Below are 56,414 nucleotides of genomic sequence, written 5' to 3'. Positions count from 1 at the left end.
TGCACATATTTTCCTTTATCATAAAACAGGGCAGATAACCATGATCTGTTCCCACATCACATACAAAATCTCCCGTACAAAGCTTTGCACAGGTCACAAGTCTTTTATCCAAAGCTTTCCTCCAAAGAAAAAAATCGCCGCTCGCCCCCTGAAAAGGCGGCTGGGCGGCGAAAATAGTTCCAAACGCTTATTCTGCAAAATGCTTGTTGAGCTTTTCAAGCATTTCCTCAACAGGAACGCCATGAACAGCACAAGCCTCTTCAAGAGTTTCGCCTCTTGACGCAGGGCAGAACAGACAGTGCATACCCATTTCCATAAAGTATGGTGCTGTATTCTCATCAGCGTCCATTATATCGCCTATAATAGTATCCTTTGTAACTGTGAATGCCATTTTATATTCCTCCTATCATGATAGACCACGCATTGCAAACGCTTTGCGTTATACCTATATTATAACCAATCCTGAGAAAAAAAGCAAGTCTTTTTTAAGGCAATACCGCACAAAGATTGTGCGTCAGATGCGTAGTCAGATTTTTTGTCAGATTGCATAAAAATTCCGCAGGCATACTGTCGTATGTCAAGGGATTTTTGTGTGATATGACGGAAAATCTGCAAGCAGATGGCGTGCAAAGCCGTCAGGCGGGCTTTGTGCGGTGTTGCCTTATATATTATAATGTATCGCCCTTATCAACATTTATAACAGCGTTATATCTTCCGTCAAATTCTGTGAGCCGTTTTGATATTTTTGCTTTTACCTCGCTGTCTGAAAGTCTGAAATCAAAAGGCACTACCACGTCAAAAATAAGATTTTCACGGTTTTCTCCCTTTGTCATTCTGAAATCGTGTATTGACAAGCACTGATCAATAGACTTCACAACGTCTGTTACTATCTTTTTAGTTTCGATAGTTTGCTCGTCATGATCTGCCACCGGATCCATATGTATAGACACTGCGCAGTGATATTTTTCTTTCATGCTATCCTCAAGATCGTCTATAAGCTCATGAGCCGCCATAAAGTCCATTTCGCATGGCACTTCAGCATGAAAGGAGATAACGGTATTCCCTACGCCATAATCATGTATGAGCAGATCATGGATACCGATTATCTCAGGAAAGCTCATTGCGGTATCAACAATATCCTGAACGAACTCCTTATCGGGCTTTGAGCCAAGAAGCGGCGAAACGCTGTCTTTGCAGGTCATAAAGCCTGAGCGGAAGATAAAGAGAGCAACGAGAACGCCCATATAGCCGTCTATGTTTATTCCTGTGAACGCAGAGAATACCATTGCAAGCATAACAGCTCCTGTTGCGGCGCAATCGGAAAGACTGTCAGCGGCAGAGGCGAAAAGCGAGGTAGAGTTTATCTTTTTTCCAAGCTTTCTATAGAAATACCACATCCAAAGCTTCACAGCCACAGAGCAGGCAAGTATCACAAAGGTCATTACCGAGAAAGCAAGCTTATCATGGGCAAAGATCTTTGAAAAAGAAGATTTTCCAAGCTCAATGCTCATCATCATAATAATAAACGAAATGACAAGACCTGAGATATACTCCATTCTGCCATGACCGAAGGGGTGGTCTTCGTCTGCGGCTTTGGCTGCCATTTTAAATCCCACCAGCGACATTATAGACGAGCCTGCGTCAGAAAGGTTGTTAAAAGCGTCCGCCATAACGGACACAGCACCTGACACAAATCCTGCAATAAGCTTACCGAGGAAAAGCATGATATTAAGGACTATACCAGTACATGAGCCCAGGTAGCCATATTTTTTTCGGACGTTTTTATCTTTCACGTTATCTCTGTCTTTTATGAATAATCTTACAAGAAGTGCTGCCATATGAATATCCCCTTTTGTTTACCAAAGTAAACTTATAAGTTTATCTACTATTATAACACATAATATTACAAAATCAAGTGCAAATGCTTATTTATATGGATATTCGCCGCAGCAGGCGATATGCAGCCATTTATTTCTCATTTCAACCACATAATAAAATTTTCTTTTCGCTATTGAAAAAATTTGTGCAGTGTGCTATAATAGTCATTAGCGTTAATCGTTTACATACGCAAAAAGAAAAGAGGTTATATAAAAAATGAGAAAATTCATATCGAGAGCTGCGGCTCTGCTTCTGGCAGGAGTTATGACAGCGGCTGTGGCAGGCTGCGGAAAAAACTCCGACAGCGAGGCAAAAGACACTGCAAAAAAATGGACGGAGCTTGACCAGACACAGATAACAGAAGCCATGGGGCTTGGCTGGAACTTAGGCAATCAGCTTGAAGCTTCCAGCGGCGGACTTCCCAGCGAAACTTGCTGGGGCAACCCTGAGATAACCAAAGAGCTTATCGACACTATAAAGGCGCAGGGCTTCAAGACAGTAAGAATACCTGTTTCTTATCTTGACATGATAGGCGACGGTCCTGACTACAAGATAGACACTGACTGGCTGGACAGAGTTCAGGAGGTCGTTGACTATGTTGTTAACAACGATATGTTCGCTATAGTTAATATGCATGGTGACGGATATTACACAGTTGACCACAGTTGGTTGCTTTGTGCTGAAGACGATGACAAGCAGACCGAGATAAAGGACAAGTACGGCAAGGTCTGGACTCAGATAGCAGACCGTTTCAAGGACTATGACCAGCACCTTATCTTCGAGTCCATGAACGAGGAATTCAACAACGATTACGGCAAGCCTGACGCCAATGCTTATGATAACATCAACGCATACAATCAGATATTCGTTGACTCAGTGAGAGCCACAGGTTCAAACAATGAAAAACGCTGGCTGCTTCTCCCTGGTTGGAACACCAATATCGAATACACAGCAGGTGACGATTACAACTTCAAGATACCGACCGACAACGGCTGCAAGGCTGACGGCAAGCGTATCATGATATCAGTTCACTATTATGACCCATTCAATTTCACTATTGACGAGAACAAGACCGCAAGAACTCAGTGGGGCAAATATGCGGTAAAGAATTATGACAACTGGGGTCAGGAGGATTATGTTGACAGCCAAATGGCACTTCTTAACGAGAAGTTTGTAAGTCAAGGTTATCCTGTTGTTATCGGCGAATTTGGTGCGCAGGACAAGACTGAAAAGTTTGCAGACTACAACGAGTTCAGACGCTACTGGGCTGAATATCTTATCAAGGCGGCAAAGAAAAACGGCGTTGTTTGTGTATACTGGGACAACGGCTACAACGGCAACAAGGGCTTTGGCATCATAAACAGATTTGACTACACTATCACACAGCCTGACCTTATCGCAGGCATGATGAGAGCCATAAACTCCACAGACGATTATGAGATCCCGTCACCGGCAGGCTACACAGAGGTAAGAAAGAGTGCAAAGGCTTCATAAGTCCACACAAATATGCTGACACATCTGTAGGGGCGAACAGCGTTCGCCCGCAATTCGCCCCTCTCATTTCATAAGACACAAACAAAAAAGCAGTACCTTTTCACGGGGACTGCTTTTATTATGCCATTGCGCAAATCCAACGGGCGAACACTGTTCGCCCCTACTTTTTGCTATTCTATCACAAGCTCTTCCTTTGCGGAGTCTGTTCCCTCGATATGGAAAGAATTGAGTACAGGCTCATCTCTGTTCATAAGGGAAAGTATCATATAGCTTGCTGTCTTGTCATAAGCAAGGCGCTTATCCTCGTCTGAGGGACGAGAAGGTGACTCAGGGTGTGAGTGCCAGTTGCCCAGAGGAACAAGTCCCTCCGCTCTCATGTCCTTGATAGCAGCAAGCTGCTCCTTAGGGTCAAGAGAAAAATGCTCGTTTGAGTGGTCTATGTTCGTGAGAAGATAGACCTTTTTTATTATCTTGTCACTGCCCTCTTTTACTCCGCCGATAAGACCGCAGGCTTCGTTTGGAAGCTCGCTTTCAGCGTGGTGCAGTATCTTTTCATAATCGCTTTTGCTTAGTTTTATCATAGATGTACACCGTCACATTCTGCCTGTTCATAGTCGATAAGCTCTGTGATAGTAGGGTTTTCGCCGCAAACTGCACAGCCCTTTGTATCCTGTGGGAGCTTTACCTTTCTGAACTCCATTTTAAGTGCGTCATAAGTAAGCAGATAGCCTGTGAGAAGCTCTCCGACACCAAGGATATACTTGATAGCTTCCATTGCCTGCAAACTTCCTATAACGCCGCCCATTGCGCCGATAACGCCTGCCTGCTTGCAAGTAGGAACAGCGTCCTTCGGAGGTGGGTTCTTGAACACGCATCTATAGCATGGTCCCTGACCCGGAACATAGGTCATGAGCTGACCCTTAAATCTGATGATACCGGCGTGTGAAAATGGTTTTTTAGCCATTACGCAGGCGTCATTAATAAGGAACTTTGCAGGGAAATTGTCAGTGCCGTCGATAACGAAATCATAGTCCTTGATTATATCCATGATGTTCTCGCTGTCGATAAAAGTACGATATGTATTCACCTTGACGTCAGGGTTGATAGCCTCCATTGTTTCCTTTGCGGAAAGGACCTTTGCCTTGCCAACGTCCTGAGTTGTGTGAATGATCTGTCTTTGCAGATTTGAGAGATCCACCTCGTCTGCGTCTGCAATGCCGATAGTGCCAACGCCTGCTGCGGCAAGATACATAGCGGCAGGTGCGCCAAGTCCGCCTGCGCCTATTATAAGAACCTTTGCGTTAAGGAGCTTTTTCTGCCCCTTTGCGCCAACCTCTTTAAGAATGATGTGGCGTGAGTAACGCTCGAGCTGTTCGTCTGTAAATGCCATTACTGTCCGCCTCCCATGAAGTAAAGAAATTCTACAACATCACCGTCTTTAAGAACTGTGCTTTCAAAAGCACCGCTCTCTACAAATTCGTCATTGATAGTTACTGTAACGTACTGTGGTGTTTCAACGTTCTCGTCGATAACGAGCTGTGCCACTGTAAGTCCCTCTGCAACGTCCTTTTTATTGCCTGATACTGTTATAGTCATGATACATTTCTCCTTAATCTATTGAATTTATTGTTTCGGCAAGCTGTGCTTTCTTTACAGTTCCCGTAAGTCTTGCTTTTTCCGCTCCGTCCTTGAAGAACACAAGTGTCGGAACGCTTGTGACGTTATACTTCTGAGCAGTTTCCCCGTCAAAGTTAATATTGAGCTTCACAAGCTTTATGCCCTCAGGGTTCTCCTCCTCAGTTTCCGCAAGAAGCGGTGACATTCGCTTACACGGAACGCAGGAATCTGAATAGAAATCTGCGATAACAAGCTTTCCTGCCTCGTTTATCTCGCTCTCGAAAGTATCCTTATTTGCTCTTACTGACATTAATCTCCCACCTTTTGTACGATAAGGTCATAAGTGCCGTCCTCATTGTCAATGAGCTTCAATATCTTGTGACCCTCTTCTTTAATGCTTCTTGGAACGTTCTGAACAGGCTCGCCGTCATTCATCTTAATGGAAAGGATCTGTCCGTCGTCAAGCTCCTCAAGAGCTACCTTTGCCTTGACAAATGTTGTCGGGCAAACCACTGTGGTGATATCCACTGTATCGTCTATTTTAAAATCAGCCATTGTTATAAACCTCCAGTATAGTATTTGTAAATTTCTCTCTGCCCACTCTGTCGATAGTGAACTTGAATCTTTCGCCAGCTTTTGCGTTATCGTCAAAGAACTGTATAGCGGTATCGCATATCTTCATAAGAGTTTCCTTATCCTCGATAAATGGGATAACAGTTTCGCCCTTGTTGATATGGTTGCCGAAAAGTCCGCCGAATGAAACTATATAGCCGTGGATAGTATCCCACGCTTCTGTAGGACAAGCCTTAAAGCAGCGTCCGCAGAAATTGCACTTCTCTTTGTCAAGGACTATCTTTCCGTCCTCCATTGTAAGCGCACCCTGACGGCAAGCCTTTACGCACACGCCGCAGCCGATACAATCAGCTTCACGCCATTCTACCTTTATGCCGCCCTTGATACCAACGTCATTTTCTTCCGCTTTAAGGCAGTTGTTCTGACAGCCTGTGATGCCGAACTTGAACTTATGAGGAAGCTCCCTTGCGAAATATCTTTCGTCAAGCTCCTTTGCAAGAGCGTATGTATCTATACAGCCGCTTGGACAGACCGCAGCGCCCTGACAGGCTGTGATAGTTCTTACTCTCGGCCCGCACACGCCCGGTTCTGTGTCGCCCTTTGCAAGTGCCGCCTTTACCTCGTCAATATCGTCAAGCTTTATAAAAGGTATCTCAACGCTCTGACGTGATGTAAGATGAACATAGCCCTCGCCGTATTTATCAGACACCTCTGCAATAGTTGCAAGCTGTTTTGCCGTAAGGTTTCCGCCCACAACTCTAAGTCTGAGTGAAAAATTATTCTTCTGCTTCTGGCGCATGAAACCGCCTTTTTTAAGTGTTGCGTAGTCAACTGCCATAGTAAATTCCTCCTAAAGTTTTTCTATGGACTGTTTAAAGTCCTCGATCAGATCCGATGCGTCCTCTATTCCGACGCTTATCCTTATTGTGTCGCCGAACACGCCTGCGTTTATCTTCTGCTCCTCGCTTCCGTGAGCGTAGATAGTACTTGCAGGGTGTATGACCAGCGTTCTTGTATCTCCGATATTAGTTGCATTTGTTGCAAGCTTCAAACCGTTTATAAGCTTGAATGCTCTTTCCTTGGAGCCTGCCCTTATAGTGAGTATAGCACCGCCCTTGCCGCCAAGTTCTTCCTGACAAAGGTCATAGAATGGGCTGGTTTTCAGTGCAGGATAGTTCACTTCAATGCCCTCACAGCTTTCAAAAAACTCCGCAAGCTTCAAAGCGTTGTGACAACATCGCTCCATTCTAAGACCAAGTGTTTCAAGTCCCACGCTGTTCATAAATGCGTTCATCGGAGCAAGACAGCCACCCACGTTTCTCCATATGCCGTTTCTCAGCTTTGAGATATAAGCAAACTTCCCGAATTTTTTATATTCTGCCAGACCCTTGAACTTATCATGATCCCATTTGAAGTTGCCGCTGTCTATTATAACGCCGCTTATGGAATTTCCGCCGCCGTTTATATACTTTGACGTGGAATGAACAACGATATCTGCACCGTAGTCAAATGGATTTATAAGATAAGGTGTAGCCGTTGTGCTGTCAAGTATAAACACTGCACCGTTTTCATGGGCAAGGTCAGCCACCGACTTTATATCAACTATTTCAAGATTAGGGTTTCCGATAAGCTCGGCAAAGACCGCTTTGGTCTTACTATTTATAATAGGGGCTATTTCCTCTTTTGTAACGTGCTTTACGAACTTGGTCTTGATACCGAATGCCGCAAGGTCGCCGAAAAGGTCGATAGTACCGCCGAAAAGACCTGCGCCGCATATTATCTCATCCCCTGCTTCAAGAATGTTCAGAAGCGACATTGTAACAGCCGCCATGCCTGATGAACACGCCACTGCACCAACACCTTTTTCAAGGGTATTCATTCGGTTCTCAAAAGCCGCCACTGTCGGGTTGCTTATTCTTGTGTAAGCATATCCCGGTGCTTTATTATTGAATACTTTTTCAAGCTGCTCAGCCGACTCCTGTGCAAAGGCACTCACCTGATATATGGGAGTGAGCGTTGAGCCTGTTGTTTTCTCAGGTTCAAATCCGCCATGGAGCAATTTTGTATTGAATTTCAAAGGAAACGCCCCCTGTTTTCTTATTATATAGCTATCACCGCCTGTCAAGGTGCGATGTTCTTTGTTACTGTAGATATTATACAACATAAATCATATAAAGTCAATAGGATTACTATAGATTTAACATTTCTTTTAAAATATGCCCTTATTTTTACGAAAACTCTTGACAGTTTGCTCAAAAAAGTATAAAATATATTATGCTGATAGGATTACTATGAATAATAGGATAAGTATAAAAAGCATGAGAGCAGACAATATTTGTTTGCTCAGGGAGGTGCAGAAATGAAAATTTCAACAAAAGTAGAATGTGGCATAATTGCCATTGCAGACATTGCAATGAACTCAGAAAACGGCGAAACAGTGACAGTATACAGCGTGGCAGAAAGGCGTGGACTTTCAGGAAAATATCTTGAACAGGTGCTTACTTCTCTGAGGCAGGCAAGGCTCATAAAAGGCATAAAAGGCTCTAGGGGCGGATATATACTCAACAAAAAGCCGGAGAAGATAACACTCAAAGAGATAATCGATGCTCTCGACCCATCGGTGCTTGGAAGCGATGTTGCGGTAGTAAATGACGAAAACACAGAATTTGCACAGGTGCTTGACGATTTTATATGGCTGAAATTAGAGAACAAGCTGAAAAGCTACACAGAATCTGTAACCCTCAGACAGCTTGTTGACTTCTATAATAAAGAATCAGGAGAGAACGTTTCAGAGCCTATGTATTATATCTGATTGACAAAAGTCGGTTTTCATTTTATAATTAGGGACAGAGAGTGTATACTATATATAAAGGATGTGTTTTTTATGTATGACGTTATAATAATAGGCAGTGGTCCTGCGGGGCTTACTGCGGCGATATATGCAGGCAGAGCAATGCTTTCCGCACTGGTGTGCGAAAAGGACTACATGGGTACAGGTCAGATATCTGTTACAGACAGAGTTGAAAACTACCCGGGTCTTTACGGCATAAACGGCTATGACCTGGGGGAAAAGTTCAGAGAGCAGGCTGAAACTCTTGGTGCTGAGTTTTACGAGGGTGAGGCTGAGAGCTTTGAGAAAACAGCCGAGGGCTGGAAGGTCACATTCAAGGACGGCTCTGTAAAAGAAGGAAAAACTGTTATTTACACCGCAGGCACTTCATATCGTCATCTTGACGTGGCAGGCGGTGAGAAACAGCGCATTTCTTACTGCGCAGTGTGCGACGGCTTCTTCTATAAGGATAAAGTTGTGGCTGTTGTGGGCGGAGGAGATACTGCACTTGGTGACGCACTTTATCTTTCAAAGCTTGCAAAGACTGTTTACCTTATCCACAGACGTGACGAGTTCAGAGCAAATAAGGCTTTGCAGAAAAAGGTCGCTGAAACAGATAATATCGTGCCTGTTATGAGTGCAGTTATAAAAGAGGTAACAGGGGGCGAAAATGCAGAGGGCGTTACCTATACGCAAAACGACGAGGAAAAGAACATTGCCGTGAACGGAGTGTTCTGCGCAATCGGAAGCGTGCCGAATACACAAGCTTTAGAGGGCGTTTGCGAGCTTGACGAAAGCGGATATGTGAAAGCAGGAGAGGACGGGATCACCACTGCAAAGGGTCTTTTTGTGGCAGGAGATGTCCGTACTACACCTCTCAGACAGGTAATAACAGCAGCGGCAGACGGTGCAAACGCACTTTCTTCTGCGGAAAAATATATAATGGAGCTGTAAAAAGCAAAACAAAGCGGTGTCGGAGCGTAAAACTCTGCACCGCTTTTTCTATATCCTTATACAAAGTAACCCCCGCAAAGGGCGACAGCGATTTTGCGGCAGTAGAAACTGCAGGTATAAATGTAGGGGCTGGCGCCCTCGACAGCCCGCTCTGGGGGCGGCAAGGTTTGGTTTTATCACGAATTTGTGTAGACGTGCCGTATAGTGTTTGAAACAATGTGCCAAACGTTGTGCGTAAACCGCAAAAAAGGACGCTGTCACCAACGCCCCAAATTGCTTTTATATATTCACGCTTTCCTTTTCAAGCAGGCTGTCTATAAACCTCTGAACAGGCTCCGGAGTTTCATACTGGGAAGCCGTCACCGCACAGATGCTCCTTGGCGGTATCTGCTCTTTTGTGTTCACCCTGAAAATGTTCCCTGCCTCTATCTCCGCCTTGGTGGTCGCATACTGCATGAAGCCTATGCCAAGATTGTTCTTTACCATTGGCATTACAAAGTTTATGGACGTAAGCTCAATATCAGGTCGCAAAAGCAGATTGTGCTGCCTGAATATATGGTCAAGATAGTTTCGGGTGGTGGTGGTGTTTTTAAGACAGATAAGCGGATATTTCACAAGCTCATGCAGGGATATCTCCTTGTCTTTAAGATAGGAAAAACCGTTTCCTGCGGCAACAATATCCTGAAGCTTCTTTATCACATTTATGTTAAGCCCCGTTTTATCCGAAAACGGCGAGGTAACTACCGCCACGTCTATTAGATTTGCCCTCAAAGCTTCTATAGCGTCAGGGGTGGACATACTGTCTATCTTTATCTGTATCTTCGGGTGTTCTCTGTGAAATTCTACAATGCGGTCGATAAGAAAGCTTTGCAGTGCCACCTCGCTTCCTCCAAGCCTTACTATTGCCCTGTCACGCTCGCTTATCAGCGCAAGCTCCTCCTCTGCCGAGAATATATGCTTGCAGGCTATGGATATATGCTTAAAGAGCATCTCTCCGCCCGTTGTCAGCTCTACACCCTTTTTTGACCGCACAAAAAGTTTACACCCAAGCTCGTCCTCAAGATTTTTTACGCATCGGCTTATGCTCGGCTGCGACAAAAACAGATAGTTCGCCGCCATTGTTATGTTCTGGAACTTTGCCACATAATAGAATATTTTGTAATGCTCGAAATTTATCTCTCTCATAAACCGTTTCTCTCCTCTCTATCCATACACTATGAGTATGTTTACAATAGAAAATATCTATTTGACATATGCTTATGATTGTATTATAATATATTCGTAGACAAAAAGCAAGTCTTACATCACTGCGCCCATAGGGGGACGCATACAAAAAATAGTTTTATCATGATAAAATCAATGACGATTGCATTCGACCGCTGGGGGTAAACGGTGTAGACCTTGTTATACCCTTATGAGGCCGGCATTCTTATTGGTTTTATTTTTTTGGAGGTGATAAAATGCTGGAGAGAATTTCCGAAAATCTTTCCGAGGCTATGCAAAACAAAGTAGCTTTCAGGATACCGATTTTCGGAGGCATACCCGTTCCTGTGTCCTGCGTGGTAACATGGATAATAATGGCGATACTTGTGATAGCTTCAATACTTCTCACAAGAAACCTTAAACTTATCCCTGACAGGAAACAGATGATGCTTGAATCATTCGTAGGCTTTCTCAGAGATTTCTTCAGAGAACAGCTTGGAGAAAAGGGTATGGCGTATTTTCCGTTCCTTGCGACTGTCATTATCTACATAGGCTTTGCGAACATCATCGGTCTGCTGGGCTTTACACCGCCTACAAAAGACTTGAATGTTACCGCAGGACTTGCGATCATGAGCATTGTGCTTGTGGAGGTTGCAGGAATAAGAGCAAAGGGAACAAAGGGCTGGCTGAAAAGCTTTGCCAAACCTGTGGCGATAATCGCTCCGCTGAATGTAATGGAGCTTGTTATCAGACCGCTGTCGCTTTGTATGCGACTTTTCGGAAACGTGCTTGCGTCTTATATCATCATGGAGCTTATCGACGCCGTTTGCCCGATAGTGATACCGCTGGCATTCTCGGCATACTTTGATATTTTCGACGGCTTCATTCAGGCATATGTTTTCGTGTTCCTCACGTCCCTGTTCATAAATGAAGCAATAGAGGACGATGACTAAGATAACAGAAATTCGGAGGTATGATCTATGTTAGTAGCAATCGGTGCGGCTGTAGCCGTTATTACAGGAATAGGAGCAGGTATCGGAATAGGTATCGCAACAGGAAAAGCAACAGAGTCTATCGCAAGACAGCCTGAGGCTAAAAAGGATATAAGAAGCTCACTGCTTCTCGGCTGCGCACTTGCAGAGGCAACAGCTATCTACGGCCTTATCGTAGCTATCCTTATCATCTTCTTCCTGAAGTAAGAGAATAAGCGTAGAAAAGTAAAAGAATAAAAACGGAGGTATATATCATGTTAGTAGCAATTGGTGCGGCTGTAGCCGTTATTACAGGAATAGGCGCAGGCATCGGAATAGGTCTTGCAACAGGAAAGGCAACAGAGTCTATCGCAAGACAGCCTGAGGCTAAAAAGGATATAAGAAGCTCGCTGCTTCTCGGCTGCGCACTTGCAGAGGCGACCGCTATTTACGGTCTTATCGTAGCTATCCTTATCATCTTCTTCCTGAAGTAATAAAACAAAACATCTTTATGAAAGGAGCATAGCTATGATAAGTCTTGATATAAGTTTGGTATGGGTAATAATAAATCTGCTGGTACTGTATCTGCTCCTTAAAAAGTTTCTTTTCAAGCCCGTGTGCAAAATGATGGACGAGAGGTCTGCAAAGATACAAAGCGACCTTGACGGTGCGGCACAGGCTAAGGCGGACGCTGAAAAAATAAAAGCTGACTATGAAGCTGAGATAGCCGACGCACACAGTCAGGCTGTTGAGATAACAAACAAGGCTAAAGCACAGGCAGGCAGAGAATGCGACCTTATGCTTGAAAATGCAAGAGCCGAGTCTGCTAAGATAATGAAAGAAGCTGAAAAGTCCATTGCAAACGAAAAGGAAAAGGCTATGGACGACGCAAAATACCAGATCGCAGACCTTGCTATACTGGCGGCTGCTAAGGTCATTAAGAAAAATGTGGGAGGCGACTCCGACAGAGAAACTGTTGATGAATTTCTCTCCGAGGTAGGTGCTGCCAAATGATCTTTTATCCCGAGGAAGTCTGCGGCAGAGTGCTTTTTGAGCTTTCGCCAAAGGCTGAGAGCGTAAAGGCTTCAAGAGAGCTTTTTGAAAGCTGTGACGAGCTTAAGGACGCTCTTGCAAGCCCTGCTGTGGAAATAAAGGAAAAGGAGAAAGTTATAGACAGGCTTTTTCCTGAGGACATGAGAAACTTTCTCAAGGTCATGTGTCAGTGGGGTCACATGGATAACATCATGGACATTTTTGACGCATACGATGATGAGGTCCTCAAAAGCAAAAATATACTTAAAGCTGAGCTTTACTGCGTCTGCCCGCCTGAAAAGGCACAGACGGATAAAATAAAAGAAACGCTGAAAAAGAAATACGGCGTGAGCGATGTTCTGCTGGAAGTGAATACCGACGAAGCCCTCATGGGCGGCTATCGTCTTGAAGTGAACGGGGTCGAGTATGACAAGAGCGTTCAGGGTATGATAAAGGCTTTGCAGAACAGGATATCAGGGAGGTGAACGGCTTGGCAGGTTCAAGCAGAAGCGATATTATCTCGGTGCTTAAAAGTGAGATAGCTGACTTTGAGGCGAAAACTCAGGTCAACGAAACAGGCAGGATAATATCCATAAATGACGGTATCGTAAATATTTACGGTCTTAATCATGCAATGTATGGTGAGCTTGTTGAATTTGAAACAGGCGTTAAAGGAATAGTTCAGAATGTGGAGAGAAAAACTCTCGGCTGCGTTCTTCTTGGCTCTGACCATGGTCTTACAGAAGGTTCAAAGGTAGTCAGAACAAAGAAAAGGGCAGGCGTCGGCGTTGGCGAAAAGCTTCTGGGCAGAGTTGTTGACGCTCTGGGCGCTCCTATCGACGGCATGGGCGAGATAGAGTATGACGACTACTACCCTATCGAGCGTGAAGCCGCAGGCGTTTGCGACAGAAAGTCTGTTACAGTGCCGCTGGAAACAGGTATACTTTCTATTGACTCAATGTTCCCTATCGGCAGAGGTCAGCGTGAGCTTATCATAGGCGACCGTCAGACAGGTAAAACTTCCATTGCTCTTGATACCATTCTTAACCAAAAGGGCAAGGATATGATATGCGTATATGTGGCTATCGGACAAAAAGCTTCCACAGTCGCAAAGTTCGTTGAGGATCTTAAAAAGCATGGTGCTATGGATTACACCATAGTTGTAACAGCTATGGCCAGCGACCTTGCGCCTTTGCAGTACATATGCCCATACGCAGGCACAGCAATGGCTGAATATTTCATGGATAAGGGCAAGGACGTTCTTATAGTATACGACGACCTTTCAAAGCACGCAGTTGCATACAGAGCAATGAGCCTGCTTCTGAAACGTTCTCCGGGACGTGAGGCTTATCCTGGAGATGTATTCTATCTTCATTCAAGACTGCTGGAGCGTTCATGCAGACTTGACGACGCTCACGGCGGCGGTTCTATCACTGCCCTGCCTATAATCGAAACACAGGCGGGCGACGTTTCCGCATATATCCCTACAAACGTTATTTCTATCACAGACGGACAGATCTTCCTTGAAACAGAGCTGTTCTTCTCAGGCGTAAGACCTGCTGTAAACGTTGGTCTTTCAGTATCCCGTGTAGGCGGTGCGGCACAGACCAAGATAGTAAAGAAAGTATCAGGCAATCTGCGTATCGACCTTGCACAGTTCAGAGAAATGGAAGTGTTCACACAGTTCAGCTCTGAGCTTGATAAGACAACGCAGGAGCTTCTCGACCATGGTCACAGGCTCGTTGAGATACTTAAACAGCCGCTTTATCACCCTTATTCAATGCACGAGGAGGTTATTATCCTCTGCTGCGCACAGCACAAGCTTTTGCTTGACGTGCCTGTTAAGGAGATAAGAAAATTCACTCTCGATATGCTTTCCTACTTTGAGGCAAATCACAGCGATATCATTGCCGAGATAAACGACAAAAAGGTCATGACAGACGAGCTTGACGCAAAGATAGTTGCTGCCGCAAAGGAATTTAAGCAGGGCAGATAAAGGCTCTGCACCGAAAGGAGGCATAAGGCATGGCAGGAATGAGAGAGATAAGAGAAAGGATCGCAAGCGTAAGCGAGATCATGAAGATCACAAACGCTATGTACCTTATCTCTTCCTCAAATCTGAAAAAAGCCAAGAAAAGGCTTGAAAACACCGAGCCTTACTTTGAAAAGCTCCAATCTACCATTCACCACATACTGCTCCACACACCTGAGTTCGAGCACAAATATTTTGACCAGCGTGAGGAGAAAAAGCCTGAGGACAAAATGATAGGCTACATAGTGGTAACAGCCGACAAGGGTCTGGCAGGAGCTTATAACCACAACGTTTTAAAGCTTGCAGAGCAGGAAATGGCTAAGCACAAGAACACCTGCCTTTTCGTTGTGGGACAGATCGGAAGACATTATTTTTCAAGGAAGAACGTGACCATCGACGCTGAGTTCCTTTACACGGCTCAAAATCCTACCCTTTACAGGGCGAGGGCGATCGCCGAAACTGTCACAGATCTTTTTGAGAGAAAATATCTTGACGAGGTTTATGTTATTTACACCAAGATGATAAATTCCATGGATATGGAGCCTGAGATGCTCAAGCTTTTTCCGCTGGAGCGTGAGGACTTTGAACACCCTCTGCAAAAGCAGGATCACGATATCGTGACGTTCAGACCAAGTCCTGAAAAGGTAATGGATCATCTTGTGCCGAACTACATGAAAGGTCTTATATTCGGCGTTTTGGTAGAGGCGTTCTCTAGTGAGCAGAATGCCAGAATGACCGCCATGAGCGGTGCTACCACAAGTGCTTCGGAGATGATAAAGGAGCTGTCATTGCAGTATAACCGAGCAAGACAGGCGGCTATCACACAGGAGATAACCGAGATCGTCAGCGGAGCAAATGCTCAAAAGGACGAGAGTTAAGGCTTTCGGGAAAGGTGTTGAGATTAAAATGGAAAAAGGAAAGATCGTTGAAATAATGGGACCTGTCGTTGACGTTGAATTTGAAAACGGCAAGCTACCTATGATAAAGGACGCTCTTACTGTACAGCTTGACGGCAAGACAAAGGTCATGGAAGTGGCTCAGCAGCTTGGCAACAACACTGTCAGAGCTATCATGCTTGCTTCAAGCGACGGACTTGAAAAGGATATGGAGGTCACTGCCACAGGCGCTTGCATAAAAGTTCCTGTAGGCGACGCTACCCTTGGAAGAATGTTCAATGTCCTTGGTGAGAGCATTGACGGCGGCGAGCCTGTCAAGGCTGACGACTACTGGGAGATACACAGAGAGCCGCCAAAATTTGAAGATCAGAAGCCTGCAACAGAGATCCTTGAAACAGGCATAAAGGTAATAGACCTTCTTGCACCATATGCAAAGGGCGGTAAAATAGGTCTGTTCGGCGGTGCAGGCGTTGGTAAAACTGTACTTATTCAGGAGCTTATCACAAACGTTGCCACAGAGCATGGCGGATATTCCATATTCACAGGCGTTGGTGAACGTTCAAGAGAGGGCAATGACCTATGGCACGAAATGACAGACTCAGGCGTTATCAAAAAGACAGCCCTAGTGTTCGGTCAGATGAACGAGCCACCAGGATCAAGAATGAGAGTTGCTCAGACAGGACTTACAATGGCTGAGTATTTCAGAGATAAGGAACATCAGGACGTACTGCTTTTCATAGACAACATATTCAGATTTGTTCAGGCAGGCTCTGAGGTATCGGCACTGCTGGGCAGAATGCCGTCAGCCGTTGGTTATCAGCCTACCCTTGCGAATGAAATGGGCGCTTTGCAGGAGCGTATCGCCTCAACAAAGCAAGGCTCTATCACATCTGTTCAGGCTGTATACGTCCCTGCGGACGACCTGACAGACCCAGCCCCTGCTATCACGTTCTCACATCTTGACGCAACAACGGTGCTTTCAAGAAAGATAGTTGAGCAGGGCATCTACCCTGCTGTTGACCCACTGGAGTCTACTTCAAGGATACTTGAACCTGACGTAGTAGGTCAGGAGCATTACGAAGTTGCAAGAAAGACTCAGGAGCTTTTGCAGAAGTACAAGGAACTTCAGGATATCATTTCTATCCTCGGTATGGAGGAACTTGATGACGCCGACAAGACGGCTGTTTACAGAGCAAGAAAGATACAGAAATTCCTTTCACAGCCTTTCCATGTTGCAGAGAACTTCACAGGCATAGAGGGCAAGTATGTTCCGCTGAAAGAAACTATCAGAGGCTTCAAGAAGATAATCGACGGCGAAATGGACGAATATCCGGAGGCTGCATTCCTTAACGCAGGCACTATCGACGATGTTATCGAAAAGGCTAAACAGCTTGAAAACGAGTGATGACCCTCACCGAAAGGAGAAGCTGAAATGGTAAAGACATTCAAGCTTGAAATACTTGCCAGCGACCACGTTTTCTATTCGGGAGAATGTGACGAGCTTATATTTCCGGGTCAGGACGGCTCTTTCGGAATACTGCCTAATCATCAGCCCATGATAACCTGTCTTAACGCAGGTGAGCTGCGTTTCAGAACGGGCGACCAGTGGCACTATGCGGTGGTAAGCGATGGTTTTGTGGAGATAATGCCGTCATATGTGACGCTTCTTGCGGACACTGTGGAACGTCCTGAGGAGATAGACGAAAAGCGTGCCGAAGCCGCTAAGGAGAGAGCTGAGGAGAAGCTCAGGCAAAAACAGAGCATTTCGGAATATTATCACACGCAGGCGGCTCTTAACAAGGCTGTGGCAAGACTTAAGATATCAAGCAAGTATACAAAGCATAAGATAAATATTTAAGTTCACAAAAAGTTTACATTAAAAGTATAACAGGCTCTTGACAAAATGTCAGGGGTCTGTTATAATATTAGAGCATTCGTATCTAAAGACAGTTGGCAGCAGGAAACTGCGGAAGTCCAGCCGAGGAAAGGAATAGCAAAGTAATTATGACTTTGTATCTCTTTTGTCTTGCGACGAAAGGGATTTTTCTTTTGTTAGTTTACGGTTTGCGTAAATTAGTTCAAAGAGGTGAAATTGAAATGCCAAGCGAAAAGACATTGTCCGCTAAGAAGGAAAGAGTTGCACAGCTCGTTGAAATGCTCAAGAACTCTGCTGCAGGCGTACTCGTTGATTACAAGGGTATCACTGTTGAAGAGGATACAAAGCTCAGAAAAGAGCTGAGAGAGGCTGGCGTAAGTTATTTCGTTGAGAAGAACACTATCCTGAGATTTGCTCTTAAGGAAGCTGGTCTTGACGGTATCACAAACGTACTCGAGGGTACAACAGCTATCGCTATCTCTAACGACGACCAGACAGCTCCTGCAAGAATACTCGGTAAGTTTGCTGAGGACTGCAAGGACGAAAAGTTCTTCCTCAAGGCCGGTTACATCGGCGAGGACGTTTACGACGAGGCAGGCGTTAAGGCTCTCTCGAAGATCCCTTCAAGAGAAACTCTGCTCGCACAGCTGGTTGGTTCCCTTCAGGGTCCTATCCAGAAGCTTGCCGCAACACTTCAGGCTGTTGTGGACAAGGACAACGAGGCTGCATAATTTATATGCCGCTTAACGAATGGGCTTTGACCCGAAAAATTATTTAATAAAAAGGAGATTTTTATCATGGCTTCAGAGAAGATTATGAATTTTGTAGAAGAGATCAAGAAACTTTCCGTTCTTGAGCTTTCAGAGCTTGTTGACGCTATCCAGGAAGAATTCGGTGTAACAGCTGCTGTTGCTGCTGCTCCAGCTGCCGGTGCTGCTGGCGCTGCTGCTGAGGAGAAGACAGAGTTCGACGTAGTTCTGACTTCATTCGGCGATGCTAAGATGGCTGTTATCAAGGCTGTTAAGGAGATCACAGGTCTTGGTCTTAAGGAGTCTAAGGAACTCGTTGAGAGCGCTCCTAAGGCAATCAAGGAAGGTGCTTCAAAGGCTGACGCTGAGGAGATCAAGACAAAGCTTGAGGCTGCCGGCGCTTCTGTTGAGCTCAAGTAATTCTGAGTTTGCACAAATAATTAAAGGACTTCGTAATGAAGTCCTTTTTTTGTTGCTAAATTTCTGAATGTTGATGCGTTTTTTTCATGTAGGGGACGGCGTCCTCGACGTCCCATTTCGGCGGACGGTGATGTTTGGATCTGTACAAACCATGTGGGCGAACACTGTTCGCCCCTACATTTATTTACACACTTGCGTGATATGCTTTGGCTTAGAATATTTTGCCCATTAAGACAGTAATACCGCCTATCATTGCAGCCGGGATAGCAAGACCTACGATACCAATGACAGCGAATTTCAGGTGAAACCAGTAATCCTTATAGGCGTCGGTCATATCCTCAGTACCCTTTATCATCCAAAACTTCTTTGAATGGCAGAACCAACAGCAGTCGATGAAGATCGCATCTGTCCACGAGATAGCATTAAAGAATATGTAGCTTTGCCAAAATGCAGGCCAAAACGATCTTTCGCCGTTGATAACGAATATAGGGATAATGAAGAGAACGAACATCACAAGTGTGCCAAGAAGGTCATTCCTTCTGCCCTTGCGTTTCATTTCCTTTTTATCAGGCATAAGACCGAGTTGCTCGACTCTTTCCTGAATTTTCGGCGGATAGTCGCTTATCATAAAGAGAGCACCGTTCAAATGGAACAATATGAGCATAAAGCCCTGATAGATAAGTGTAACAATAAGAGTTTCGATCGTGATTTTTAGTACCATTTTTTATACCTCCATACTAGGCTCGCCAGTCACATAGGCTTTCATGAGCCAAACTATCATTTTAAAATTCTCTTCAAGCACTTCTTGGTGCATAGAGTCTTTGTTTTCCACCGCATATTCTATCATTTTCGGGAAGTTTGCCAGCACACGGTAGTCGATACCCTCTCTGACATTTTCCAGCATTGACAGGATAGCTTTGCCCACCTCGACTTCTTTTTCGGGGCGGAACAGCTCCTCAGACGGTATTTTCTCTCTTATCCACTTCATATCCCTGCGGCTTATGTGGAACATAGGGTTTTCCTGTTGTTTATAGAGGGTCATATACCACTGCAACATTTCATTTACCGACAGCTTACCTTTTTTCAGTTCTGCGGCAGCTTTCAAAGCGTCCAATCTTTCGTCGGTATAGTCGTTATAGATCTCGATTATGAACCGTTGTTTTGAGGGAAAGAAGTTATAAAACGTACCCTTTGCGATACCGGCAGAGGCGGCAAGCTCCTCGATATTCATACCTGTTATGCCTCTTTCCAGCATCATTTCCCTGCCCTCTTTCAAAAGCTGGGCTTTTATTTCCGTTTTTTTCTCGGGCGTAAATATCTGCGGCATTTTTTCATCTGCTTTCTTCACATGGTTAAATGACTTTTTGATTAAATCGTCATTTACATATTAGCACTAACTAACTAATTTGTCAAGGGCATAGCTTGATTATATACAAATAAATATGTGTCATGCATTTTATGAATATTCTATATTTTCTGAAAAAAAGCCTTGACAACGAGGAAAATAAATGCTATAATAATTAAGCTGAATGACACGGAACACGAACAAAACGAAAGAGTTCAGCGAAAAGAATAGCAAATGCGGCAGTGCTGGAATTGGCAGACAGGCACGTTTGAGGGGCGTGTGTCCTTGACGTACGGGTTCAAGTCCCGTTTGCCGCACCAAGTTAGAAAGCCTGCAAATCCTTTATTTACGAGGGTTTGCAAGCTTTTTGTTTTATGTAGATTTTGCGTTTGGGTGTTGTTTGGGTGTTACTGTGATAAAAATTTAAGGAGCAGGCTTTGGCTTGCTCTTTTTTTATTCCGCCTTACGCCTATTCTCCCCCGTGAGGATATCCGCCACAACTCCGAGAGCTTGTGCCTCTCTGTCTTGAAAGGCGGCTGCGTATATGTCAAGGGTGGTGCTTGCCTGCGAGTGTCCGAGAACGCTTTGAACTGTCTTGACGTCAACGCCTGAGCTTATGAGCAAGCTTGCGTTTAAGTGTCTGAACGAATGAAGATTGACCTTTGGCAAGCCGTATTGCTCACAGGTCTTTGTTAACCAACTGAACGGCGTTGCTCCGTGCATTTGGTGTCCGTCCCAAGTGGTGAAAAGCCTGCTCGTGCTGTGCCATTTGTCACCAAGCTTTAAACGCTGTGAAAGCTGTTCGTTTCTCAACTGCTTTACTGTGAATATCACGCCGCTGGGCAGGGTCAAGGCTCTTACAGACTTGCGGCTCTTTGGCTCTGTGTCATAATAGCCACGCTCTTTTGAATAGTGAACAGTTCTGCGGATATGCACAATGCCCGTGTCAAAGTCTATATCTTTCCACTCAAGACCGAGTATCTCACCCCTGCGAAAGCCGCCAAACATAGCAAGCTGAAAGAAAGCTTTGTATTTTATTGGCGTATCGTCACGATCGAGTATATCAAGAAAGCGTTTAGCCTCGTCTATGGTGAACATTTTATGCTCCGCCTGCGGCATTTTTGCAAGGGTTTTCCTTGATAGCCTTGATATGCACGGCATAGTCAAACACACTCGACACGAACGAAACATAATTCTTTATAGTCTTTGGCGAAAGCATTTTATCGTCTGTACGCTTATCAAAGAGCTTTTGACAAGGCTCTCCCAATGCTGCGGATATCTTTTCGGCGTTCTCCCACTTTATAAGCTTGCTCTCTGCGGCTGATTTAATGGTCTGTGAGCTTACGCCTGCTTGCTCTGCAAGGCTTTTCTGTGTCATACTCTTGCGGCTGAGTACGGCTTTTAAATCGCCTTTGAAAGCTGCATTTGCGGTCTTTTCAACGTGCTGTTTACCAAGCCAAGCTATAAAGCCGTCTATCTCTCGTGGGGTTATGCGGTCTATACGCAAGTGACCGAGCTTTTCATACACTCGTGGGGTGTATTCTCTGCACCGCTCAACGGTGGACTGCCTCCGTCAGCACGAAGAAAGCTCTTCTATGATCATATCTTTCTCGCTTCATAATTCTTGTTCGTATAAAATGTGTCAAGTGATATTGACAAAACCAATTTACTGTTGCTTTGAAACAATTTTCTTGATATTATTTGTCGTTTTCTGTTGAAATATAACTAAATATGTGGTATAATATATAATAAAATGGTATATTGTTTTTATAATGATTAATCGGAATTTGTCGAGATGATTTGCTCTATATTTTAATAAAAGGATAAGTAAAGTGTCTGGATATTAAGGAGGTTACGACGCATAAAATGAGTATAGCGAAATTACCAAGTGGACACTATAGGGTTCGTATTTGGGCTAAAAGAAAACTTTACGGAAAAGTTTTTGACACATTAAAAGAAGCAGAAGAATATCAAAGCTTTATTATTAGAAATAGAGATATGATAGGAAAAGCTGAAAATGTATTTATTGAAGATCTGACAATTAGTGTTAAAGTTGATAATCTCTTAGATGGATATGGAAAGATAAAACAGCAATATATAAATGATGAATTATGTAAAATAGACAAGATGTCTGGAACAGCATTTGAAGAATACTGTATTATGTTATTAGAAATATCTGATGTGCTACCTAAATCAAATTATTCAAAAACTAGAAAAAGTGGTGATTATGGTGCAGATATTATAATTAATCATTGTAACAAAGTGAAAGTAAGCGTTCAATGTAAAAGGCTCAAAGATAATCCTGTTAGAATAGAAGCAATTCAAGAGGTAGTTGGTAGTAAAAAAATCTATCACACAAATAAATGCATGGTTATTACAAATAGTAGATTTACAGAAAATGCTGTTTCACTTGCATTAGCTAATGATGTATTACTAATTGACAGGGAAAGACTAATCAAGTTGATAGAATTAAAGTACGAGAAATGTAAAAAAATTAATAGCGGAAAATACTGGAGCGAACTATGTGAAGTGCTTAGTTGATTAGATCAATAACGTGTATAGATATATTCTGATTTATCTCAATAACATTTCAGATAACTGTATCATCAAAATTCCACCACCCCACCCATTCCAACCAAGGAGGGCAACCTGATGACTTATACCACAACCAAAGTACAAGCCTTAAAGAGCTATCCTACATATCAGTTTTATGCACAGGCTGACCAAAGGTCGAATGATACTGACAGCGTATAAGTACCGTTGATTTCTCTGCAAGGTATCGCTCCGAAGAGAGATGCCGCAAACTGTTTTTGGTTTCGCTTTCCACACGGAACTTGCAACGTTGCATATGTTCATCTTAAATTCAAAGGCGTTTATCATCGGAACTTATCACAATGCGAATCCAGTTCAGTTGCAGCTGTATCTTTATGGATTCTGCTTTAGCTTCAATCGCAGGAGGCAGCGGTGAAATGACCAGCGGATGAATGAGTGGTTTGGTGAGGAAAAGGGATAGACGTAAAATATAGTAACTGTTAGGAGCTTGTAAATGGATCTGTATGAAATTGTGCCGGAATATTTGTTTTCTGTGCTTGTGTCAAAAAATAAAAGGCTCTATGTAAATTCGCTTTTTGTCCTGCTTGATGCGTTCAAGACGCATCTTCAGATCTCAAAGGACGCGTTAGTCTCAATGCTTATAGCTGCTCTTGAGAATGAGATCATTTCTGCAGATCTTTCTGATGAGGCTCTGCTCGAAAACGAATATTCTCTTTCCGGACGAGCACATTTTATTGTACGGAAGCTAAAAACAAACGGCTGGATAACCATTGAGACCGAAAGTGATTTTATTGATTATGTTACCCTTCCAAATTACAGTATAAAGATCATACAGACCCTTTTTGACATTACGCATATCTCCGAGCAGGAAAGCTTTACTTATGTTTACTCCACCTATTCATCTCTGAAAACTGCAAATGAAAACAGAGAACCTTTTGAGGTATATGCTGCTCTGTGTGACAGTGTTGTCAGGACTGAGCAGCTTGTGAAAAATCTGAAATCGGTCTATCACGGTATTACTGCATACAATCAGCAGCTGCTTGATCTTATCAATGTAAATACTGTGCTGAATCTGCACTATGATAGGTTCAGACAGGAGATAGCCGAAAAAATACTTCGTCCTTTGAAAATTCGTGATTCGGTTCCAAAATATAAACGCCCTATCGAGATCTTTTTAAAAAGCTGGCTTGTAGACGATGATCTGCTGAATGCTCTTGCTGATTTTTCTTTTCATAATGGTAAATATGATTCTGTCGAGCAATGTCATGAAGATATCCAAAAAAAGATATACTATATCATTGATACATACGAGCATCTTGAGAGAGATTATATAAATGTAATAGATCAGAAGAACAGGGCATACACAAGAGCCACTACACAGAAGATAGACTATCTGTTGAACTCAGATCAGTCTGTAAAGGGTAATCTTATCTCTGTAATGAAAGCTATTTCAGAAGAGGAAACTGCTGAGGCTGTTCTTGAAATGATACAGGATTCCTTTGAATTATATGAGCTGGGTTATTTGTCAGAGGAAAGCTTGTATGACCGAAAGAAGGCTGTGCGTCACGAACGTGTATATGATGTAAAGATAGAAGACGAGAGCGAGGAGCTTAGTGTAAAAGCAAGGGCTGCTGCTATAAAGCTGCTCAATAGTAAATACAGCCAAAGAAATGTTCAGGCTTATGTTGAAAAGCTTTTTGACGGGAGATTGGAGGTCAGATCAACGGAGGTAGATGTTGCCGATGATGAGGCATATATAATGACCATGTTGGCTGTTGCTTATGCAGGGGACAGAGAAAGCGGATATACAATAGAGATAGATGAAAGCAGCGTAAAAAAAGGCAGATATGAAATACCGGATATCATATTCAGAAAAGAGGTGAGATCATGAGCTTTGAGGATAGTTTACAGACAATTGCAAATATGTATGATAAAGAAAAGGCTGAATTTACTCAAACAGCTAATTATCTCCTTTCGTCTACATATATCCTGAGAGAAGATAATAAGAACAGAATATCAAAAACATATTTGTTTATCGACAGGCATTTTGAATTGTTTTACGAAATTTTCAGCCTTATTGGCTGGAAGATATACCGAAACAAGGAACATGGCGTTATTTATACATATAATGAATCAGCATCAAACAAATTGAGGCTGGACAAGCTGAGCACAGTTATACTTCTGGCTCTGCGGATCATCTTTGAAGAAAAACGTGTAGCAGCAAGTTCAAACAACAATGTTGTTGTCACCGTATCAGAGGTATTAAATAAAATAGTAAATGATTTTTCGATCATTAAGAAAAAACCTTCGCAAAAGGAATTAAAGCAGAGCTTTGGAACTTTTGAGGAGCATAATCTGATCTATAAACTTGGAGAGAGCTTTTCGGATATGGATTGTAAAATAGTGATATTACCCTCAATTCTGTTTGCTGTATCTAATGAAAAGTGCAAAAATATATGTGAAAAAATAAAGGTTGAAAAGGAGCAAGAGGATGAAGAAGTTGAACAGGTTGCTGTTGATTAATTGGCATTATTTCTCAAAGCAGATCGTTGATCTTGGAGATATAAACTTTCTGACAGGTGCTAATACAGCAGGAAAGTCAACAGTTATTGATGCTCTTCAGGTTGTGCTTATGGGTGAGACCAGAAGCTCAGCGTTTAACCGTGCTGCCAGCAAGAAATCCGAAAGAACACTAAAGAGCTATCTTATAGGCTCGATGGGTGAAGATGTTGAGAACGGAATAAAAAGCATAAGAGGCGGTAAAAATTTTACTTCTTATTTAGTTGTTGAATGCTATGATAATATAAAAGATGAGTATTTCTGTTTTGGTGCTGTGTTTGACGTATATTCCGACGGTTCTGATATAAAAAAGAGATTCTTTTATCTGAGAGGTCGTTTGCCTAACGAACAGTTTATAAGCGGTGGATATGCGATGGACACAGTGGAGTTGGCGGAGTATTTCAAAAAGAACTATCCGCAAAGGTATCAGATAACGGGAACTATACAGACTTATCAGGAGCTTGTCCTCTCAAAGCTGAACGTGCATGACAGAAAAATGTTTTCTATGCTAAAAAAAGCTATATCATTCGAGCCGATCAATGATATAGAAAAATTCATCACAGAAAACGTCTGCGATACGGATGATGAAAACGATATTGATATTGCCGCTATGCAGGAAAACATCTCCTATTATATGAGACAAGAGGAGCTTGCAAAGGTATTTGAAAAAAAGCTGGAAGCACTCGAACAGATAAGAAATGCATTTTCTGAAGTAAAGAGGTTTTTTGATCAGAAAAAACGTCAGCAGTTCCTGATTGATTATGCAGCATACGAAACGGCTGAATCAGAGCTGAAGAATGCAGAAGCCGAGTCAGAGCAGTATGATAAGGATATACAAGAATTTTCTGAAAGATACAGGGCACTTGAAAGGATTATAACTAAGCTGGAGCAGGATAAAAAGGAACTTGAACACGAGAGAAACAAATATCGTCTTGAAAACAACGTTGACCGGTTGGAGGAAGACATTAAACGCTATGAAACTGCACTTAAGGAAGCAGACAATAAGATAGGTTCATTTGTGCTGTCTGTCAGAAGAAACTGTGAAAAATGGTTAGACATAATATGCTCGGCTCAGGCAGCGGTGGCTACACAGGAATTTGACGAGCTATGCAGCAGACTGTGCGAAAGCATTAACAGACTTGAAAACATCAGAGAGGACAATATAGGTGATCATTCAGTTGGCTTCTTTAGGGACATCAGCAGTCAGTACAACAGTATAAAGAGGTATGCTTCCCCTGTGTGGGCTGAAACGGCCGGGAAATTGATCAAAGTCAGGCAGGATAGACAGGAACTTGAAGCTGTGATAGAAAAGCTTGAAAGTGGGATAATGCAGTATCCTGAAAAGGCACAGGCTTTTAAAGATGCTGTTGCATACGGTTTATATAAAAAGTATGGTCATACCGTTAATGTTGATTTCTTTGCAGATCTGATAGATGTTAGTGACGATGAGTGGCACAACGCTGTGGAGGGCTATCTGAACACTCAGAGAATGAATCTGATAATCGAGCCTGAATATTTCAGAGATGCCTATAATATCTACAAGGAAAAGCGGCACGAAATAGGTGCATATGAGTACAGGATAGTTGACTGTGACAAGGTATTAAAGGCTAACAGAAACATAGTACAGGACAGTCTTTCCGATGTCGTTTCTTCTGACAACATATATGCCAAAGCCTATGCGGAATACCTTATGGGCTCAGTTACAAGATGCTATGATGATAAAAAGATAAGGGAACATAAAAGATCTGTAACAAGAGAATGTATGATATACAGCGGATTTTCTGTAGGTTCTCTGAATAAAAATGCATATTCAAGCCCCTATATAGGAAGGGATTCTCTTGAGAAACAGATCGCAATAAAAAGGAGAGATCTTGAAGCTATAATAGCCAAAATAGCAGACCTTAGTTCGATAGAAACAGCACTAAAACCTATCATAGAGCAGGACTGGTTTTTGTCTGATGAGTATATTTCATCTACCGTCAAGGGCATTTTTGACATTAATGAAAGGAGAGCAAATGACCACACAGAGCTTAATAAGCTGCATCAGTTATATGAGAGCCTTGACCTTTTCTGGATAACAGAAATGAATAATAAAATTGAGGATAAAGATATTGAAATAAAAGCTGCTTATAAGGATAAAGAGGAAACAGCTAAGTTCATAAGCGATTATAAAAATGAAAAGGAACGGACTATTACGCAAAAAATACCTGCAATAAAACAGGAGATAAAGCGGTGTAAAGAGCGGATAAATGAACGGTATGATGAAGAGTATATCAGTTCCATAAAGTCGGGATATTATGATGCCGAACTGAAAAAGCGTGGTACGCCTCAGGCTGTAGCAAATGGATTCGAGTCGCCATTGAAGCAAACAGAGACATTACTTAAGGATAAGTGTGAAGATGTTATAAATCTCAGAAGCGAGTATAATAGAGTTCAGAACATATCATTCTCATTCAGCGATCCATTCAATAATAATGATTACGAAAATGAATACGTGAAGATCAAGGACACAGAGCTTCCGAAATATCGTGAAGAGATAAAAAAGGCAAAAGAGGACGCTATGGCACAGTTCAAAAGTGATTTTCTCTATAAGCTGCAGCGTAATATAAACGATGCAATAGACCGTATTGATGAATTGAACAGAGCTTTGAAAAATGCACGCTTTGGAAATGATACTTATCATTTTAAAGTCGAGCCTGCACCGGAATACAGAGAGTATTATGATATGATAACGTCCGACTTGCTGATGAATGGTGACAATACTTTGTTTTCTTATGAATTCACAAACAAATATCAGAGCACACTCGATAGTCTTTTTTCTCAGATAATATGCCTTTCGGACAATGACCGTGAGAATGCAGCCAGAAACATCGAAATGTTCAGCAAGTATACAACATATCTATCTTTTGATCTTTATTCAACGGATATAAACGGCACAACAGTCAAGCTGTCCAAATCAATGTCCACCAACTCAGGCGGTGAAACTCAAACTCCGTTTTATATTGCTGTGCTTGCTTCCTTTGCACAGCTTTACAAGGTGAACGACAATAAGGAAACAGGCAATACTTTCAGACTGGTCATATTTGATGAGGCATTTAGCAATATGGACAGTGAAAGGAGCAGAGAGAGCATTAAGCTGTTAAAGTATTTTAAACTGCAGGCTATAATTTGTGCGCCTTCTGATAAAGCAGCCAATATTGCTCCAATAGTAGATTCTACGCTTCTTGTCAACAAAGAGATGGGCAAAAACGGATATAGATCAAGCATTATAAAATGGACAAAAGAAATGAGTGACAGTTATGGATCATCGCAAACGGATACTTAACGACCTGCTAGATAAATATGAAAAGAGCACTCAGACTGAATTCAAGCGGCGAATAATGATCGACTGTACAAGGTCAAATTATCTGGACATTACCGACCCTGAGCAGAAAAAGCAATTTCTTAATGCGGTCACAGAGCTGTCTGAGAAAGATCTGATCTTTTACGATTGGGAGCGCAAGGGGTATGTAGTGAAAAACGTCTGGCTCAATATTGATAAGGCAGACGAAGCGTATGCGTTTATCGGAAGAAAAAGCACTTATTCTGCTGCCAATGAGCTTGCTGCATTGTTTGGTGAGTATCTTGAACGAATAAATACTGCGTGGATCGCTGATTATCTCAGCAGACAGATCAGTGAGATCACTGAAAGATCGAAGCCGATAGAAAAGTGGCAGAGCGATATAATGCTTGTTAGGAATATTCTCAAAGCACTTGATGAGATAGACAGGCTTATCAGCAGTATCTCTATGCGGGCATTCAGTATACGCTTGTTTGCTGACTCTAAGTTTTTTGAAAAAAGCATAAAAAAATATATCGTTGATATAGCATCAAAAAATGAGCCTGAGCTTGAAGCTATGGACGAGCTTTCAGAAAGAGAGATCCTTGCACAGATCGGTATTATTATGATGCCTGAGATATTTGAATTCTGCGGGGATATGACCATAGGTTTTGCAGATGGAGAGGTAGATTATTCACCTATCAGAAGCGGCTCATGTATAACAAGTGACAGCATGAAGGATATCAGATACATAACACTTGACAGCCGTATTTCAAGAATCTTGTTTATCGAGAACAAAACCAATTACTCAGAATATTGCCTTAACTCGAAACTCTCTGACGAATTGGTCATATTTCATGGCGGATTCTACAGCCCGGCACACGGAGTATTTTTCCGTTTTATAGCTGATGTAGCCGAGAAAAACGATATCCCTGTTTTCTTTTGGGCAGATATTGATTACGGCGGTTTCAGAATGTTTGTCAGGCTTCGGGATAATATTGTCCCTGCTCTCAAGCCATTAAATATGGATACTGAAGCATTTTCTTCTCATTCCGAGAAGCTGTTGGGAAGAAACGATAAGTATATTCATAAAACGCTTCAGTTGCTTACCGACCCTGATTATGAGTGCTTTTATGATGTGATAAACATGATCGCTAAAAGAAAGGGGACCGTAGAGCAAGAATGCTTTTTGCTTGACGATAACCCGGTTTTGGTATAGAACTGAAAGTTCTGTGCATGACAGATACTAGATCATATAGTACTAATATGTAAAAAACACAGAGCTGACCTCACAAGAGATCGGCTCTGATATCAACGGAACACGTCCATAACTTTGGGCCTTATTACCCCTAAAAGATACTAAAAGCTGTGTTAATCCGCTTTGCTTAACTTGCTTTGAAATGCCTTAAAATAGGGCATTTGCAGAATTGGCAAAAAGTCACATAAGAACATTTGTATGATTCAAGTCCCGTTTGCCGCACCAAGTTAGAAAGCTTGCAAATCCTTTATCTACGAGGGTTTGCGAGTTTTTTGTTTTACAATAAAAACAGCTTCCGAACAGTCGCTGACAACTGCTCGGAAGCTGATGCTTTACCTATCATATATCGCTTATCCCTGCACTATCTTTCTTCTTGCACATGATCCTATACCCCACTCTCCCGTAAATAAAACTCAGAACCCAGCCTGCCGGCATTGACAGCCATACTGCCGATACGCCTATGACCGATACCAGAGCGTAGGTGAAAATAATTCGGAACGTGAGATTTATTATGCTTCCGGATAAAAACAGCTTCAAACACCCAAGCCCCCTTAACATTCCGTTGAAGCTTGAATTTATTCCCATTATTATATAACAAAACGCAAGGTCTGTCATGTAGCCCATGCCTGTTTCTATGGCGGAAGCTGAGGAGCTTGACAAGTCCATAAAAAAGCCCAGGAATCGCCGTCTGAGAAGCATTATCACTGCAAATTCTATCACCGCTATGCCTGCGCATAACAGCACGCTCGCCTTGTAGCCCTCTCTGATACGCTCTTTTTTGCCTGCCCCAAGATTTTGTGCTGTGTAGGTGGATACCGCATTTCCGCAAGCTATGAACGGCATTATCGCAAAGGAGTCTATCTTTGAAGCCGCCGTGTACCCTGCAAGCACGTCCGAGCCAAAGGGATTGACGGCAGACTGCACTATTAACATTCCCACCGACACCACTGACTGCTGTATCACCGATACTGCCGCATAGGACGACATCTCTTTTAACACTGCCCCCGAAAAGAAGCTGAACTCTGCTCTTTCATGGTCTTTTCTGTATACCTTGTCAGTAAGAAGCAGAAACGATATCACTGCCGATACTCCCTGAGCAATGAAAGTCGCCCATGCCGCACCTGATACGCCCATGGAAAATCCCCCTACAAACAAAAGGTCAAGCCCTATGTTCAGCAAAGAGGACATCACAAGCAGATGAAAAGGCGTCTTTGAGTTGCCAAGGGCACTAAATACCGACGCTTGCACGTTGTAAAGAAACATAAACGGCATACCTAAGGAATATATCCGCAGATAGTCAGCAGCGTCATTTATGATATTCTGCGGCGTTTTCAGAAGTCTTAAAAGCGGCATACTAAGCACCACCCCAAGCACCGCTATCAACGCTGCGACCATAAGTGAAAATATCAGCACAGTGGAAATGCACGTCTTGACCTTTGACTTGTTCCCGGCACCGCAGTATTTCGCTATAAGCACCGATGTTCCTATGCCCGTACCAGTTGCAACGGCTATCATGACCATTGTCACTGCAAAGGAAACTCCCACCGCCGCAAGAGCTTCGTCACCATTTATCTTGCCCACTATTATGGTGTCCATGGTGTTGTAAAGCTGCTGAAAAAGGTTTGCAAATATAAGAGGCTGTGCAAATCGGAATATTATTTTCTTAGGGTCGCCCTCTGTCATTATTACATTTTCCGGCTTATTCTTCAAATTCTTCACCGCCTGTGAATGTGGGTATGTATCTTTGCTGGGTTACGTCAAAAAGTCCTTTTTCCGTCAACCCCACCTCTGGGATAGTCTGACACAGCGACACTGTAAGCACTGCCGTCATACGCTGTATGTTTCCCCCTGTGAGGGCAAGGGCTTCTCTGAAAGCTTTCTGTGCCTTTATCTCGCCTGCGATGTTCTCACCGCTTAGTATGCCTGCCACTGGAAGGGAGTAAAGCCCTGCCACCTTGCCGTCAATAGCCATAGCCGCACCGCCGCCGTTCGCTTCAACAGCTTTCACAGCGCAAAGCATATCCGCAGGGTCAACGCCCGATACAACGACATTATTGCTCTCCTGAGCAAAGCTTGCGGCAACAGCTCCCCTTTTAATGCCAAGACATTTTATAAAGCCACTGCCTATCTCACCACTCCTGCCGAAACGCTCCACAACGAATATGGGCAGAATATCGGCTTTTGTATCACCGCATACAATGCCGTTGCTGACTTCAAGCCTGCCTTTTACAAGCCTTGTGACTATGCCACCCTCGGGCATTTCAATTGCATTTGCAGTAACATAGCCCCTCTCAAAGCCTGCTTTTATCTCAAAAGAATGGCTGTCAAGCCCTCTGGGCAATATCACAGTGTTTTTAAGCTCAGGATAGCAAGTTATATCAAACTCATACCTGCAAAGAAACTCGCCGTTTTCAGCCACAAGCCTGCCCTGGTGATAGACCTTTTTCACTGTCATATTTTCAAGGCTATCCATAAGCAGAAAATTCGCCTTTCTTGAGGGAGCCACCGAGCCTATGATATCGTCAACACCATAATGCCGTGCGGCATTGAGAGTTGCCATTTTTATCGCTGACACAGGGGAAATACCGCATTTCACTGCAATGCGCAGAGCATTATCTATACAGCCGTTTTCCTTTATATCCTCCGCAGACTTGTCATCAGTGCAGAACATTATATCGTCCGTAGGGATATGATTTTTTACTATCCCCTCGCAAAGAGTTCGGCAGTTCGGCTCTATAGTTCCCTCTCTTACCAACACCGCCATTCCGCAGGCTAGCCGCTGCTCAAGGTCGCTTATGCTTTCGCACTCATGGTCGTCACAAAGCCCGGCGCAAGCCGCCTGCTGAACGTCACGAAATCCCATTGACGGACAGTGACCGTTCACCTTTACACCTGCCCTTTTTGCCGCACCGAGAAGCTTTATTATCTCATCATTCCCGACCACAGCGCCGCTTATCTCCCCCACAGTTTTCGCCCTGCACTCTTTGATAACATTGGTGATATCATCCTGCGTTTTCAGGGTGGAAAGATACTGCGAAGAAAGCTGCAAAAAGCTTTCTATGGGCATTTCCCCAAGCATTTCGCATATAGCTTTTATGCCCTTAAGACCAAGAGTATTCGACATCTGCATAGGGTCAAAGAATACACAGCCCGTTCCGTGTGGCACTGCGCCCTCGCAGTATGCAAAAGGCGTGAGCTTTGAGGACTCTATGTGCATATGAGCGTCGATAAAAGAAGGCGCAAGATACATTCCTCTGCAATCAATAAACTCTGTTGCTCTAGGCTCAAAGTCAGGGCAAACTGCGGCGATAATGCCGTTTTTTACCCCCAACGAGCCGCTGTCTATTATCCGCTCTCTGTAAACGTCAACTATCCTTGCGTTGTAAAAATAAATATCAAAAGGCAGCTTACCCTTAGCCGCCAGTATAAGTTCCTTTAGCTGCCGATCATTCATAAGCTGCCTCTTTCAGATACAAATATTATCAGTGTTTATACAGCGACTTGTTCAGCGCAAGATTGCAAAGCACATTGATTATACATCTTGACGCCGCAAGTGAAGTTATCTCGCTCACATCAAAGGGAGGAGATACCTCCACAACGTCCATTCCACAGATACCGGGAGCTGTCACGAGCTTGAGAAGCCTTAAAAGCTCTCTCGGGAGCATACCGCCAAAATCAGGTGTGCCGGTACCCGGGCAGAAAGCAGCTTCCAGAACGTCTATATCAAGGCTCACATACACTGCCTTACAGCCCTTCCATGCGATATCGAGAGCAAGCTCCGCCACCTTGTCGATACCATACTTGTCTATATCCTCCATTGAGATCGCAGTACAGCCGCTGTCACGGGTGAATTTTGACCATGACTTGCAGCAGTTTCCGCCTATGCCTATCTGCACAAGATTTTTTGCGCTGAGGTTAGGCAGGTGAGTGGAATGATACCATTCTGTGCCGTGCATTTTTTCGTCCATTTGGATAGCATCGCAATCGCTGTGGCGGTCGATATGGATAACGCCGATATTGCCGTCGATATACTTTGAAATGCCCCTGAGCGTAGGGAAAGTGGTAGAGTGGTCGCCCCCAAGAACGATAGGCGTTACTCCCTGAGAGAATATATAGCCTATGCCCTTTGTTATCTGGTCGAAAGTCTTTTCGGCATTTGCAGGAAGTGTGTAAATATCTCCTGCGTCGCAAAGCTTTATGTTTTCGTATAGGTCAACGCCATAGTCAGGGTTGAAAGGGGATATCTGCGAAGAAGCGTGTCTTATGCCGGCAGGGCCAAGTCTTGTGCCTGAACGGTTTGACGCTCCGCTGTCATATGGGATACCCACCACTGCAACGTCATATTCCGACACCTTATGGATATCCTCGCAGAAAGGGCTTCTGAGAAAAGTTTCGTGGCTTGTGTATGTAGGGCCGAGATTTGTTCTTGCAAAACAGCTCATGCCCTCGCTTTTAATGCTGTCCGCAGGCTCTAATCCAAGCTCAACGGCTCTCTTTGCCATTGTAGGAAATCTTGTGTTGCCAAATTCATCAAATCTTGCCGCCGTTTTCATGGCGTGCAGTTCATTTCTGTCTATCATGATCATTTCTCCCTGCTTTCTTTTATAAGCGGAAACTGAAGCTCCGCAATAGTTTCATCACTGTTGTCCGTAAGGGTTATGTCTATACGGTATATCATCACCCCGACGTTTCCAAGGGTGTAGCCATGCTCCTGTGCAAGACAGCGCATTTTCATTATAAGCTCACCGAAATAGCTGTAGCAATTCCTGTGAAAAGCGCAAACGTATTTTCCTCCTGCCACTGTTGTGAAGCTTTCCTTGTCAGCCTGATCTGCCGAGCAGAACACCATAGGGCAGACCTCGGAATCCATATCGTCAGGGTCAACTGAGTTTTTTATGGTCATTGCCACCTTATCAGTGGCAAGCACAGGTGAAGTTCCGCCTATAGCCTCCTCAAGCTTCATAAACTCTATGCCGGTGAGATTTGTTCTGAACTTGTTGCTCTCCCCTTTGAGGGCATATCGTTCAGGAAGCTCCTTTATAACAGGGTCATCAAGCTTGAAATCTGTGTTGTTAAGCTCTCTGATAAACTTTAGCTTTTCTTTCAGCACACGGCTTATTTCAAGCTTATCCGCTATCTCCTGCTGTAAAAGCTCATAACGCTGTCTGAGAACACGCTCGGACTTTTCAAGGTTTCTGTCGCTGAAATAGTCCTCTATTTCTTTCAGAGATAAGTTCAGCCTGCGAAGCTCTTTTATAGTGCCAAGCTTTTCACACTGCTGTGCCGAATAAAACCTCCGCCCTGTGAGCTTGTCAACATAGTCAGGTCTTAAAAGCCCTATCTTATCGTAATATCTAAGCCGTTCGGTAGGTATGTTTCGATACTTTGCTATCTCGGTTATGCTCAGAAGCTTTTCCCCATTCGGGACAAGCTGTCCGTTTTCGTCTGTATAAAACACAGTGTATTTCATATCATCAGTCATATCTTGTCCCCCATTCCAATTATTATGACAGCTTATTCAAGAGCCTGCTCGTCCTCTGCCCCTGTTCTTATCTTCACAACGTTTGCAACGTCATAAACAAATATCTTTCCGTCGCCTATCTTGCCCGTATAAAGCACCTTTCTGATAGTGTCGATAAGAAGTCCAAGAGGAACAGTGCTTATAACTATCTCCACCTTTATCTTAGGCAGAAGCCTTGATTCAAGCTCAGAGCCTCTGTAAAGCTCAGTGCTTCCTTTTTGTATTCCACAGCCGCTCACCTGCGTAACTGTCATACCTGTTATATCAAGCTTATCCAAAGCATTTTTCAGCATCTCGAACTTTGCGACGTTCATAAGAACGACCACCTTGTGCATTTTTCCGTCCGCCTTGTAGTCAGAAGCGTTAAGCTCTGAGGCTTCGTCTATAGCCCTCACCTTTGAAGGCTCGTCAGCGGCAGCGGTGATGAACTGAGCAGTGTTGAGAAGATCCGCATAACTGCTTGAAAGTCCATGCTCGCACTTGTCAAGACCAACTATCTCTGTATTCTCGCTAACTCTCAGGCCCATTGTTTTCTTTATCACTGTGAACACTATCACCATAATAAGCGCTGTCCATGCCGCCACTGAAAACACGCCGGCAAGCTGTATAAGCAGATCCTTCGGGCTGCCCGAATAAATAAGACCGCTTTTCTTTGCGAAAACGCCCGTCATAAGCGTTCCCCATGCTCCGCACAGACCGTGAACGCTCACCGCACCCACAGGGTCGTCAGCCTTTAGCTTTGTTATAAGCTCAACACCAAACACCATTACAAAGCCTGCTGTTATGCCGATAGCAAACGCTCCTCCTGCCGAAACTGTGTCACAGCCTGCGGTTGAAGCCACAAGTCCTGCAAGTGCTCCGTTAAGGGTCATTGTCACGTCAGGTTTGCCGTAGCGCACCCATGTGATGAACATTGCAGCTATTGCACAAGCTGCCGCAGATATGTTTGTGTTAAAAAAGATATCCCCAAGCTTTGCCGCCGCATTGTCGCCCTGAGCGGTGAGAAGCGAGCCACCGTTAAATCCGAACCAGCCTATCCACAAAATGAATATGCCCAAAGCTCCGATAGTGAGATTATGTCCCGGTATGGCTCTCGCCTTGCCGTTTTTATCAAACTTGCCTATCCTTGCTCCCACAAGCAGCGCACCTATAAGTGCGGTAGTTCCGCCAACAACGTGAACGGCAGTTCCGCCTGCGAAATCGTGGAAGCCTATACTTTTGAGCCAGCCTGCACTGTTCCATATCCAGTGACCTGTTATCGGATAAACTATTCCGCTCATAACAGCCGAATATGTAAGATAGGCCTTGAACTTTGTTCTGCCTGCCATTGCTCCTGAAACTATAGTCGTGGCAGTTGAACAAAAGACCGTTGCGAACATAAGGAACACTCGCTTAGGCAGATCTCCTGCGGCTGCAAACTTTCCTGCTGCGAACAGGCTTGGCGTTCCGATAAATCCTCCTATGGAGTCGCCATACAAAAAGCTGAAGCCGATAACCCAGAAAAGAACAGAGCCTATGCAGTAATCCATAAGGTTTTTCATTATTATGTTGCCTGCATTTTTTGCTCTGGTGAAGCCTGTTTCCAGCATTGCAAAGCCTGCCTGCATAAAGAATATCAAAGCTGTGCAGAGAAGAACCCACACGGTATCCAGAGATGAATACATTATCGCACTTCCTTTTTCATATTATTTCTTATTTTGCCACATGAACGTCTGCGTAACTGAAGTTATACCAGAACATCGGGCTTGGGTCATATGTGAACTTGTCGCTTACTGCGTAAACATCAGATGATGTGTAAAGCCCAAGGTAAGGGCACTCATCAGCAAATATCTTATATGCGTCAGTATAGTAACCCATTTTCTCAGCGTCGTCTGTTGTCTGAGCCGCTTTGTCAAGAAGTCCGTCTGCTTCTGTGCTTGTCCAAAGTGTTTCATTCGTTCCGCCCTCGCAAGCGTTAGAGCCTGCATATAATGTCTTTAACATTCCCATAGGATCAAGGAAGTCTGACATCATGTATGTGCCGACTGCGTTGTAATATCTCTCGCCGTTATCCTTTGTCTTGTAGCCGAACATATAGCTGAAAATATCACTGTCAGGTACTTCCACAAGATTCATTGTGATAGAGCCGCTTGCGTCTACCATTGACTTGAGAAGCTCAGCCTGCTTCTGCGTCTGTGAAGTCGTATAGAAATCAAACTCAAAGCCGTCAGGATACTTTGACTTTGCAAGACATTCCTTTACCTTGTCATAATCCTGAGTATAAACATCGCTTTCGGCGATAGTTGAATCCCACTTATCCTTATCCATATACATCATGGATTCGCTCATTGGAACAACAGCCGACTGCTTTGCATAATCGCCGCCGATAGTTGTTGTTATCTGCGAACGGTCGATACAATATGCAACAGCCTTTCTTGCCCACTCGTCATCAAACGGCTTTGAAGCTGTGTTGAATGCGATATAGTTTGAAGTCGTTCCCTCGCATGAGAGGATATTGAAGTTCTGACAGCTCTGATATACAGACATAACGCTGTTTGACATACCCTCGACAAAGTCTATCTGTCCGCCCTTTGCCGCAAGTGCTAATGCGCTTTCGTCCTCGATAACGTAATACTCTACCTTGTCGATATCGAGAGTATCAGGGTCGCCCCACCAGTTTTCGTTCTTTTCAAGAACTATCTCGCTTCCTGATGACCATGAAGAAAGCTTGTAAGGACCTGTGCCGACAGTCTTTCCGTCAGCAGTGCCGTACTTGTCGCCTTGTTCCTCTGTTACAGACTTCTCGACGATAGTGCAGGCTGATGTTGCAGGAACATACTGCCATGATGAGTCAGGCTGCTTAAGATGAACTGTCAGCGTCCAAGTATCGTTGTCGGCTTCAAAGCTGTCAACGTTTGCAAAAAGATAGCTCATATAATAGTTGTCTTCTGTTACTCTGTTAAGAGAATAAAGCACATCGTCCATTGTCATTTCATTGCCGTCTGAGAACTTTACTCCCTGTCTTATCTTGTATGTGTATGTAGTATCGTCAACCTGCTCCCAAGATTCTGCAAGAGCAGGCTCAACTGTTGTGCCGTCATGTGAGAAGTTAAGAAGCGTGTCATAGCAGTCATAACCTGTGAGTGTAGCGGCAACGATAGTGAAGTCGGCAGGGTCAAACGATGACGGTTCCTGAGTATAGCCTACTCTGAGAACTGTCTCTGAATTTCCTCCTGAAGAACCTGAGCCTGAACCGGAACCTGTGTTGTTGAAGCAGCCTGTCATACAGCTTGAAACTGTTATTGCCAATGCAGCAGCGGCCGCGATCTTGCGTGAGAATTTTTTCATGATAACTTTCCTTTCTTCAAAAGATTTATTACATATCCGAAGCAGTCTTGCTGCTGTCAATGCCTAGTGGGAAATGACAGGCAACGTAATGCCCGTTTCCAATGTCTTTGAGCTTTGGCGTGCGGTTGTCGCACAAGCCCTCTTTGAAATATCTGCACCTGCCTGCAAAGCGACAGCCCTCGGGGATATCCACTGCGTTCGGTATATCTCCCTCCAGCAGGATATGCTTCTTATTTTCAAGAGGGTGTTCCTTTGGCTTTGCTGAGATGAGCGCCTGAGTGTAAGGGTGAGCAACGCTGTTATAGATCTGCTCCACCGTACCCATTTCCATTACCGCTCCCAAATATACCACCGCTATCCTGTCGCAAACGTGACGGACAACGTTCAGATCATGGGAGATAAAAAGTATCGTCTGCCCTTTATCCTCTTTCAGGTCGAGCATAAGATTCAATATCTGCGCCTGCACAGAAACGTCAAGTGCCGAAACAGGCTCGTCTGCAAGAATGAAATCAGGCTCCAGCATAAGCGCCCTTGCTATTGCAAGCCTTTGGAGCTGACCTCCCGAAAGGTCTTTAGGATATCTTGTGAGCAAGTCCTCCGGAAGCGCTATATACTCCATAAGCTGTTTTATCCTTGCCTTGTAGACCTCAGGCTTTATCTTATGCACCTTTGCAGATTCTTCAAGGCTAAAGCGTATAGTCTTTTTCGGATCAAAGGAAGCAAGAGGGTTTTGAAAGACCATTTGCATTCTTGAACGCAGTTCCTGCTGTTCCTTGCGGCTCACATGAGTTATGTTTTTGCCGTCAAAATATATCTCGCCTGAATCAACGTCGATAAGCTTCAGAACGCATCTTCCTATGGTTGATTTGCCCGAGCCGCTCTCGCCTATTATGCCGAATATCTCGCCCTTGTAGATATCAAAGCTAACATCATCAACGGCGTGGATATATCTCGTCTTTGCCTTTGCAAGCTTGTAATTGTCAAGGCAGAAATACTTTTTCAGATCTCTGACGCTTATAAAAGGCTGTCTGTCTTTTTCTTTGCTCATTGTGATGTCACCTCCCGCCACTTGAAGCAAGCTGTGCTGTGTCCCTCAGACACATTTTCTGTAACAGGCACGCAGCTTCTGCATTTATCGTCAGCATACTTACATCTCGGTGCAAAGGCACAGCCCTTGAACTTTTCATACAGAAGCGGAGGGCTGCCAGGTATGCTTTTCATTCTTTTTTCTGTGTCGCTCTCTCTCGGATTGCTTTCAAGGAGCGCCTTTGTGTATGGGTGAGCAGGGTGGTCGAAAATATCCACAACGCTTGTGGTTTCAACAGCCTTTCCTGCATACATTACAGTTACGCTGTCGCAAATCTCAGCCACAACACCAAGGTTGTGAGTGATGAATATTACCGACGTTCCGCTTTCCTGCTGGGGCTTTTTTATAAGCTTTAGTATCTGCGCCTGGATAGTAACATCAAGCGCCGTGGTAGGTTCGTCTGCAATAAGAAGCTTCGGCTCGCATATAAGCGCCATTGCTATCATTATTCTCTGTAACATTCCTCCGCTCATTTCAAACGGATACTGCTCGTATCTTTTCTCCGCAGGTGTTATGCCTATCTTTTCAAACATCTCGATGACCTTTTCTCTTGCTTCACGGCGATTTAAGTTTTTCTTCGCCCTTAGCATTTCTGCTATCTGCTCGCCTGCTTTCATGATAGGGTCAAGGGAAGTCATAGGGTCTTGGAATATCATTGCGGCTGTGCTGCCCCTGAAATCACGGAGCTGCTTTTTGCTCATTGCAAGAACATCTTTCTCGCCGCTGTCATCTCTTATGTAGATATCCCCTGCATATCTGGTGGTCTCCTCGTTATGGAGCCTTATGACCGACTTTGATGTTACGCTTTTTCCACAGCCGCTCTCGCCTACGATACCATGTATCTCCCCTTGCTTCACTTCAAGGTCAACGCCCTGAACGGCGTATATGATACCTCTAACTGTCATAAAGTCTACAGAAAGGTCTTTTATTTCAAGAACGTTTCCTTTTTTCATCTTTTACGCCTCCCCGTTTGCCTTAACTGCTGAAAGCTTCTTTATGCCGTGTTTCTTTTCGTATTTCTTGAATGACGGAAGCTTTCTTGATGACGGGTCGAGATAGTTCTGAACACCGTCGCTGAAAAGGTTTATGGATACTGTTACAAGTATTACGCATATTGCAGGTATAAAAAGCAGTGCAGAGCTATTATAAAGGTTGCCCATGCCGTCACGGAGAAGCGTTCCCCAGTCGGCATTCGGAGCCTGAACACCAAGTCCCAGAAAGCTCAGAGTAGCCATTGATGTGATAGCCGTACCGATATCAAGTGTGAACTGCGATATCATAGGTGTGATGATGTTCGGCAGGATATGCACGAAAATTATCCTTGCGTCTGAAAAGCCCATTGATTTGCAGGCTTCAACATACACCGCCTTTTTCTCTGTCATTATCATTGATCTTGCGGTCTTTGTGGTAAGAGGGATATAAGAAATGCCTATGGCGATGATACCTGTCATCATGCCCTTTCCCATTACTGCAATAAGGATAAAGGAAAGAAGAAGCGGCGGTATTGCGCTTATAACGTCCCACACCCTCATTACGATACTGTCAAGAGGACCTCTGTAGTATCCGCAGATAAGCCCAAGAGGAACACCTATGACTACCTCTATGGCAACTATAAGAAAGGCATTCAGGATGGAAGTTCTTGCACTGCATATGAGCCTTGAAAAAAGATCTCTGCCAAGTCCGTCAGTTCCGAAAATGTGTCCCTCAGAAAAGGCTGGAGCATATATGGCATTCACGTCTGTGGCAAGAGGGTCATACGGTGCGATAATGCTTGCAAAGAGCGATACGAAAACTATGACCGCAAGGAATATTCCCGTCACCGCCACAACAGGTGTGAAAAACGTTCCTGCTTTATTTTTCTTCTTCATTAAAAATCCCACCTTATTTAAGATCAACTCTCGGATCAAGAACGGTATAAAGTATGTCGATAACAAAACTCATTACAAGATAAGCTCCAAGCATGAAAAGCACAAGTATCTGAACTATAGGAAAATTGTTTTCCTCTATCGCCGATATGAGCAGACCGCCTATACCGGGAAGAGAAAAGACCTGCTCAACTATTACTGTCGAGCCTATAGAGCCTGCTATCATGTATCCTGCAACTGTTATAACAGGAATAACAGCGTTGTGAAAAGCGTGCTTGTAGGTTATGTTGCTTTGCTTTAATCCCTTTGCAGCCGCCGTTGCGATATAAGGAGACTGGAGCTGATTTATCATGTTGCTTCGTGTGATACGTCCAAGCATCGCAACGAACGTCAGCGCCATTATCAGGCTCGGTATCATTATACGCTGCAAAAACTCTCCGAAATTTGTATATGTTCCGATAAACGAATATCCGGGAACGTACTTTGTCATGAAAATAAGTATCAGTATGCTTACCAAAAATGACGGCGCACCTGAAAGCACAAGCATAAGTCCTGAAATTGCTGCGTCTGAGGGTTTACCTTTTCTCAGCGCCGCTGCAACTCCCATTATAACAGCTATCACTGAGCCTATGACGGAACTCATTATCACAAGTCCGAATGTTATTGGAAGCCTTGACATTATAAGACCTTTTACGTCCTGACCGTCAGCATAGTCTGTGCCGAAGTCGCCTGAAAGAACTCCCTTTATCCACCTGAGATACTGTATATGCACAGGGTCGTCAAGGTGATATTTTTCTGTAAGAGCCTGCCTGAGTTCAGGAGTGGATTGATTGTTTCCTATCATTACTGTAAGAGGGTCTGCATCTGACATTCTCAAAACAACGAACACCAGAAAGGACACCACAAACATAATGACTATCATTGAAAGCAGCCGTTTGATTATAAACCTGAACCTTTTCACTTTACATTCCTCCTATATTTACAGCTGCACTTTGCAGGATTTTCTTTTTAAACTTTCATTTTACTTTTTGAAAATAATTTACTCCACGAAACTCTTCTTTCGATACACCTATAATATATCCTGTAGCAGCTACAACTGCAACGCTGAGAATCAGTCATTTTATATTTTATATATAAACTTTTTATTAACGCAAGCCGCTTTTTCAGTTTGCAGAAAATGTTGTATGAATAAAGGAGTTTTATATCCTGCATTTTGTTCATATTCACAAATGTAAGAAAAGAGGGGCGCTCCAAAGCAGAAGCACCCCACAAATGAAGATTTGGTAATCAGTAGAAAGCTTAGTCATCGAACATCTTTCTTGCAGCGAAGCATATCATCTCGGCAGTGAGATCAGTGCCGTATTCGCTTACGTCGATCATAAGATGCTTGTTGTCACGGTCACCACGATTTTTGCCAGTGACGTATTTATAATAGTTGTGGCGCTGGCGGTCAACACGTTTTATGAGCTTGTCAGCCTCCGGCCATGAAAGGTCATAAGTTTCACACATATGCTTTATCCTTGCTTCCAAAGGCGCATAGAGAAAAACATTCATGTGGTTTGGATATTCTCTGAGAACATAGTCTGCACATCTGCCGAAGAATATGGCGGATACACGCTTGTTTGCAAGATCTCTGATGATATCCACCTGTGCTTTTACAGCCTTGTCGGAATAAAACTGCGTTGATGAGCCATAGCCGAATGACTTCAGCAGGCGGTCAGCGTTCTTGTCAAGCATTTCCTCACTGTCAAGAAACGAGTCACGGCTTATGCCTGCACGCTCTGCCGCCATATCTACAAGGTCCTTGTCATAAAACTCCACGCCAAGCTCAGCCGCCGCCTTTCTTGCGACCTCTCTTGCGTTGCAGCCGAACTCACGGCTTATGGTAATAATAAACTTTTTTCATAGTCTATGCTCCTTTTTTATTTATGAGATTTTCTTTCGTGGCGGCTATCCTCCGCTCCTGTCTGGCTTTTATCTGAATTTTCGGCAAATTCCAACCGAATTTCACCGACATGAGCCTTAGGGAAAACGTCACCACAAGGCTCACCATGCAGGCAGGCATGAACGACATCATGCCATAGCAAAGCAGAAAAGCCGCTGCACCTGTGGCAGAAGCGCAGGCATAAATATTGCCCACAAATATCTCAGGCTTCTTGTTCACGAAAATATCCCTGAGAACTCCGCCCCCAACGCCTGTTATAACTCCCGAAAACACAAGCAAAAAAGTGTTGTCTGACACGCCGCTCCTCATTGCCGCTGTTATACCTGTAACAGTGAAAATGCCAAGCCCTATAGTATCGAGCATGAGCATTGCAGTATCATAAAGCTTAAACGCCTTGCCCCCCAGGTCGCCTTTTACAGCCAAGGCAGCAAACACAAGCACCGATACCAAAGCTGCCGCACTCATTGCAAGGGGGTCACGAAACGCCGCCACAGGATGACTTCCGATGACGATATCACGCATTATCCCACCGCCCACAGCCGTTGTCACTCCTATTATTATAACGCCGAAAAGATCAAAACGCCTTTTTATCGCTGTCAGCGCACCGCTTGCCGCAAACGCTGCAGTGCCGATAAGTTCAAGTATCGTAACGATAACATCAAAACGCTCATTCATTCAACGTCCCTGCCTGCATATTTGTGTATCTTCCGCACCGCCGTCGCCTGACTTATGCCAAGCTTCTGTGCCACAGCCACAGATGTTCTGTATTTTTCATAGGCTCTCATCACAAGTCCGCTTTCGTAAAATTCAAGCATATCCTTTAGGGAAGCATTCTGTGCAAATACCTCAGACGAACCGCCTGTTATTCTGTCAGGCAAGTCGAAAACGTCCACCTTTTTCTTCTCGGTAGTAAGGACGATACGCTCGATAGTCCTATGCACCTCGTCGATATTTTCTTTCCAATCATATCCCAGCAAACAGCCCATGGCACGAGGCGTGAACTCAACGCTCCGTGAGTATTTCTTGTTTGCCGAGCCGAGATAATAGTCGATAAAGGTTTTAAGATCCTCCGCACGCTCGCCAAGAGAATACATCTGTACCTGATAAGGCTCGAACTCGCTTATAAACTCCTCCGACAGCTTGTCAGCGCCTTTAAGCTCCTCCACTGAATGCTCAGAAAGCCCCACAGGCACAATGCCTGCTTTTGCGCATTTTTCAAGGACTGCCCTTTGAAGCCTTGGGGACAGCCGATCTATATGCTTTATTATCACAGCGTAAATGCCCGAAAGCGGCGATATCATCGACCCCTCTCCAAGAAGCTCCTTTTCTATGACTTCTTCCCCGACAGGTGCGCAGTCATAGGTGTAAAGCGTCCCCTTTTTACCGTATATAGTGGAAGCAAGATAGCTTTTGCCGCTTCCTGTGGGACCATAGATGTAACACGGACAGCCTGCGTCACAGAAAACTCCTGCAAGCCGCCTTGCGTCTCTTGAACGGCTGCTTTGGGCGATATAACGCTGTCCGCCGTCACGTCCTGTCATAAGCTCTATTTCATCAAGAAGCTTTTTGTTCTGATACTGTAAAACATTGTAACGCTCCCGCAGGTCGTCAAAGCCTGTTATCTCCCAAGAGGAATAGCTTATTATCATTTCAAGCTCTCCGTCCTTGAATACCGGTATACCGGTGACAAAAGTTTCGTCATTGTCAACGCCTTTTTGCACTGTTGTGACACGCTTGTGGCTTTCAAAAACCATTTGCGTCACGCAAGGGGAAAACATCTTCATCATTTCCTCTGAGCCTGCGAATTTACCTATTATGTCAGAGCCTTTTACGCTTCTGCCGCTGAGATAGGAGTTTGAAACAAATCTGAACACTCCGCTGCTGTCGGCAATAGTCACTCCTGGGTGGATACTTTCGAGAATGTGCCCTAGCTGCTCATAATCCATTTGTCTGCACTCCTTTCTGCGGCTTTATAGTTTACACATTAAGTATCTTTGAGAAGAACTGCTTTGCACGGTCGCTCTTAGGGTGCTTGAACACTTCCTCAGGGGTGCCGTCCTCGATAACATAGCCGCCGTCCATAAAGCAGACTCTGTTTGCCACCTCTGCCGCAAAGCCCATTTCGTGTGTGACAACTATCATTGTCATTCCTGCCTGAGCCAGGTCTTTCATAACGTTCAGAACTTCGCCAACGAACTCAGGGTCAAGGGCGGAAGTCGGCTCGTCAAAGAGTATGACCTCAGGCTCCATTGCAAGGGTCCTCGCAATAGCCACACGCTGCTGCTGACCGCCTGAAAGCTGAGTAGGATAAGCGTCTGCCTTGCCGTCCATTCCAACTCTCGCAAGAAGCTCCATGGCTTTCTTCTTCGTTTCTTCCTTGTTAGCCTTTTTAACCTGAACAGGACACTCCATGACGTTTTCAAGCACTGTTTTGTGCGGCCAAAGGTTGAACTGCTGGAACACCATTCCAACGTTCTTTCTTATGACCTTTGCAGCCTTTTCGTTAAGCTTTTTGTTGTGCTTGTCCTCGTCGATGCCCTTTAAGGAAACTCCGCCTATATCTATCTCGCCTGATGTCAGCTCCTCGAGATAGTTCAGACATCTGAGAAAAGTGCTTTTGCCAGAGCCGCTAGGGCCGATAACGCTTACCACCTCGCCCTTGTAAATATCCATATCTATTTTTCTGAGGACCTTAAGCTCCCCATAATTCTTTGCCAGATCGTGAACCGATATAACAGGTTTTCTGCTTTCAGCCATTGTATTTTACACTCCTTTTTCGTCAGATAGCAACACGGTTGTTGTGCTTTTCTATACATCTTGATGCGAACTCGATAACAAGGTTCAGCGCCCAGTAAAGAACGCCTGCACAGATATAAACTATCAGAGGGCTGAAAGTTATACCAATAGCTTCCTTTGTCATCATTGTCATTTCTGCAACTGTGATGATAGAAAGGATAGATGAGTCCTTAACAGTCTGAACAAACTGTCCTGTCAGTGACGGAACGATTATTTTCAAAGTCTGAGGGAAAATTATTCTCACCATTGTTTTAAATCTTGACATTCCCATTGCATATGAAGCTTCAAACTGTCCCTTTGGGATAGCGCTGACGCCGCTTTCAAGGATAACTGCAGTATAAGCCGCTGTGTACATTCCAAGAATGATAACGCCTGTTGAGAACGCTGAAACGTTCAGACCAAGAGCAGGGAGTCCGTAATATGCAAGATATACCTGCACCATAAAAGGGGTGCATCTGAATATCTTTATAAACGCCCTTGCGATAAGCTCAACAGCCTTGTTTTTTGAAAGGCACATATAGCCTACCGCCGAGCCTAACACCATTGCAATAAGGATAGACAGCACCGATATTGCCGCCGTTGTTCCAAGACCCTGCAAAAGCAGCGGAAGCGCTATTTCCGCAACGTGCATAAATTCGTTCATATATCTGCGCCTCCTTATCTTCTTTCAAGTCTTTTCTTCTGAAGCTTTACAAGCTCTTCAAGCCCTGCGCAAATAACAAAATACATAACTGCGATAGCAATATAGAAAGGCAGGTTTATGTATGTCTGCGTTACAAGACGCTGAGCCGTTCTTGTAAGCTCTACGATTGCCAACACAGAAAGCATCGGCGACACCTTTATAACGTTTATGAACTCGCTTGTCAGCTGCGGCAAAGCTACCTTGAATACCTGCGGGAAAACTATCCTCATTAGTATCTTTGGCTCGCTCATGCCCAAGGCTCTGGCCGCCTCCGTCTGACCCTTTGGCACAGCCGTAAGTCCGCCACGGATTATTTCTGCGATAAATCCGCCGCTGTTAAGGCTCAGAGCGATTATGCCTGACGCCAGGTTTGAAAGGTTCAGACCCATTACTGCAAGCGCCTGATATATAATGTATATCTGCACCAGCACAGGCGTGCCACGGACAAAGCTTATATAAACTGCGACTATCTTTTTCAGTATCCTTGAAGGAAGCGAGTCGCCGCCCATTCTCATCACCGAAAGCAGCATACCAACGCAAAGCGCTATAAGTATCGCTGCAACGGATACGAATACTGTATAGCCAAGACCTTTCAGCAGCAGGTCTTTATAATGCCATACTATGTTGAAATTCTCCATTGATATATAATGCTCCGCCGTTTGCGACGGAGCATTTCCTCCTTTCAAAGGTGCTTTTTACTCGGCAGGGATATAATCGCTCTCAGGCAGGTCAACGGCTTCACCAAACCATTTCTTCTGGAGCTCTGCAAGAGTTCCGTCCTCTTTGAACTTGTGTATCTCAGAGTTGATATAGTCAGAAAGCTCTGTGTCTTCCTTACGAACAGCCCATGATACCCAAGTGTCTGTGCCGACCATTTCAGCCTTGCCTGAATCGTCAGCCACTATCTCATAATCGTTAGGATTCTTCATTACAACTGCGGCGCAGCTTGCATAGTTCTGAGCAACAAGGTCTATCTTGCCGTTCTTAAGCTCTGCAAAAGCCTCAGGGAATGAGTCGTATTTGAGCAGTTCAGCATAGCCGTCCTTGCCCTCTGACTTTAGCTTCTCGTTGAATTTCTTTGTATCGTCCTCATTGTAGCAAGAAGTCTGTGTGCCGACCTTTTTGCCCGACATATCTTCGATAGACTTGATGCTGTCATCGCCCTTTCTCTTTACGAAAACTGTAGTTCCGTTCTGGATAGGATAAGTCATCGTGTACTTGTCTGCACGTTCAGCAGTTACGCCAAGTGTTGCTCCAACAACGTCATATTTCTTTGCTTCAAGTCCTGCAAGTATTCCTTGGAACGGCAGGTCGATATAATCAAGCTCTACCCCCAGATCGTCGCAAATTTTTGCGAACAGATCTGCGTTGTAGCCTATGATCTTATCGCCGTCCATGTATTCAAAAGGCTCATAAGCGGCTTCTGTCGCAACTGTGAGCTTACCGTTTTCCTTGATCTGATCCAGTGTGAGCGGACCTGTGTTCTTGCTGCTTCCGCAGGCTGTAAGACATCCTGCCGCAAGTACCGAAGCCACTGCCACTGCACAAACTTTTCTTAACATTCCAAATCTTCTTCCGCTTTTCATAACTGATTCCAACCTTTCACTTACTTTTCAAAAAAATCGGAGCGCTGACAAGTCCGACACCTTAATGCCGCTGTCAACGCTCCGTTGCGTTTGATATTATATTTATTGGAGAGTGAATTATTTTTCTATCTTTATTTTCTCTTGCCGATCTTCTTCTGATAAGCAAGGATAGACATGAACTCAAAAATGATATTTGCGCCCATATAAGCGGTTATCTCTGAGCGGTCATATGGAGGAGCGACTTCTACTACATCAAAGCCTGTGAAGTTCAGGTCTTTCAGCGCTCTTATATATTGAAGTGTTTCAAAGGAAGTAAATCCGCCCACCTCAGGAGTACCTGTACCCGGTGCATAAGCCGGGTCAACAAAGTCTATATCGAATGTAAGGAACACCTTATTGTCGCCCACCTTTTCCTTTATGACCTTGAGAAGATCTTCAGGAGAATATGTGTGTAGCTTGTCCCCTGGGATAACCGTGAAACCAAGGTCTGCGGCGATCTTGAAATCGTCAGGATCGTAAAGAGAACCTCTCATGCCTATCTGAACCGACTTCTCAGGATCAATAAGACCCTCCTCCATTGCTCTTCTGAATGGTGTGCCGTGATTGTATTTCTGACCGAAAACCGTATCGCACAGGTCAAGGTGTGAATCGAAATGCACAAGGCTTACCTTTCCATGCTTCTTTGCGATAGCTCTAAGTTCGCCAAGGGTGATAGCGTGGTCGCCGCCAATGCTTATTGGAACTGCACCGCATTCAAGAACACCGTCCAAGGTCTGCTCGATAGCTGCATATGTTTCGTGGATATAATCAGGGATCACAGGAACGTCGCCAAGGTCTGCGCCCTTGAGTGAATCCATAATGTTGACTCCCATTGCAACATTGTTAGGCTTTATCATTGCCGAGATGTTTCTTACACCGTTAGGACCAAATCTTGCGCCTGCTCTGAAAGAAGCGGCGGTATCGAACGGTATACCAACGATAGCGAAATCCAATCCCTCTGCTGAGGTCGCGTGAGGAAGCCTCATGAAATTACCCATATTACAAAAACGAGGAGAGCCTGAGGCGCTCGGTGGCTGACAATTGTTGTTGATCATTTGAGGTCACTTTCCTTTCAAAATCACTGAGAAACATATCCGCATGACCGTTCAAGTCATTTCTGAATTGCTCTATGTGCAGAATTATATCACCATTCCTGCAAGTTGTCAATAGCTTATTTTCAATTTTTCTGAAAATTATTCACTTTGGAATAAGCTTTGTCATTGCATATATGGCATATTTACGCTATTTTATCTATATCAAAGCCACAGCTATTCATTTTTGAATAGTTTCTTTGTGCAAATCTACAAAGAGCAATAATGCAATATTCAGATACTAGACTTTCATTTTGTTCACATCTATTTTTTATTCAAAGCTGAATAAAATAAGAATTTTCCATTAACACTATTGCCAAATAAAAAGCTCTGTGCTATACTGATAATCAAAGCAATGACGCTCTTATAACCGATACGGCAATGCCTGTTGGTCTATAAGGGCGTTGTTTTTTTATTATCACTAGGTCAAACTCAGAAAACAATTTTGAAAGGAAGTTTTATTATGGCTTGTTTTTTAGTACCGGCAACAGAAGCGATCGTTACAACTATTGTGGCAAAGGCAGTAAAGTCTCACGAGTCAAAGGCAGAGGATCAGACAAAGGTCAAAGCTCTTTCGGAGGACAAGCTTCCTCTTTCTAAAAAGATAACAAGGCTCTCAGGCTTTCTGTGGGGCGGTTCAGGACTTTTGGCATTTGAGCATCTGTGGCATGGCGAGATATCTCCGTTCTTCCCATTCCTGACAGCAGCTAACGACCCTTCGGAAATGGCAGTAGCATTCCACGAAATGGCGACTGTCGGAACATCAATGGCTGTTCTTGTGACAGCGGTATGGGCTGTGCTGACTGTGGTGTCTGACAAGATACTAAAACGTAAGCCAAAAGAGTCTGCAAAGCTGGGAGGTGATGCTATATGACACTTCTTATCGCTCTCATAGCAGCCGTTATTATTACCATAGTATGGTACACATCACCAAAAGCCAGAAAGCTTAAAGTGGGGCTGATGTGCTATATGTACTGGGGCGCATCTATAATGTGGCTGGTTGACGCACTTTTTGAATACAAAGAGCAGGGCGCAGGATATTTCACTCCTGCCACCGCAGACATGATAAACGACAGCTTTTTAGGAATTTGCGTTGTTGCACTCGGTGCTGTCGTATGGCTCGGCACTATGCTCATAAGCGACCCTGAGGGAGTAGTAAGAAAAGCCCTTACAGAGAAAAAGCAGTAGATACACTATACTATATAAATAGGAGGAATAATAATGCGACTTGTTCCAAGAGAGCAGGATAAGCTCATGCTCCATTATGCGGGTGTGCTTGCCCGTGACCGAAAGGCACAGGGATTAAAGCTCAACTACCCTGAAGCTGTGGCATACATAAGCATGGAAGTAATGGAAAAAGCAAGAGCAGGAGCGTCAGCCGCTGAGCTTATGCAATACGGCACAAAGCTTCTTACTGCTGATGACGTCATGGACGGCGTTCCTGAAATGATACACGAAATACAAATAGAATCCACAATGCCCGACGGCACAAAGCTTGTGACAGTACACAACCCTATCAAGGGTGCAAGCAAGCTTCACCCAGGGGAATTTATCGTTGAGGAAGGCACTGTCAAGCTCAACGAGGGAACAGAAAGCATTGAGCTTACAGTTTCAAACACAGGGGACAGACCTATCCAGACAGGCTCCCACTTCCACTTTTTTGAGGTAAACAAGGCTTTGGAATTTGACCGCAAGGCGGCTTATGGTATGCGGCTTGATATTCCCGCAGGCACAGCGGTAAGATTTGAGCCGGGAGAGAAAAAGATCGTCCGTCTTATACCTATCGGCGGCGACCGCATAGGCTATGGTCTGAATGGTCTTGTAAACGGAAAAATGGATGATGAAAACATCAAGCAGGCAGCCTTTGAAAAGGCTAAAAAGCTTGGCTTCAAGGGGGTGTAGGAAATGATCGAGATATCGAGAAAAGCTTACTGCGATATGTATGGTCCGACAGTTGGCGACAGAGTGCGCTTAGGCGACACTTCTCTTATTGCAGAAGTGGAAAAAGATTTGACAGTCCATGGTGATGAAGCAAAGTTCGGCGGAGGAAAATCTCTCCGTGACGGCATGGGGCAGTCCTGCAAAGCCACTGACAAGGAGTGCCTTGACACTGTTATCACAAACGCTCTTATCATCGACAGCACAGGCATCATAAAGGCTGACGTTGGCATAAAGGACGGCAGGATAGCAGGAATAGGCAAAGCAGGCAACCCCGACATCATGAATGGTGTTGACAAAAACATGATAATAGGTGCTTCCACGGAAGCTATCGCAGGCGAGGGTCTTATCCTCACCGCTGGCGGACTTGACACGCACATTCATTTTATCTCTCCAACTCAGGTGAGAACAGCCCTTTACAGCGGAATCACCACCATGATAGGCGGTGGTACAGGTCCTGCTGACGGCACCAATGCCACCACCTGTACACCCGGCGAGTTCAATATCCACAGAATGCTGGAAGCCTCCGAAGACCTGCCAATGAATTTCGGCTATCTCTGCAAGGGAAATTCAAGCGACATCACAACTCTTGAGGAGCAGATAAAGGCAGGCTGTATAGGCTTGAAGATACACGAGGACTGGGGCTCTACCCCTGACGTTATCGACCACGCACTTACTGTTGCGGATATGTATGACGTTCAGGCGGCTATCCACACCGACACTCTTAACGAGGGCGGATTTGTTGAAGATACCGTCAATGCTTTCAAGGGCAGGACTATCCACACTTATCACACCGAGGGTGCAGGCGGCGGACACGCTCCTGACATTATCAGAGCAGCAGCGTTCCCGAATGTTCTCCCTTCCTCAACGAACCCTACAATGCCTTACACCGCAAACACTCTTGACGAACATCTGGATATGCTCATGGTGTGTCATCACCTTGACAAGAACGTCCCTGAGGACATTGCTTTTGCGGATTCAAGGATACGTCCTGAAACTATCGCCGCAGAGGACGTTTTGCACGATATGGGAATATTCTCAATGATGAGTTCCGACTCTCAGGCAATGGGACGTGTAGGCGAAGTTATCACACGAACATGGCAGACCGCTGACAAAATGAAGAAACAACGTGGCGCACTCCCAGAGGACAGCCAGCGAAACGACAATTTCAGAATAAAACGCTACATTTCAAAATACACTATCAACCCTGCTATAACCCACGGCGTATCAGAATATGTAGGCTCAGTGGAAGTTGGCAAGGTGGCAGACCTTGTTCTTTGGAATCCTGCATTTTTCGGTGCAAAGCCTGACATGATAATAAAGGGCGGATTTATTTTCGCATCAAAAATGGGCGACGCAAACGCTTCTATCCCTACCCCTCAGCCTGTGTGTTACACAGAAATGTTCGGTGGTCACGGGCTTGCCCTTTCAAGCACCTGTATCACGTTCGTATCAAAATACGCCTACGAGGACGGCATAAAAGAGAAGCTTGGTCTTAAAAGGCAGGTGCTTCCTGTGAAGAACTGCCGAAACATCTCAAAGGCTGATATGGTATACAACAACGTCTGCGGTGATATAAGAGTAGACCCTGAGACCTACACTGTCACAGTTGACGGCGAAGTTATTACCTGCGAACCTTTTGACGAGCTTGCATTGGCACAGCGTTACTTTATGTTTTAAAGCGAGGAAACAAAAATGATAGCAGAAAAAATATTAGGCAATCTCTCTGAAAGCACCCCCTCTGTGGAAGTAGACACAGTTGAGCTTGATTGGTTTGAAGCCGAGAAAAAGCGCATAAGAAAAACCACCGCAGGAGGACGTGACATAGGCATTGCCATTGACGAAAACCTAAAGGACGGGGATATCATCTATCTTGACGATAAGCTTTGCGTAGCAGTGAAGCTCACAAGCTGTCCCCTTATCAAGATAAACGTTCACACTATGCAGGAAATGGGCAGGCTTTGCTTTGAGATAGGCAACAGGCATTTGTCACTGAAAATTTCTGACGACAACGTGCTTATCCCACATGACGAGCCTACAGAAAAGCACCTGAAAAACCTCGGCTTTGAGTGCGAGAACATCATAGGCAGATTTGACGATTTTATCGTCTGCAAAGCTCACGGACACTCACACAGCCACTCCCACGAGCATGGGGAACATCATCACCACGAACATTCACACTAAACGGAGCTGATAAAAAAATGACCGATACTGCAGGACTTATGCACATTCTGCAAATATGCGACAGCCTTTTCCCAGTGGGTGCGTTCACGCTTTCAAACGGGCTTGAAACCTACGTTCAGCATGATATCATCACTTCGCCACAAGGGCTTGAAGAATATCTCCATTCTTACATCTCAGTGCTGCCCTACAATGAGCTTGGTGCGGCGGCAGCGGCATATAATGCAGACGAAAAGGAGCTTTGCCGTCTTGATGAGATATACTCTGCGGTGAAAACACCATTTGAGATACGAAGCGGCTCAGAAAAGGTCACAAGGCGTTTTTTCAAAATATGCGACAATGGTCGGGAAAGCTTCACAGGGCTTTATAAAAACCTGACGGAGCAGGGCATATGCAAGGGTCATCAGTGCATCGCCTATGGGCTTTATATGCGTGACAATGGAATCGAGCTTTCAGAGGGGCTTGCGGTATACGGCTATTCCATATGCTCTGCCATAGTCACAAACTGCGTGAAGCTTGTACCTCTTAGTCAGCTTGCAGGGCAGAAAATTCTCGGAGAGAGCTTTGAGCTTATATCCTCTGCCGCAGAAAAAGCCCTTTTCACTGATATAAACGATATCGGCATAAGCGGCGCAGGATTTGACCTGCGTGCAATGCAGCACGAACGGCTGTATTCAAGACAGTATATGTCATAAGCTATGATTTATATAATATAATAAGGAGTACCAAAAATGAGCTATGTAAAAATAGGCGTAGGCGGACCTGTGGGATCGGGAAAAACCGCACTTATCGAACGCCTTACAAGAGAAATGTCAAAAGAATATTCCATATGCGTTGTAACAAACGATATCTACACCAAAGAGGACGCAGAATTTCTTACAAAAAACTCATGCCTGCCTGCCGACAGGATAGTTGGTGTTGAAACAGGCGGCTGTCCTCACACTGCCATAAGAGAAGACTGCTCAATGAACCTGGAAGCCGTTGACGAAATGGTGAAAAAGCACCCTGACACGCAGATCGTTTTCATTGAAAGCGGCGGTGACAATCTTTCCGCCACATTCTCCCCTGACCTTGCAGATGCTTCTATCTATGTTATCGATGTTGCACAGGGTGAAAAGATACCAAGAAAAGGCGGTCCCGGCGTGACACGTTCCGACCTGCTTGTTATCAACAAGACAGACCTTGCGCCACTTGTTGGAGCTTCCCTTGAAGTAATGGCTTCCGACTCAAAGCGCATGAGGGGCGACAGACCGTTTCTTTTCACAAATCTCATGAGCCGTGAGGGCGTTTCTCAGGTCATAGACTGGATAAAAAAATCAGTTCTTTTTGAGGATCTGAAATGAACGGCAGACTAAACCTGTCAACAGCCTTTGACGGACAAAAAACCGTTACTGAGGACTTATATTTTGCTCCCCCTTTCAAGGTGTATTCACCATTTTATGACCATAAAGGCTGGGCAAAATATATCTCAATGTGCGGCTCAGCAGGAGTATTGGCAGGTGACGAAAACGAGATAAAGCTTTTTGTGGGGGAAAACTGCAAGGTCATTTTCACAGATCAGGGCTATCAAAAGCTTTTCAACACAAACGGCGGCGTATCAAAACAGAGCATAAAGCTTGTTGTACGCAAAAAAGCAAGGCTTTGCTATATGCCCCACCCTATTATGACTTTCACAGGCTGTGAGCATATCTCTATGGGCAAGGTGAACATCACAGAAAGCTCTGAGCTTATTTTCTCTGAGATATACTGCTGTGGCAGAACTGCAATGGGTGAGGAATTCGGCTTGAAGCGCTTTCGCTCACGCACCGAGATAGCAATTGACGGCAGAGCGGATTTTATCGACAACACTCTTATCGACCCCGCCGCACTGCCCATACGGCAAAAAGGCTTTTTCGAGGGCTTCACCCACACGGGATTTATGTATATCTACACCCCTGACAAGACAATGCCGGAAAGCATTTACCAAGCCGACTACACAGGCGACCCTGACAGCGCACAGCTTTGCGCCACTCACACGGAACGTGGCATTGCCATAAGAGCCTTGGGACGTTCGGGAGAAGAGATTTTTGACGCTTTTCAGCTCATTGCAGAAAAAATCCGCACATAAAAACAGCGGATAAAATATCGTTAAACTTTTCATAAATGATAAACAAAACCAGTGAAAGCCTGCTGTAGGCTTTCACTGGTTTTGTTATTTCTCACGACAATATTCTTCGTATGCTTCGTCTATAAGAGGTCTCAGGGCGTTGTAGTCATCGTCACCTGATATAAAGCTATAGCACGGCACACACAGATCTTTAGCAGGACAAGTCTTACCATAATCATTAAAATACTGCTTATCGTAATAATTTACCGCAAAGTCACGGACATTGGGTTTTATATCATTCTCACAAAATGCACCGTCCAATATGTGCATAAGATATTCCGCACCGCTCATTTTGCCCTCACGGACCTGCACACAGGATTCCTCGTCACTTTCATCAATAAGCTCGTTAAAACCCCTGTCAATAAGCCACCTTAAAAATAATCCTATATGATTTGACGCCAACAGCCATATTTCTTCCTGCTGTTCTTCGGTAAGCTCACCCTTCACATTATTTGTTTTCCTATACAGCTTTTCAGTATCGTCCCAGTGCCAGTCCGCCTTATCTACAGCCATATGCTCTCCCCCTTTTGTTATATGCCTTTATTGTATCACAAACTCTCTTTCATGTCAATAATTTTCCTAGCATCTCACAAGTCCTCTCTGTAGGTTTGTCAATCATATTGGACACTATTATTAAGAAATTCGATAGGC

61 protein-coding genes, 1 tRNA gene and 1 other annotated feature (1 of these 63 only partly in view) are annotated in these 56,414 nt (G+C 44.3%); of the genes, 28 read left to right on the top strand and 34 right to left on the bottom strand.

Annotation, left to right across the window (positions count from 1 at the left end):
* The 3 genes from DW015_RS06300 to DW015_RS06290 form a co-directional block, all read right to left on the bottom strand.
* Window positions 1-112: the beginning of a class I SAM-dependent methyltransferase gene (locus tag DW015_RS06300; RefSeq protein WP_117904945.1), read on the bottom strand. 560 nt of this gene lie to the left of the window's left edge; only the first 112 of its 672 coding nucleotides appear in the window; it begins with the start codon at window positions 110-112; the stop codon falls past the left edge of the window.
* Window positions 113-187: 75 nt separating this feature from the next.
* A complete protein-coding gene (locus DW015_RS06295) occupies window positions 188-391 on the bottom strand; it encodes a DUF1858 domain-containing protein (protein ID WP_022288179.1) in 204 nt (67 codons plus the stop codon).
* A gap of 277 nt (window positions 392-668) precedes the next feature.
* Window positions 669-1,838 carry a cation diffusion facilitator family transporter gene (locus DW015_RS06290; RefSeq protein ID WP_117904943.1) on the bottom strand — a complete coding sequence of 390 codons (1,170 nt, stop codon included), beginning with the start codon at window positions 1,836-1,838 and terminating at the stop codon, window positions 669-671.
* Window positions 1,839-2,094: 256 nt separating this feature from the next.
* On the opposite strand from DW015_RS06290, the gene DW015_RS06285 reads away from it, so the two are divergent.
* Window positions 2,095-3,372, top strand: coding sequence for a glycoside hydrolase family 5 protein (locus DW015_RS06285; RefSeq protein WP_117904941.1), 1,278 nt, complete (start codon window positions 2,095-2,097; stop codon window positions 3,370-3,372).
* A gap of 170 nt (window positions 3,373-3,542) precedes the next feature.
* Here the strand turns inward: DW015_RS06285 and DW015_RS06280 are convergent, their stop codons facing one another.
* The 7 genes from DW015_RS06280 to DW015_RS06250 are packed head-to-tail and all read right to left on the bottom strand — an operon-like array spanning window position 3,543 to window position 7,639.
* Window positions 3,543-3,953: a M67 family metallopeptidase gene (locus DW015_RS06280; RefSeq protein WP_117904939.1), complete on the bottom strand. Its 411-nt coding sequence runs from the start codon at window positions 3,951-3,953 to the stop codon at window positions 3,543-3,545.
* Window positions 3,950-4,762, bottom strand: coding sequence for a thiazole biosynthesis adenylyltransferase ThiF (gene thiF / locus DW015_RS06275; RefSeq protein ID WP_117904937.1), 813 nt, complete (start codon window positions 4,760-4,762; stop codon window positions 3,950-3,952). Before thiF ends, DW015_RS06280 begins: the two co-directional genes overlap by 4 nt.
* The gene (gene thiS / locus DW015_RS06270) at window positions 4,762-4,968 is read right to left on the bottom strand and encodes a sulfur carrier protein ThiS (RefSeq protein WP_117904935.1); all 207 of its coding nucleotides are present in this window, start codon (window positions 4,966-4,968) and stop codon (window positions 4,762-4,764) included. Before thiS ends, thiF begins: the two co-directional genes overlap by 1 nt.
* A gap of 13 nt (window positions 4,969-4,981) precedes the next feature.
* Window positions 4,982-5,299 (bottom strand): thioredoxin family protein, encoded by a 318-nt coding sequence (locus DW015_RS06265; protein WP_117904933.1) that lies wholly within the window; start codon window positions 5,297-5,299, stop codon window positions 4,982-4,984.
* Complete coding sequence (locus tag DW015_RS06260; RefSeq protein ID WP_022288185.1) at window positions 5,299-5,544, bottom strand: sulfurtransferase TusA family protein; 246 nt, start codon at window positions 5,542-5,544, stop codon at window positions 5,299-5,301. The genes DW015_RS06265 and DW015_RS06260 overlap by 1 nt, the downstream gene beginning before the upstream one ends.
* Window positions 5,537-6,400 carry a 4Fe-4S binding protein gene (locus tag DW015_RS06255; protein WP_038672496.1) on the bottom strand — a complete coding sequence of 288 codons (864 nt, stop codon included), beginning with the start codon at window positions 6,398-6,400 and terminating at the stop codon, window positions 5,537-5,539. Before DW015_RS06255 ends, DW015_RS06260 begins: the two co-directional genes overlap by 8 nt.
* Window positions 6,401-6,412: 12 nt before the next feature.
* Entirely contained in the window at window positions 6,413-7,639 is a 1,227-nt protein-coding gene (locus DW015_RS06250) for a PLP-dependent transferase (protein ID WP_117904931.1), read from the bottom strand.
* Window positions 7,640-7,921: 282 nt separating this feature from the next.
* Between DW015_RS06250 and DW015_RS06245 the strand changes: the two genes are divergently transcribed.
* Both DW015_RS06245 and DW015_RS06240 read left to right on the top strand, forming a co-directional pair.
* On the top strand, window positions 7,922-8,374 hold the full coding sequence (locus DW015_RS06245; protein WP_117904929.1) for an Rrf2 family transcriptional regulator: 453 nt from the start codon (window positions 7,922-7,924) through the stop codon (window positions 8,372-8,374).
* Window positions 8,375-8,446: 72 nt separating this feature from the next.
* Window positions 8,447-9,346, top strand: a complete 900-nt coding sequence (locus DW015_RS06240; protein WP_117904927.1) for an FAD-dependent oxidoreductase — start codon at window positions 8,447-8,449, stop codon at window positions 9,344-9,346.
* A 279-nt stretch (window positions 9,347-9,625) separates the two neighbouring features.
* On the opposite strand, the gene DW015_RS06235 is transcribed toward DW015_RS06240, so the two are convergent.
* Entirely contained in the window at window positions 9,626-10,531 is a 906-nt protein-coding gene (locus DW015_RS06235) for a LysR family transcriptional regulator (protein ID WP_117904925.1), read from the bottom strand.
* A 275-nt stretch (window positions 10,532-10,806) separates the two neighbouring features.
* On the opposite strand from DW015_RS06235, the gene DW015_RS06230 reads away from it, so the two are divergent.
* From DW015_RS06230 to rplL, 11 genes are all read left to right on the top strand, one after another.
* Window positions 10,807-11,502 carry a F0F1 ATP synthase subunit A gene (locus DW015_RS06230; RefSeq protein ID WP_022288191.1) on the top strand — a complete coding sequence of 232 codons (696 nt, stop codon included), beginning with the start codon at window positions 10,807-10,809 and terminating at the stop codon, window positions 11,500-11,502.
* Window positions 11,503-11,529: 27 nt separating this feature from the next.
* On the top strand, window positions 11,530-11,748 hold the full coding sequence (gene atpE / locus DW015_RS06225) for an ATP synthase F0 subunit C (RefSeq protein ID WP_022288192.1): 219 nt from the start codon (window positions 11,530-11,532) through the stop codon (window positions 11,746-11,748).
* Between the two features lie 47 nt (window positions 11,749-11,795).
* Window positions 11,796-12,014: an ATP synthase F0 subunit C gene (atpE, locus tag DW015_RS06220; protein WP_022288193.1), complete on the top strand. Its 219-nt coding sequence runs from the start codon at window positions 11,796-11,798 to the stop codon at window positions 12,012-12,014.
* Window positions 12,015-12,048: 34 nt separating this feature from the next.
* Window positions 12,049-12,534, top strand: coding sequence for a F0F1 ATP synthase subunit B (atpF, locus tag DW015_RS06215; RefSeq protein WP_046441676.1), 486 nt, complete (start codon window positions 12,049-12,051; stop codon window positions 12,532-12,534).
* Entirely contained in the window at window positions 12,531-13,037 is a 507-nt protein-coding gene (gene atpH / locus DW015_RS06210) for an ATP synthase F1 subunit delta (RefSeq protein WP_038672505.1), read from the top strand. Before atpF ends, atpH begins: the two co-directional genes overlap by 4 nt.
* Window positions 13,034-14,548: a F0F1 ATP synthase subunit alpha gene (gene atpA / locus DW015_RS06205; RefSeq protein WP_337399820.1), complete on the top strand. Its 1,515-nt coding sequence runs from the start codon at window positions 13,034-13,036 to the stop codon at window positions 14,546-14,548. The genes atpH and atpA overlap by 4 nt, the downstream gene beginning before the upstream one ends.
* Before the next feature lie 29 nt (window positions 14,549-14,577).
* Complete coding sequence (gene atpG, locus DW015_RS06200; protein ID WP_038672510.1) at window positions 14,578-15,462, top strand: ATP synthase F1 subunit gamma; 885 nt, start codon at window positions 14,578-14,580, stop codon at window positions 15,460-15,462.
* A gap of 28 nt (window positions 15,463-15,490) precedes the next feature.
* Window positions 15,491-16,885: a F0F1 ATP synthase subunit beta gene (atpD, locus tag DW015_RS06195; protein WP_022288198.1), complete on the top strand. Its 1,395-nt coding sequence runs from the start codon at window positions 15,491-15,493 to the stop codon at window positions 16,883-16,885.
* Between the two features lie 27 nt (window positions 16,886-16,912).
* Window positions 16,913-17,338 (top strand): F0F1 ATP synthase subunit epsilon, encoded by a 426-nt coding sequence (locus DW015_RS06190; protein WP_117865184.1) that lies wholly within the window; start codon window positions 16,913-16,915, stop codon window positions 17,336-17,338.
* Between the two features lie 64 nt (window positions 17,339-17,402).
* Window positions 17,403-17,536: a sequence feature (ribosomal protein L10 leader region), on the top strand.
* 41 nt (window positions 17,537-17,577) lie between these two features.
* Window positions 17,578-18,087: a 50S ribosomal protein L10 gene (gene rplJ / locus DW015_RS06185; RefSeq protein WP_022288200.1), complete on the top strand. Its 510-nt coding sequence runs from the start codon at window positions 17,578-17,580 to the stop codon at window positions 18,085-18,087.
* A gap of 66 nt (window positions 18,088-18,153) precedes the next feature.
* Entirely contained in the window at window positions 18,154-18,525 is a 372-nt protein-coding gene (gene rplL / locus DW015_RS06180) for a 50S ribosomal protein L7/L12 (RefSeq protein ID WP_022288201.1), read from the top strand.
* A gap of 211 nt (window positions 18,526-18,736) precedes the next feature.
* On the opposite strand, the gene DW015_RS06175 is transcribed toward rplL, so the two are convergent.
* Complete coding sequence (locus DW015_RS06175) at window positions 18,737-19,246, bottom strand: hypothetical protein (RefSeq protein WP_117904923.1); 510 nt, start codon at window positions 19,244-19,246, stop codon at window positions 18,737-18,739.
* A gap of 3 nt (window positions 19,247-19,249) precedes the next feature.
* Entirely contained in the window at window positions 19,250-19,873 is a 624-nt protein-coding gene (locus tag DW015_RS06170; protein ID WP_207659359.1) for a TetR/AcrR family transcriptional regulator, read from the bottom strand.
* A 233-nt stretch (window positions 19,874-20,106) separates the two neighbouring features.
* Between DW015_RS06170 and DW015_RS06165 the strand changes: the two genes are divergently transcribed.
* Window positions 20,107-20,190, top strand: a tRNA-Leu gene (locus tag DW015_RS06165).
* Between the two features lie 133 nt (window positions 20,191-20,323).
* Here DW015_RS06165 and DW015_RS06160 read toward each other — a convergent pair.
* Window positions 20,324-20,968 (bottom strand): site-specific integrase, encoded by a 645-nt coding sequence (locus DW015_RS06160; RefSeq protein WP_181979860.1) that lies wholly within the window; start codon window positions 20,966-20,968, stop codon window positions 20,324-20,326.
* A gap of 1 nt (window position 20,969) precedes the next feature.
* Window positions 20,970-21,398 carry a helix-turn-helix transcriptional regulator gene (locus DW015_RS06155; protein WP_117904917.1) on the bottom strand — a complete coding sequence of 143 codons (429 nt, stop codon included), beginning with the start codon at window positions 21,396-21,398 and terminating at the stop codon, window positions 20,970-20,972.
* Window positions 21,399-21,736: 338 nt separating this feature from the next.
* Here DW015_RS06155 and DW015_RS06150 point away from each other — a divergent pair, with 338 nt between their 5' ends.
* From DW015_RS06150 to DW015_RS06130, 5 genes are all read left to right on the top strand, one after another.
* Window positions 21,737-22,411, top strand: coding sequence for a restriction endonuclease (locus DW015_RS06150; protein WP_117904916.1), 675 nt, complete (start codon window positions 21,737-21,739; stop codon window positions 22,409-22,411).
* Between the two features lie 505 nt (window positions 22,412-22,916).
* Entirely contained in the window at window positions 22,917-24,314 is a 1,398-nt protein-coding gene (locus DW015_RS06145; RefSeq protein ID WP_117904914.1) for a Wadjet anti-phage system protein JetA family protein, read from the top strand.
* A complete protein-coding gene (locus DW015_RS06140) occupies window positions 24,311-24,946 on the top strand; it encodes a DUF4194 domain-containing protein (protein ID WP_117904912.1) in 636 nt (211 codons plus the stop codon). Before DW015_RS06145 ends, DW015_RS06140 begins: the two co-directional genes overlap by 4 nt.
* The gene (locus DW015_RS06135; protein WP_117904910.1) at window positions 24,915-28,307 is read left to right on the top strand and encodes an SbcC/MukB-like Walker B domain-containing protein; all 3,393 of its coding nucleotides are present in this window, start codon (window positions 24,915-24,917) and stop codon (window positions 28,305-28,307) included. Before DW015_RS06140 ends, DW015_RS06135 begins: the two co-directional genes overlap by 32 nt.
* A complete protein-coding gene (locus tag DW015_RS06130) occupies window positions 28,282-29,520 on the top strand; it encodes a Wadjet anti-phage system protein JetD domain-containing protein (RefSeq protein WP_117904908.1) in 1,239 nt (412 codons plus the stop codon). The genes DW015_RS06135 and DW015_RS06130 overlap by 26 nt, the downstream gene beginning before the upstream one ends.
* A gap of 378 nt (window positions 29,521-29,898) precedes the next feature.
* Here the strand turns inward: DW015_RS06130 and DW015_RS06125 are convergent, their stop codons facing one another.
* The 18 genes from DW015_RS06125 to speB (DW015_RS06040) form a co-directional block, all read right to left on the bottom strand.
* Window positions 29,899-31,269, bottom strand: coding sequence for an MATE family efflux transporter (locus DW015_RS06125; RefSeq protein WP_117904906.1), 1,371 nt, complete (start codon window positions 31,267-31,269; stop codon window positions 29,899-29,901).
* Window positions 31,259-33,013 (bottom strand): adenine deaminase C-terminal domain-containing protein, encoded by a 1,755-nt coding sequence (locus tag DW015_RS06120; RefSeq protein ID WP_117904904.1) that lies wholly within the window; start codon window positions 33,011-33,013, stop codon window positions 31,259-31,261. Before DW015_RS06120 ends, DW015_RS06125 begins: the two co-directional genes overlap by 11 nt.
* A gap of 28 nt (window positions 33,014-33,041) precedes the next feature.
* On the bottom strand, window positions 33,042-34,139 hold the full coding sequence (gene speB, locus DW015_RS06115) for an agmatinase (RefSeq protein WP_051706745.1): 1,098 nt from the start codon (window positions 34,137-34,139) through the stop codon (window positions 33,042-33,044).
* 2 nt (window positions 34,140-34,141) lie between these two features.
* The gene (locus DW015_RS06110) at window positions 34,142-35,041 is read right to left on the bottom strand and encodes a MerR family transcriptional regulator (RefSeq protein WP_117904900.1); all 900 of its coding nucleotides are present in this window, start codon (window positions 35,039-35,041) and stop codon (window positions 34,142-34,144) included.
* Between the two features lie 32 nt (window positions 35,042-35,073).
* Window positions 35,074-36,744 (bottom strand): ammonium transporter, encoded by a 1,671-nt coding sequence (locus tag DW015_RS06105; RefSeq protein WP_117904898.1) that lies wholly within the window; start codon window positions 36,742-36,744, stop codon window positions 35,074-35,076.
* A gap of 28 nt (window positions 36,745-36,772) precedes the next feature.
* Window positions 36,773-38,407, bottom strand: coding sequence for an ABC transporter substrate-binding protein (locus DW015_RS06100; protein WP_117891340.1), 1,635 nt, complete (start codon window positions 38,405-38,407; stop codon window positions 36,773-36,775).
* 28 nt (window positions 38,408-38,435) lie between these two features.
* Complete coding sequence (locus tag DW015_RS06095; RefSeq protein ID WP_117904896.1) at window positions 38,436-39,455, bottom strand: ABC transporter ATP-binding protein; 1,020 nt, start codon at window positions 39,453-39,455, stop codon at window positions 38,436-38,438.
* Entirely contained in the window at window positions 39,452-40,447 is a 996-nt protein-coding gene (locus DW015_RS06090) for an ABC transporter ATP-binding protein (RefSeq protein WP_117904894.1), read from the bottom strand. The genes DW015_RS06095 and DW015_RS06090 overlap by 4 nt, the downstream gene beginning before the upstream one ends.
* Window positions 40,448-40,450: 3 nt before the next feature.
* Entirely contained in the window at window positions 40,451-41,362 is a 912-nt protein-coding gene (locus tag DW015_RS06085; protein ID WP_117904892.1) for an ABC transporter permease, read from the bottom strand.
* A 13-nt stretch (window positions 41,363-41,375) separates the two neighbouring features.
* Window positions 41,376-42,320: an ABC transporter permease gene (locus DW015_RS06080; RefSeq protein WP_117904890.1), complete on the bottom strand. Its 945-nt coding sequence runs from the start codon at window positions 42,318-42,320 to the stop codon at window positions 41,376-41,378.
* A gap of 338 nt (window positions 42,321-42,658) precedes the next feature.
* On the bottom strand, window positions 42,659-43,243 hold the full coding sequence (locus DW015_RS06075; protein WP_242993232.1) for a cytidylate kinase-like family protein: 585 nt from the start codon (window positions 43,241-43,243) through the stop codon (window positions 42,659-42,661).
* 25 nt (window positions 43,244-43,268) lie between these two features.
* On the bottom strand, window positions 43,269-43,979 hold the full coding sequence (locus tag DW015_RS06070) for a TRIC cation channel family protein (RefSeq protein ID WP_117904886.1): 711 nt from the start codon (window positions 43,977-43,979) through the stop codon (window positions 43,269-43,271).
* The gene (locus DW015_RS06065; RefSeq protein ID WP_117904884.1) at window positions 43,976-45,250 is read right to left on the bottom strand and encodes a sigma 54-interacting transcriptional regulator; all 1,275 of its coding nucleotides are present in this window, start codon (window positions 45,248-45,250) and stop codon (window positions 43,976-43,978) included. Before DW015_RS06065 ends, DW015_RS06070 begins: the two co-directional genes overlap by 4 nt.
* A 31-nt stretch (window positions 45,251-45,281) precedes the next feature.
* Window positions 45,282-46,061, bottom strand: coding sequence for an amino acid ABC transporter ATP-binding protein (locus DW015_RS06060; RefSeq protein ID WP_022286948.1), 780 nt, complete (start codon window positions 46,059-46,061; stop codon window positions 45,282-45,284).
* A gap of 22 nt (window positions 46,062-46,083) precedes the next feature.
* Window positions 46,084-46,743, bottom strand: coding sequence for an amino acid ABC transporter permease (locus DW015_RS06055; RefSeq protein WP_051706754.1), 660 nt, complete (start codon window positions 46,741-46,743; stop codon window positions 46,084-46,086).
* 14 nt (window positions 46,744-46,757) lie between these two features.
* Window positions 46,758-47,468, bottom strand: a complete 711-nt coding sequence (locus DW015_RS06050; RefSeq protein WP_207659358.1) for an amino acid ABC transporter permease — start codon at window positions 47,466-47,468, stop codon at window positions 46,758-46,760.
* A 9-nt stretch (window positions 47,469-47,477) separates the two neighbouring features.
* Entirely contained in the window at window positions 47,478-48,344 is an 867-nt protein-coding gene (locus tag DW015_RS06045; RefSeq protein ID WP_181979859.1) for a transporter substrate-binding domain-containing protein, read from the bottom strand.
* A 155-nt stretch (window positions 48,345-48,499) separates the two neighbouring features.
* The gene (gene speB / locus DW015_RS06040) at window positions 48,500-49,462 is read right to left on the bottom strand and encodes an agmatinase (RefSeq protein ID WP_181979858.1); all 963 of its coding nucleotides are present in this window, start codon (window positions 49,460-49,462) and stop codon (window positions 48,500-48,502) included.
* Window positions 49,463-49,961: 499 nt separating this feature from the next.
* Between speB (DW015_RS06040) and DW015_RS06035 the strand changes: the two genes are divergently transcribed.
* From DW015_RS06035 to DW015_RS06000, 8 genes are read left to right on the top strand one after another with little or no spacing between them, the layout of a single operon-like run.
* The gene (locus DW015_RS06035; protein WP_117904881.1) at window positions 49,962-50,372 is read left to right on the top strand and encodes a hypothetical protein; all 411 of its coding nucleotides are present in this window, start codon (window positions 49,962-49,964) and stop codon (window positions 50,370-50,372) included.
* On the top strand, window positions 50,369-50,686 hold the full coding sequence (locus DW015_RS06030) for a hypothetical protein (RefSeq protein ID WP_117904879.1): 318 nt from the start codon (window positions 50,369-50,371) through the stop codon (window positions 50,684-50,686). The genes DW015_RS06035 and DW015_RS06030 overlap by 4 nt, the downstream gene beginning before the upstream one ends.
* Before the next feature lie 33 nt (window positions 50,687-50,719).
* The gene (gene ureA, locus DW015_RS06025) at window positions 50,720-51,400 is read left to right on the top strand and encodes an urease subunit gamma (protein WP_117904876.1); all 681 of its coding nucleotides are present in this window, start codon (window positions 50,720-50,722) and stop codon (window positions 51,398-51,400) included.
* A gap of 3 nt (window positions 51,401-51,403) precedes the next feature.
* A complete protein-coding gene (gene ureC, locus DW015_RS06020) occupies window positions 51,404-53,116 on the top strand; it encodes an urease subunit alpha (protein ID WP_002851786.1) in 1,713 nt (570 codons plus the stop codon).
* Window positions 53,117-53,131: 15 nt separating this feature from the next.
* Entirely contained in the window at window positions 53,132-53,620 is a 489-nt protein-coding gene (locus DW015_RS06015) for an urease accessory protein UreE (protein WP_117864122.1), read from the top strand.
* 17 nt (window positions 53,621-53,637) lie between these two features.
* Entirely contained in the window at window positions 53,638-54,312 is a 675-nt protein-coding gene (locus tag DW015_RS06010) for an urease accessory UreF family protein (RefSeq protein WP_117904874.1), read from the top strand.
* Window positions 54,313-54,348: 36 nt separating this feature from the next.
* Complete coding sequence (ureG, locus tag DW015_RS06005) at window positions 54,349-54,960, top strand: urease accessory protein UreG (RefSeq protein ID WP_002851818.1); 612 nt, start codon at window positions 54,349-54,351, stop codon at window positions 54,958-54,960.
* The gene (locus tag DW015_RS06000) at window positions 54,957-55,724 is read left to right on the top strand and encodes an urease accessory protein UreD (protein WP_117904872.1); all 768 of its coding nucleotides are present in this window, start codon (window positions 54,957-54,959) and stop codon (window positions 55,722-55,724) included. Before ureG ends, DW015_RS06000 begins: the two co-directional genes overlap by 4 nt.
* 84 nt (window positions 55,725-55,808) lie before the next feature.
* Here DW015_RS06000 and DW015_RS05995 read toward each other — a convergent pair whose 3' ends face one another.
* The gene (locus tag DW015_RS05995; RefSeq protein WP_117904871.1) at window positions 55,809-56,276 is read right to left on the bottom strand and encodes a hypothetical protein; all 468 of its coding nucleotides are present in this window, start codon (window positions 56,274-56,276) and stop codon (window positions 55,809-55,811) included.
* Between the last annotated feature and the right edge of the window lie 138 nt (window positions 56,277-56,414).

Origin of the sequence: Ruminococcus sp. AF37-20, assembly GCF_003460465.1 — a bacterium.
Taxonomy (GTDB): Bacteria; Bacillota; Clostridia; order Oscillospirales; family Ruminococcaceae; genus Hominimerdicola; species Hominimerdicola aceti.
This window is presented reverse-complemented; position numbering and strand designations above follow the sequence as displayed.

What these genes read in the sequence shown, in the direction of transcription:
- DW015_RS06000 (WP_117904872.1), top strand. Translation starts at nt 54,957, where the DNA reads ATGAACGGCAGACTAAACCTGTCAACAGCCTTTGACGGACAAAAAACC.
- DW015_RS06235 (WP_117904925.1), bottom strand. Translation starts at nt 10,531, where the DNA reads ATGAGAGAGATAAATTTCGAGCATTACAAAATATTCTATTATGTGGCA.
- atpE (WP_022288192.1), top strand. Translation starts at nt 11,530, where the DNA reads ATGTTAGTAGCAATCGGTGCGGCTGTAGCCGTTATTACAGGAATAGGA.
- DW015_RS06100 (WP_117891340.1), bottom strand. Translation starts at nt 38,407, where the DNA reads ATGAAAAAATTCTCACGCAAGATCGCGGCCGCTGCTGCATTGGCAATA.
- DW015_RS06295 (WP_022288179.1), bottom strand. Translation starts at nt 391, where the DNA reads ATGGCATTCACAGTTACAAAGGATACTATTATAGGCGATATAATGGAC.
- DW015_RS06150 (WP_117904916.1), top strand. Translation starts at nt 21,737, where the DNA reads ATGAGTATAGCGAAATTACCAAGTGGACACTATAGGGTTCGTATTTGG.
- DW015_RS06045 (WP_181979859.1), bottom strand. Translation starts at nt 48,344, where the DNA reads ATGTTAAGAAAAGTTTGTGCAGTGGCAGTGGCTTCGGTACTTGCGGCA.
- rplJ (WP_022288200.1), top strand. Translation starts at nt 17,578, where the DNA reads ATGCCAAGCGAAAAGACATTGTCCGCTAAGAAGGAAAGAGTTGCACAG.
- DW015_RS06175 (WP_117904923.1), bottom strand. Translation starts at nt 19,246, where the DNA reads ATGGTACTAAAAATCACGATCGAAACTCTTATTGTTACACTTATCTAT.
- DW015_RS06265 (WP_117904933.1), bottom strand. Translation starts at nt 5,299, where the DNA reads ATGTCAGTAAGAGCAAATAAGGATACTTTCGAGAGCGAGATAAACGAG.
- DW015_RS06110 (WP_117904900.1), bottom strand. Translation starts at nt 35,041, where the DNA reads ATGACTGATGATATGAAATACACTGTGTTTTATACAGACGAAAACGGA.
- ureC (WP_002851786.1), top strand. Translation starts at nt 51,404, where the DNA reads ATGATCGAGATATCGAGAAAAGCTTACTGCGATATGTATGGTCCGACA.
- speB (WP_181979858.1), bottom strand. Translation starts at nt 49,462, where the DNA reads ATGATCAACAACAATTGTCAGCCACCGAGCGCCTCAGGCTCTCCTCGT.
- DW015_RS06245 (WP_117904929.1), top strand. Translation starts at nt 7,922, where the DNA reads ATGAAAATTTCAACAAAAGTAGAATGTGGCATAATTGCCATTGCAGAC.
- DW015_RS06290 (WP_117904943.1), bottom strand. Translation starts at nt 1,838, where the DNA reads ATGGCAGCACTTCTTGTAAGATTATTCATAAAAGACAGAGATAACGTG.
- DW015_RS06120 (WP_117904904.1), bottom strand. Translation starts at nt 33,013, where the DNA reads ATGAATGATCGGCAGCTAAAGGAACTTATACTGGCGGCTAAGGGTAAG.
- DW015_RS05995 (WP_117904871.1), bottom strand. Translation starts at nt 56,276, where the DNA reads ATGGCTGTAGATAAGGCGGACTGGCACTGGGACGATACTGAAAAGCTG.
- DW015_RS06030 (WP_117904879.1), top strand. Translation starts at nt 50,369, where the DNA reads ATGACACTTCTTATCGCTCTCATAGCAGCCGTTATTATTACCATAGTA.
- atpF (WP_046441676.1), top strand. Translation starts at nt 12,049, where the DNA reads ATGATAAGTCTTGATATAAGTTTGGTATGGGTAATAATAAATCTGCTG.
- DW015_RS06260 (WP_022288185.1), bottom strand. Translation starts at nt 5,544, where the DNA reads ATGGCTGATTTTAAAATAGACGATACAGTGGATATCACCACAGTGGTT.
- DW015_RS06145 (WP_117904914.1), top strand. Translation starts at nt 22,917, where the DNA reads ATGGATCTGTATGAAATTGTGCCGGAATATTTGTTTTCTGTGCTTGTG.
- thiS (WP_117904935.1), bottom strand. Translation starts at nt 4,968, where the DNA reads ATGACTATAACAGTATCAGGCAATAAAAAGGACGTTGCAGAGGGACTT.
- DW015_RS06160 (WP_181979860.1), bottom strand. Translation starts at nt 20,968, where the DNA reads ATGTTCACCATAGACGAGGCTAAACGCTTTCTTGATATACTCGATCGT.
- atpG (WP_038672510.1), top strand. Translation starts at nt 14,578, where the DNA reads ATGGCAGGAATGAGAGAGATAAGAGAAAGGATCGCAAGCGTAAGCGAG.
- DW015_RS06255 (WP_038672496.1), bottom strand. Translation starts at nt 6,400, where the DNA reads ATGGCAGTTGACTACGCAACACTTAAAAAAGGCGGTTTCATGCGCCAG.
- DW015_RS06085 (WP_117904892.1), bottom strand. Translation starts at nt 41,362, where the DNA reads ATGAAGAAGAAAAATAAAGCAGGAACGTTTTTCACACCTGTTGTGGCG.
- DW015_RS06070 (WP_117904886.1), bottom strand. Translation starts at nt 43,979, where the DNA reads ATGAATGAGCGTTTTGATGTTATCGTTACGATACTTGAACTTATCGGC.
- DW015_RS06105 (WP_117904898.1), bottom strand. Translation starts at nt 36,744, where the DNA reads ATGTATTCATCTCTGGATACCGTGTGGGTTCTTCTCTGCACAGCTTTG.
- DW015_RS06280 (WP_117904939.1), bottom strand. Translation starts at nt 3,953, where the DNA reads ATGATAAAACTAAGCAAAAGCGATTATGAAAAGATACTGCACCACGCT.
- atpD (WP_022288198.1), top strand. Translation starts at nt 15,491, where the DNA reads ATGGAAAAAGGAAAGATCGTTGAAATAATGGGACCTGTCGTTGACGTT.
- DW015_RS06140 (WP_117904912.1), top strand. Translation starts at nt 24,311, where the DNA reads ATGAGCTTTGAGGATAGTTTACAGACAATTGCAAATATGTATGATAAA.
- DW015_RS06135 (WP_117904910.1), top strand. Translation starts at nt 24,915, where the DNA reads ATGAAGAAGTTGAACAGGTTGCTGTTGATTAATTGGCATTATTTCTCA.
- atpH (WP_038672505.1), top strand. Translation starts at nt 12,531, where the DNA reads ATGATCTTTTATCCCGAGGAAGTCTGCGGCAGAGTGCTTTTTGAGCTT.
- DW015_RS06015 (WP_117864122.1), top strand. Translation starts at nt 53,132, where the DNA reads ATGATAGCAGAAAAAATATTAGGCAATCTCTCTGAAAGCACCCCCTCT.
- DW015_RS06055 (WP_051706754.1), bottom strand. Translation starts at nt 46,743, where the DNA reads ATGAACGAATTTATGCACGTTGCGGAAATAGCGCTTCCGCTGCTTTTG.
- DW015_RS06010 (WP_117904874.1), top strand. Translation starts at nt 53,638, where the DNA reads ATGACCGATACTGCAGGACTTATGCACATTCTGCAAATATGCGACAGC.
- ureG (WP_002851818.1), top strand. Translation starts at nt 54,349, where the DNA reads ATGAGCTATGTAAAAATAGGCGTAGGCGGACCTGTGGGATCGGGAAAA.
- rplL (WP_022288201.1), top strand. Translation starts at nt 18,154, where the DNA reads ATGGCTTCAGAGAAGATTATGAATTTTGTAGAAGAGATCAAGAAACTT.
- DW015_RS06190 (WP_117865184.1), top strand. Translation starts at nt 16,913, where the DNA reads ATGGTAAAGACATTCAAGCTTGAAATACTTGCCAGCGACCACGTTTTC.
- DW015_RS06035 (WP_117904881.1), top strand. Translation starts at nt 49,962, where the DNA reads ATGGCTTGTTTTTTAGTACCGGCAACAGAAGCGATCGTTACAACTATT.
- DW015_RS06065 (WP_117904884.1), bottom strand. Translation starts at nt 45,250, where the DNA reads ATGGATTATGAGCAGCTAGGGCACATTCTCGAAAGTATCCACCCAGGA.
- DW015_RS06240 (WP_117904927.1), top strand. Translation starts at nt 8,447, where the DNA reads ATGTATGACGTTATAATAATAGGCAGTGGTCCTGCGGGGCTTACTGCG.
- DW015_RS06230 (WP_022288191.1), top strand. Translation starts at nt 10,807, where the DNA reads ATGCTGGAGAGAATTTCCGAAAATCTTTCCGAGGCTATGCAAAACAAA.
- speB (WP_051706745.1), bottom strand. Translation starts at nt 34,139, where the DNA reads ATGATAGACAGAAATGAACTGCACGCCATGAAAACGGCGGCAAGATTT.
- DW015_RS06090 (WP_117904894.1), bottom strand. Translation starts at nt 40,447, where the DNA reads ATGAAAAAAGGAAACGTTCTTGAAATAAAAGACCTTTCTGTAGACTTT.
- DW015_RS06130 (WP_117904908.1), top strand. Translation starts at nt 28,282, where the DNA reads ATGGATCATCGCAAACGGATACTTAACGACCTGCTAGATAAATATGAA.
- thiF (WP_117904937.1), bottom strand. Translation starts at nt 4,762, where the DNA reads ATGGCATTTACAGACGAACAGCTCGAGCGTTACTCACGCCACATCATT.
- ureA (WP_117904876.1), top strand. Translation starts at nt 50,720, where the DNA reads ATGCGACTTGTTCCAAGAGAGCAGGATAAGCTCATGCTCCATTATGCG.
- DW015_RS06060 (WP_022286948.1), bottom strand. Translation starts at nt 46,061, where the DNA reads ATGGCTGAAAGCAGAAAACCTGTTATATCGGTTCACGATCTGGCAAAG.
- DW015_RS06095 (WP_117904896.1), bottom strand. Translation starts at nt 39,455, where the DNA reads ATGAGCAAAGAAAAAGACAGACAGCCTTTTATAAGCGTCAGAGATCTG.
- DW015_RS06285 (WP_117904941.1), top strand. Translation starts at nt 2,095, where the DNA reads ATGAGAAAATTCATATCGAGAGCTGCGGCTCTGCTTCTGGCAGGAGTT.
- atpE (WP_022288193.1), top strand. Translation starts at nt 11,796, where the DNA reads ATGTTAGTAGCAATTGGTGCGGCTGTAGCCGTTATTACAGGAATAGGC.